The organism is Pseudomonas sp. Ag1, assembly GCF_000278565.1.
In the GTDB taxonomy this organism is placed as follows: Bacteria; Pseudomonadota; Gammaproteobacteria; order Pseudomonadales; family Pseudomonadaceae; genus Aquipseudomonas.
Window position 1 is genome coordinate 112,739 of sequence record NZ_AKVH01000099.1, and the last position, 43,919, is coordinate 156,657.

The 43,919-nt window shown below is 59.2% G+C and carries 45 protein-coding genes (1 of these 45 cut by a window edge); 16 read left to right on the forward strand and 29 right to left on the reverse strand.

Annotated elements, in window-relative coordinates; translation table 11 throughout:
• A protein-coding gene (locus tag A462_RS15690) for a saccharopine dehydrogenase family protein (protein WP_003211412.1) crosses the window boundary here: on the forward strand, positions 1 to 1,102 show its 3' portion. The gene continues 143 nt to the left of window position 1, outside the view; the window shows 1,102 of its 1,245 coding nt (coding positions 144-1,245); its start codon lies beyond the left edge, outside the window; the stop codon is at positions 1,100 to 1,102.
• 213 nt (positions 1,103 to 1,315) lie between these two features.
• Here the strand turns inward: A462_RS15690 and A462_RS15685 are convergent, their stop codons facing one another.
• Positions 1,316 to 2,095 (reverse strand): IclR family transcriptional regulator, encoded by a 780-nt coding sequence (locus A462_RS15685; RefSeq protein ID WP_008435411.1) that lies wholly within the window; start codon positions 2,093 to 2,095, stop codon positions 1,316 to 1,318.
• Positions 2,096 to 2,310: 215 nt separating this feature from the next.
• On the opposite strand from A462_RS15685, the gene A462_RS15680 reads away from it, so the two are divergent.
• Genes A462_RS15680 through A462_RS15665 form a run of 4 tightly spaced genes read left to right on the forward strand, consistent with a single transcriptional unit; the run spans position 2,311 to position 5,769 of the window.
• Positions 2,311 to 3,093, forward strand: coding sequence for an ABC transporter substrate-binding protein (locus tag A462_RS15680; protein WP_003211407.1), 783 nt, complete (start codon positions 2,311 to 2,313; stop codon positions 3,091 to 3,093).
• The gene (ehuD, locus tag A462_RS15675) at positions 3,090 to 3,758 is read left to right on the forward strand and encodes an ectoine/hydroxyectoine ABC transporter permease subunit EhuD (RefSeq protein ID WP_008435412.1); all 669 of its coding nucleotides are present in this window, start codon (positions 3,090 to 3,092) and stop codon (positions 3,756 to 3,758) included. Before A462_RS15680 ends, ehuD begins: the two co-directional genes overlap by 4 nt.
• On the forward strand, positions 3,755 to 4,507 hold the full coding sequence (locus tag A462_RS15670; RefSeq protein ID WP_008435413.1) for an amino acid ABC transporter ATP-binding protein: 753 nt from the start codon (positions 3,755 to 3,757) through the stop codon (positions 4,505 to 4,507). Before ehuD ends, A462_RS15670 begins: the two co-directional genes overlap by 4 nt.
• On the forward strand, positions 4,504 to 5,769 hold the full coding sequence (locus tag A462_RS15665) for an NAD(P)/FAD-dependent oxidoreductase (RefSeq protein ID WP_008435415.1): 1,266 nt from the start codon (positions 4,504 to 4,506) through the stop codon (positions 5,767 to 5,769). Before A462_RS15670 ends, A462_RS15665 begins: the two co-directional genes overlap by 4 nt.
• 62 nt (positions 5,770 to 5,831) lie before the next feature.
• On the opposite strand, the gene A462_RS32910 is transcribed toward A462_RS15665, so the two are convergent.
• Positions 5,832 to 6,518, reverse strand: a complete 687-nt coding sequence (locus A462_RS32910; protein WP_008435416.1) for a M24 family metallopeptidase — start codon at positions 6,516 to 6,518, stop codon at positions 5,832 to 5,834.
• Positions 6,519 to 7,081: 563 nt separating this feature from the next.
• Here A462_RS32910 and A462_RS15660 point away from each other — a divergent pair.
• Positions 7,082 to 7,429: a DUF6124 family protein gene (locus A462_RS15660; RefSeq protein WP_003211399.1), complete on the forward strand. Its 348-nt coding sequence runs from the start codon at positions 7,082 to 7,084 to the stop codon at positions 7,427 to 7,429.
• A 115-nt stretch (positions 7,430 to 7,544) separates the two neighbouring features.
• Here the strand turns inward: A462_RS15660 and glsB are convergent, their stop codons facing one another.
• From glsB to A462_RS15635, 5 genes are all read right to left on the reverse strand, one after another.
• Positions 7,545 to 8,453, reverse strand: a complete 909-nt coding sequence (glsB, locus tag A462_RS15655) for a glutaminase B (protein WP_003211397.1) — start codon at positions 8,451 to 8,453, stop codon at positions 7,545 to 7,547.
• A 187-nt stretch (positions 8,454 to 8,640) separates the two neighbouring features.
• Positions 8,641 to 9,126 (reverse strand): DUF2199 domain-containing protein, encoded by a 486-nt coding sequence (locus A462_RS15650; RefSeq protein ID WP_008435418.1) that lies wholly within the window; start codon positions 9,124 to 9,126, stop codon positions 8,641 to 8,643.
• Positions 9,127 to 9,230: 104 nt separating this feature from the next.
• Positions 9,231 to 10,457: a nucleoside permease gene (locus A462_RS15645; protein ID WP_008435419.1), complete on the reverse strand. Its 1,227-nt coding sequence runs from the start codon at positions 10,455 to 10,457 to the stop codon at positions 9,231 to 9,233.
• 42 nt (positions 10,458 to 10,499) lie between these two features.
• On the reverse strand, positions 10,500 to 11,552 hold the full coding sequence (locus tag A462_RS15640) for a sugar phosphate isomerase/epimerase family protein (protein WP_008435420.1): 1,053 nt from the start codon (positions 11,550 to 11,552) through the stop codon (positions 10,500 to 10,502).
• Positions 11,553 to 11,566: 14 nt separating this feature from the next.
• Entirely contained in the window at positions 11,567 to 12,697 is a 1,131-nt protein-coding gene (locus A462_RS15635; protein WP_008435421.1) for a Gfo/Idh/MocA family protein, read from the reverse strand.
• A 167-nt stretch (positions 12,698 to 12,864) separates the two neighbouring features.
• Between A462_RS15635 and A462_RS15630 the strand changes: the two genes are divergently transcribed.
• Positions 12,865 to 13,860 (forward strand): LacI family DNA-binding transcriptional regulator, encoded by a 996-nt coding sequence (locus tag A462_RS15630; protein ID WP_008435422.1) that lies wholly within the window; start codon positions 12,865 to 12,867, stop codon positions 13,858 to 13,860.
• Here the strand turns inward: A462_RS15630 and A462_RS15625 are convergent.
• Positions 13,854 to 14,264, reverse strand: a complete 411-nt coding sequence (locus A462_RS15625; protein WP_008435423.1) for a hypothetical protein — start codon at positions 14,262 to 14,264, stop codon at positions 13,854 to 13,856. The genes A462_RS15630 and A462_RS15625 overlap by 7 nt on opposite strands.
• Positions 14,265 to 14,373: 109 nt before the next feature.
• On the opposite strand from A462_RS15625, the gene A462_RS15620 reads away from it, so the two are divergent.
• From A462_RS15620 to A462_RS0132495, 5 genes are all read left to right on the forward strand, one after another.
• Positions 14,374 to 15,225 carry an AraC family transcriptional regulator gene (locus A462_RS15620; protein WP_008435424.1) on the forward strand — a complete coding sequence of 284 codons (852 nt, stop codon included), beginning with the start codon at positions 14,374 to 14,376 and terminating at the stop codon, positions 15,223 to 15,225.
• Positions 15,226 to 15,516: 291 nt separating this feature from the next.
• Positions 15,517 to 16,245 (forward strand): winged helix-turn-helix domain-containing protein, encoded by a 729-nt coding sequence (locus A462_RS15615; RefSeq protein WP_003211381.1) that lies wholly within the window; start codon positions 15,517 to 15,519, stop codon positions 16,243 to 16,245.
• Positions 16,238 to 16,993: an EAL domain-containing protein gene (locus A462_RS15610; RefSeq protein ID WP_008435428.1), complete on the forward strand. Its 756-nt coding sequence runs from the start codon at positions 16,238 to 16,240 to the stop codon at positions 16,991 to 16,993. The genes A462_RS15615 and A462_RS15610 overlap by 8 nt, the downstream gene beginning before the upstream one ends.
• Before the next feature lie 32 nt (positions 16,994 to 17,025).
• Complete coding sequence (locus A462_RS15605; protein ID WP_008435430.1) at positions 17,026 to 17,715, forward strand: winged helix-turn-helix domain-containing protein; 690 nt, start codon at positions 17,026 to 17,028, stop codon at positions 17,713 to 17,715.
• A gap of 220 nt (positions 17,716 to 17,935) precedes the next feature.
• The gene (locus A462_RS0132495) at positions 17,936 to 19,330 is read left to right on the forward strand and encodes an undecaprenyl-phosphate glucose phosphotransferase (RefSeq protein ID WP_032899402.1); all 1,395 of its coding nucleotides are present in this window, start codon (positions 17,936 to 17,938) and stop codon (positions 19,328 to 19,330) included.
• A gap of 262 nt (positions 19,331 to 19,592) precedes the next feature.
• Here A462_RS0132495 and A462_RS15600 read toward each other — a convergent pair whose 3' ends face one another.
• The 17 genes from A462_RS15600 to A462_RS15520 all read right to left on the reverse strand — a co-directional run bounded on the left by A462_RS15600 (position 19,593) and on the right by A462_RS15520 (position 37,706).
• Complete coding sequence (locus A462_RS15600; RefSeq protein ID WP_008435435.1) at positions 19,593 to 21,683, reverse strand: YjbH domain-containing protein; 2,091 nt, start codon at positions 21,681 to 21,683, stop codon at positions 19,593 to 19,595.
• Entirely contained in the window at positions 21,680 to 22,447 is a 768-nt protein-coding gene (locus tag A462_RS15595; RefSeq protein ID WP_008435436.1) for a capsule biosynthesis GfcC family protein, read from the reverse strand. Before A462_RS15595 ends, A462_RS15600 begins: the two co-directional genes overlap by 4 nt.
• A complete protein-coding gene (locus tag A462_RS15590; protein WP_032899416.1) occupies positions 22,444 to 23,103 on the reverse strand; it encodes a YjbF family lipoprotein in 660 nt (219 codons plus the stop codon). The genes A462_RS15595 and A462_RS15590 overlap by 4 nt, the downstream gene beginning before the upstream one ends.
• A gap of 14 nt (positions 23,104 to 23,117) precedes the next feature.
• Entirely contained in the window at positions 23,118 to 24,230 is a 1,113-nt protein-coding gene (locus A462_RS15585; protein ID WP_157222842.1) for a polysaccharide export protein, read from the reverse strand.
• A gap of 85 nt (positions 24,231 to 24,315) precedes the next feature.
• On the reverse strand, positions 24,316 to 24,600 hold the full coding sequence (locus A462_RS15580; RefSeq protein WP_003211359.1) for a hypothetical protein: 285 nt from the start codon (positions 24,598 to 24,600) through the stop codon (positions 24,316 to 24,318).
• Between the two features lie 179 nt (positions 24,601 to 24,779).
• A complete protein-coding gene (locus A462_RS15575) occupies positions 24,780 to 26,123 on the reverse strand; it encodes a UDP-glucose dehydrogenase family protein (protein WP_008435455.1) in 1,344 nt (447 codons plus the stop codon).
• 12 nt (positions 26,124 to 26,135) lie between these two features.
• Positions 26,136 to 27,563 carry a mannose-1-phosphate guanylyltransferase/mannose-6-phosphate isomerase gene (locus tag A462_RS15570; protein ID WP_032899404.1) on the reverse strand — a complete coding sequence of 476 codons (1,428 nt, stop codon included), beginning with the start codon at positions 27,561 to 27,563 and terminating at the stop codon, positions 26,136 to 26,138.
• 54 nt (positions 27,564 to 27,617) lie between these two features.
• The gene (locus A462_RS15565) at positions 27,618 to 28,094 is read right to left on the reverse strand and encodes a glycosyltransferase (RefSeq protein ID WP_003211352.1); all 477 of its coding nucleotides are present in this window, start codon (positions 28,092 to 28,094) and stop codon (positions 27,618 to 27,620) included.
• Positions 28,095 to 28,550, reverse strand: coding sequence for a hypothetical protein (locus A462_RS15560; RefSeq protein ID WP_023658755.1), 456 nt, complete (start codon positions 28,548 to 28,550; stop codon positions 28,095 to 28,097). It abuts the gene before it with no gap.
• Positions 28,551 to 28,585: 35 nt separating this feature from the next.
• Positions 28,586 to 29,548 carry a hypothetical protein gene (locus tag A462_RS15555; RefSeq protein WP_008435460.1) on the reverse strand — a complete coding sequence of 321 codons (963 nt, stop codon included), beginning with the start codon at positions 29,546 to 29,548 and terminating at the stop codon, positions 28,586 to 28,588.
• A 54-nt stretch (positions 29,549 to 29,602) separates the two neighbouring features.
• The gene (locus tag A462_RS15550) at positions 29,603 to 30,145 is read right to left on the reverse strand and encodes an acyltransferase (RefSeq protein WP_008435461.1); all 543 of its coding nucleotides are present in this window, start codon (positions 30,143 to 30,145) and stop codon (positions 29,603 to 29,605) included.
• Complete coding sequence (locus A462_RS15545) at positions 30,146 to 30,991, reverse strand: polysaccharide lyase (protein ID WP_238544237.1); 846 nt, start codon at positions 30,989 to 30,991, stop codon at positions 30,146 to 30,148.
• 18 nt (positions 30,992 to 31,009) lie between these two features.
• The gene (locus A462_RS15540; RefSeq protein ID WP_083853213.1) at positions 31,010 to 32,161 is read right to left on the reverse strand and encodes a polysaccharide pyruvyl transferase family protein; all 1,152 of its coding nucleotides are present in this window, start codon (positions 32,159 to 32,161) and stop codon (positions 31,010 to 31,012) included.
• Positions 32,158 to 33,618 carry an oligosaccharide flippase family protein gene (locus tag A462_RS15535; RefSeq protein WP_008435475.1) on the reverse strand — a complete coding sequence of 487 codons (1,461 nt, stop codon included), beginning with the start codon at positions 33,616 to 33,618 and terminating at the stop codon, positions 32,158 to 32,160. Before A462_RS15535 ends, A462_RS15540 begins: the two co-directional genes overlap by 4 nt.
• On the reverse strand, positions 33,615 to 34,886 hold the full coding sequence (locus A462_RS15530; protein WP_008435476.1) for a DUF6369 family protein: 1,272 nt from the start codon (positions 34,884 to 34,886) through the stop codon (positions 33,615 to 33,617). Before A462_RS15530 ends, A462_RS15535 begins: the two co-directional genes overlap by 4 nt.
• Positions 34,887 to 34,991: 105 nt before the next feature.
• On the reverse strand, positions 34,992 to 37,220 hold the full coding sequence (locus A462_RS15525; RefSeq protein WP_008435478.1) for a polysaccharide biosynthesis tyrosine autokinase: 2,229 nt from the start codon (positions 37,218 to 37,220) through the stop codon (positions 34,992 to 34,994).
• Positions 37,221 to 37,265: 45 nt separating this feature from the next.
• A complete protein-coding gene (locus A462_RS15520; protein WP_032899408.1) occupies positions 37,266 to 37,706 on the reverse strand; it encodes a low molecular weight protein-tyrosine-phosphatase in 441 nt (146 codons plus the stop codon).
• 232 nt (positions 37,707 to 37,938) lie between these two features.
• Here A462_RS15520 and rfaH point away from each other — a divergent pair, with 232 nt between their 5' ends.
• The 3 genes from rfaH (at position 37,939) to A462_RS15505 (ending at position 39,221) form a co-directional block, all read left to right on the forward strand.
• Complete coding sequence (gene rfaH, locus A462_RS15515; RefSeq protein ID WP_003211330.1) at positions 37,939 to 38,448, forward strand: transcription/translation regulatory transformer protein RfaH; 510 nt, start codon at positions 37,939 to 37,941, stop codon at positions 38,446 to 38,448.
• A gap of 120 nt (positions 38,449 to 38,568) precedes the next feature.
• On the forward strand, positions 38,569 to 38,877 hold the full coding sequence (locus tag A462_RS15510; protein ID WP_023658750.1) for a hypothetical protein: 309 nt from the start codon (positions 38,569 to 38,571) through the stop codon (positions 38,875 to 38,877).
• The gene (locus A462_RS15505) at positions 38,874 to 39,221 is read left to right on the forward strand and encodes a hypothetical protein (protein ID WP_003211325.1); all 348 of its coding nucleotides are present in this window, start codon (positions 38,874 to 38,876) and stop codon (positions 39,219 to 39,221) included. Before A462_RS15510 ends, A462_RS15505 begins: the two co-directional genes overlap by 4 nt.
• Here A462_RS15505 and A462_RS15500 read toward each other — a convergent pair.
• From A462_RS15500 to A462_RS15485, 4 genes are all read right to left on the reverse strand, one after another.
• A complete protein-coding gene (locus tag A462_RS15500; protein ID WP_008435482.1) occupies positions 39,173 to 39,796 on the reverse strand; it encodes a hypothetical protein in 624 nt (207 codons plus the stop codon). The genes A462_RS15505 and A462_RS15500 overlap by 49 nt on opposite strands.
• A gap of 69 nt (positions 39,797 to 39,865) precedes the next feature.
• A complete protein-coding gene (locus A462_RS15495; RefSeq protein WP_008435483.1) occupies positions 39,866 to 40,855 on the reverse strand; it encodes an ABC transporter substrate-binding protein in 990 nt (329 codons plus the stop codon).
• A complete protein-coding gene (locus A462_RS15490) occupies positions 40,848 to 41,615 on the reverse strand; it encodes an ABC transporter ATP-binding protein (RefSeq protein ID WP_008435484.1) in 768 nt (255 codons plus the stop codon). Before A462_RS15490 ends, A462_RS15495 begins: the two co-directional genes overlap by 8 nt.
• Before the next feature lies 1 nt (position 41,616).
• A complete protein-coding gene (locus A462_RS15485; protein ID WP_003211316.1) occupies positions 41,617 to 42,480 on the reverse strand; it encodes an ABC transporter permease in 864 nt (287 codons plus the stop codon).
• Between the two features lie 250 nt (positions 42,481 to 42,730).
• Here A462_RS15485 and A462_RS15480 point away from each other — a divergent pair, with 250 nt between their 5' ends.
• On the forward strand, positions 42,731 to 43,819 hold the full coding sequence (locus tag A462_RS15480; RefSeq protein WP_008435485.1) for an LLM class flavin-dependent oxidoreductase: 1,089 nt from the start codon (positions 42,731 to 42,733) through the stop codon (positions 43,817 to 43,819).
• The last annotated feature ends 100 nt before the right edge of the window (positions 43,820 to 43,919 follow it).

Here is a 43,919-nt window from a genome sequence, read left to right on the forward strand (position 1 = left end):
CAAGGCCAAGGGTAGCCTCAAGGTACCCGCCGACATCCAGGCCTTCGCGCTGAACGCTTTGGACGTGGAAGCGACCAAGGCACTGATCCGCGAGACTGAATCGCAGATCGTCATCAACGTCGGTTCCGCGTTCCTCAACATGTCGGTACTGCGTGCCTGCATCGACACCGGCGTGGCGTACCTCGACACCGCCATCCACGAAGAGCCGGGCAAGGTCTGCGAGACCCCGCCGTGGTACGGCAACTACGAATGGAACCACCTGGAAGAGTGCAAACAGAAGAACATCACGGCCATCCTTGGCGTGGGCTTCGACCCGGGTGTGGTCAACGCTTATGCAGCGCTGGCGCAACAAAAGCATTTCGACCGCATTGATTCGATCGACATTCTCGACGTCAATGCCGGCTCCCATGGCAAATATTTCGCCACCAATTTCGACCCGGAAATCAACTTCCGCGAATTCACCGGACAGGTGTGGAGCTGGCAGAACAGCCAGTGGACCAGCAACACCATGTTCGAAGTCAAACGCACCGACGACCTGCCTGTGGTCGGTTCGCAGAACCTGTACCTGACCGGCCACGATGAAGTGCACTCGCTGTCGAAAAACCTCGACGTGCCCAATGTGCGTTTCTGGATGAGCTTCGGCGAACACTACATCAACGTGTTCACCGTGCTGAAAAACCTCGGCCTGCTCTCCGAAAAACCGGTCACCACCGCCGAAGGCCTGGAAGTCGTGCCGCTGAAACTGGTCAAGGCCGTGCTGCCCGACCCGTCGTCGCTGGCGCCTGGCTACACCGGCAAGACCTGCATCGGCGACCTGGTCAAGGGCACCAAGGATGGCCAGCCACGCGAGCTGTTCATCTACAACGTGGCCTGCCACGAAGAAGCCTTCGCCGAGACCGACAGCCAGGGCATTTCCTACACCGCCGGCGTACCGCCGGTAGCCGCAGCGTTGCTGGTTGCCCGTGGCGAGTGGGACGTGAAGCACATGGCCAACGTCGAGGAACTGCCGGCTGAGCCGTTCCTGAAGGCGCTGGACGTGATGGGCTTGCCGACTCGGATCAAAGACGAGAACGGTGACCGTGCCTGGGATGCGATTGCCTGACAGGCGATAGTTGACCGAACAAAAAAATGCGCCCTCAGGGGCGCATTTTTTGTTGGGGCTCACATAAATATCAAAGAACAATGAAGATCAAAATGTGGGAGCGGGCTTGCTCGCGAATGCGGTGTGCCAGTCACTGCATCTGGCGACTGATACACCGCATTCGCGAGCAAGCCCGCTCCCACATTTTGGATTTTCTGTGTTCTTGAGAGCGGGTTACTCCAGGTTACGCGCCGAATTGCTCAACGCCCTTGAGCACTGCAACAACGCCGGCGCCAACTGTTTCTCTGCATCCGCCCGGCTCCAGCGACTGGTCGGCGCCACCACATGCACCGCCGCCACCGGCCGACCGTTCGCCCCCAGCACCGGCGCGCCGATGGTCATGTCCCCCAGGAACAGTTCCTGGCCATTCACCGCATAGCCCTGCTCGCGCACCTGCTGCAACGACTCCATGATCCTGTCGACCTCAGTCAACGTCTGGCTGGTGTGCGCCACCCGCTGGCTGTGCTCGATCAATGCCAGCGCCTCATCCTGCGGCAACGCACTCAGATACGCGCGCCCCGACGCCGTGCAATACATCGGCACCCGCGAGCCAATCGGCATGTGTACCGGCACGAAGCCCGAGCTGACAAACCGCGCGATATACGTCATGTCGTAACCCGCAGGCTCGGTCAGGCACGAGGTTTCTCCCGTCAGGCGGGTCAATTCCGAGAGGAACGGGTTAGCCACTTCAATCAGCGAATGCGCATCCAGATAACTGAAGCCCAACTCCAGCACCCGTGGTGTGAGTTGGTAATGACGGGTGCGCGAGTGTTTCCGAAGGTAACCCAGGCTCTCGAGGGTAAACACCATGCGCTGGGCCGAGCTTTTGGTCATACCGGCGGCCTCGGCCACCTCTGCAAGGCTCATGCTGCGGCGCTGTGCGCTGAATGCCTTGAGCACCGACAGGCCTTTTTCCAGGGATTGGTTGTGCAAGCTGTTGCGTTCTTCGGACATGGCGAACTCGCGGTCAGGTCGATCAAGCGTGGCGATATTTCTACACGAAATCGCGAAATTCGACTACTAAAAATCGCATACCGATACGAATGGTTCATTTTGTTCAATTTCCATAGCGTAAAACGATTTTATTTAATCGAAATGGCACAGAGCTTGCGGTTTGCTCGGTAACCGCTCGCGGTACTGACGATCCGTTTTCCTTCTGGAGTAACCCGATGAACAGTCTTTCGCCCTTGTTTCGCCGCCTCGCCTTCGGTCTTTGCGCCACCTTTTGCGTGGCCACCGTGCACGCCGCCGGTGCAGCCTCGTACAAAGTCGGTGCAACGGCCAGCGGTTCGCCGTTCACCTTCCTCGATATCAAGAGCAACAGCATTCAGGGCGTGATGGTCGACGTCGCCAATGCCGTGGGCAAGGCCGGTGGTTTCACCAGCGAAATCGAGCAGACCAACTTTGCCGCGCTGATCCCGTCCCTCACCTCGGGCAAGCTCGACTTCATCGCCGCCGGCATGCTCAAGACCCCGGAGCGTGCCCAAGTGGTGGACTTCAGCGCGCCGGTGTACGCCTACGGTGAAGGGCTGATCGTGAGTGCCGACGACAACGCGACCTATACCGACCTCAGCTCCTTGAAGGACCAGGTAGTGGGCGTACAAGCCGGCACGATCTTCTACGACATGCTCAACAAGCTGGGAATCTTCAAGGAAATCCGCACCTACGACTCCATCGGCGAAATGGTCCGCGACCTGAGCCTGGGCCGCATCAAGGCCGCCGTGGGTGACCAGCCGGTGGTGGCGTACCAGATCCGCCAGAAGCTGTTCAAGGGCGTGAAGCTCGCCGCCGACTACAAGCCGGTGAACGTCGGCGAGGTGTGCCTGGTGGTGCGCAAAGGCGACAGCGAAACCCTCGCACGCCTGAACCAGGCCATCGCCAGCATCAAGGCCGACGGCACCCTGGACGCGATCCTGAAGAAGTGGGGGCTTGATGCCCAGGTGCAGCCATGAACCCGGCTGAATTCCTGCAAAACGCCCAGGACTTCCTGCCGATCCTGCTGCAAGGCGCCTGGGTGACGATCCAGATCACCGTGCTGTCGTTCCTGCTCAGCAGCGCGATCGGCCTGGTGCTGGCGCTGCTCAAACTGTCGCCGATCAAGGCGCTGTCGTGGGCGGCGAGCACCGTGATCAATGTGATTCGCGGCCTGCCGATCATCGTGCAGCTGTTCTACATCTACTTCGTGTTGCCGGACATGGGCGTGCACCTCAGTGCATTCCAGGCGGGTGTGATCGGCATGGGCATCGCCTACTCGGCGTACCAGGCGGAGAACTTCCGTACCGGCATCATCGCCGTCGAACAGGGCCAGCGTGAAGCCGCCGAAGCCCTGGGCATGCGCTCGGTGCTGATGATGCGCCGGGTAATCCTGCCCCAGGCGTTTCGCATCGCCTTGCCGCCCTACGGCAACACCCTGGTGATGATGCTCAAGGACTCATCGCTGGTGTCGACCATCACCGTGGCCGAGATGACGCGCCAGGGCCAACTGATCGCCTCGTCCACCTTCCAGAACATGACCGTCTACACCCTGGTCGCCCTGCTCTACCTGCTGATGAGCCTGCCGCTGGTGTATGGCCTGCGCCGCATGGAACAGCACCTGGGCCGGAGGAAAAAAGCATGATCGAGATTCGCCAACTGCAAAAGCACTACGGCACCCATCGCGTGCTGCACGGCGTCGACCTGGACGTGGCCAAGGGCGAAGTGGTGTGCCTGATCGGCCCGTCCGGCTCGGGCAAATCCACCTTGCTGCGCTGCATCAACGCCCTGGAAGCCTACGATGGCGGCACCATCAACGTGTTCGGCGAAACCGTGCAACGTGGCAGCAAGACCGTACACGCCCTGCGCAGCCGCATGGGCATGGTGTTCCAGCGCTTCAACCTGTTCCCCCATCGCACCGTGCTGGAAAACGTGATGGAAGGCCCGGTGTACGTCAAGGGCGAACCGCTGCAACAGGCCCGGGAAGAAGCCTTGGCGCTGCTGGATAAAGTCGGCCTGTCGGCCAAGGCCGATGCCTACCCGGAACAACTCTCCGGCGGCCAGCAACAGCGGGTGGCCATCGCCCGCGCACTGGCGATGAAACCCGACGCCATGCTGTTCGACGAACCCACTTCGGCCCTCGACCCGGAACTGGTGGGCGATGTGCTGGAGGTCATGCGCACCCTCGCGGACGAAGGCATGACCATGATCGTGGTGACCCACGAAATGGGCTTTGCCCGGGAAGTGGCCGACCGCGTGTGCTTCCTGCACGGCGGCTACATCGTGGAAAGCGGGCCGGCCGAGCAGGTGCTGGGCAACCCGCAACAACCGCGCACCCAGGACTTCCTGCGCCGCGTGCTGCACCCGACGGCCAATACCCGGAGCCTGTCATGAAGTCACTCTGGGCCGCGACGGCGCCCGCTGCACCGCCGACACCCGCGCTGGCTGAGTCATTGAAGGTGGACGTGGCCATCGTCGGCGCCGGGTATACCGGTTTGTCCACGGCGCTGCACCTGGCGGAGCGCGGCGTCAGCGTGTGCGTGCTGGAGGCCAACGAACCTGGCTGGGGCGCGTCGGGGCGCAATGGCGGGCAGGTCAACCCGACACTCAAATACGACCCGGATCAACTGGTGCAGATGTACGGTGCCGAGCGCGCCGAGCCACTGATCAACACCGTGTCCAACTCGGCAGACCTGGTGTTCAACCTGATCGAGCGCCATGGCATTGACTGTGCGCCCACACGCAAGGGCTGGATGCAGGTTTCCTATTCCGAAAAAGGCGTGGCGGGCCTGCACGCCCGGGCCGAACAGTGGGCGCGTCGCGGGGTGCCGGTGCAGCGCCTGGATGCCGGCGCGGTGTCCGCCCGCATGGGCAGCCAGGCGTTTGCCGGTGGCTGGCTGGACGGTCGCGCGGGCGCCATCCAACCCTTGGCCTATGCTCGGGGCCTGGTGCGTGCAGCCCAGGCGGCGGGCGTGCGCATTCATGGGCAGAGCGCAGTGACCGCGATGCAACAGGCGGGCGCGGGCTGGAAGTTGCAGACCGCGAGCGGCGCGCAGGTGTCGGCCGGCCAGGTGGTACTGGCCACCAACGGCTACAGCGGCGACTTGTGGCCAGGCATGGCCCAGAGTGTGCTGGCGGCCAACAGTTTTATCGTCGCCACCCGGCCCTTGAGCGGGCCTGGGGCCGAGAGCATTTTGCCGGGGCAGGAAACCGTCTCAACCGCACAGCGCCTGTTGCTTTACTTTCGCAAGGATGCCCATGGCCGCCTGCTGATGGGCGGGCGCGGGTTGTTCGAAGATCCCACCGGGCCCACGGATTTTGCGCACCTGGAACGTTCGCTGGCACTGTTGTTTCCCCAGCTGGGCAAGCTGGACTTCGAGTACCGCTGGGCGGGCCGGATCGCGATCACCCGGGACTTTATGCCCCACGTCCACGAGCCCGCACCCGGCCTGACCCTGGCATTGGGCTGTAACGGACGCGGGATTGCCTTGTGCACCAGCCTCGGCCAGCAATTGGCCGGGCGCCTGTGTGACAGCCGCTCCGACTTCGCTTACCCGGTAACGCCTTTGCAGCGGTTGCCACTGCATGGCTTGCAACGCTTCTACATCGGCGCGGGCGTGGCGTGGTACAGCCTGCTGGATCGCCTCTCCCTGTAGGAGCGAGCTTGCTCGCGAAAAAACCGAAGGCGCCGCGTGTCCTCAGGAGACCGGCGCCTTCGTCAAAGCTCGCAGACCTTTCCCTCATCACTGAAGAAATAGATATTTTCATGCTTGTAGCCCCAGCGACCGCCTCGCTCGCGAGCATGCGGCTCGAAGGTAAAGCACGTCACCTCCTCCAGGCGCCGATGATTGCCCGCCTCGATGTAGAGCCTTTGGTCACGCTGCTCGCAGATGCTGTGGCCGACGTTGCCGGCGAAATCGAGGTTCTCGAAACCCTCGGATGCGATCAGGTCATTGGCGAACGCGTGGAGATCGTTGAACGTGGTTTCAGGCCGGGCGAATGTGCGCATCATCGCGTGTAGCAGGTGCTCGACTTCATAACCCCTGCTGAACTCGGCCCCCACCGGCACCGCCCGGCACACGCCCTCCTCCACATAGAAAGAGCGGGCACAGTCGCCCCACACATTGCCTGCTCTCGGGCTCAAATCCACCGTGATCAGATTGTGTAAACCAACGGCTTCATCACTGGGCCGATAGTCGCGTCCCGACACCGAAAGCGCACTGCGCGAACCCAGCAATACAAAGGCCGGGCAGTCGTAATACCAGGTCTGCGGATAGCCGGAATACGCGAGCATCTGCGTCGCCATTTCGGCGATGGAGGCTTCGGTGGACTGTGGCGTGATCCGCGTAACGAGCTGCTGCAGCACCGACTTGGCGGCGGCCTGGACCACGCGATTAGGCAACATGGATTGTCTCTGACTGATGAGGGATTGCGTCGATGGTAGCAGCACTCTCCTCGACAGGGAGACGCACTCGGATTTTAAGCTCGTTCCCACGCTCCGCGTGGGAATGCCTACGGTGACGCTCCGCGTCACAAAGGCAGACGCAGAGCGTCCAGGGCTGCGCTCCCACGCAGAGCGTGGGAGCGATCAATAGCCGGAGCACCGACTTGGCGGTGGCCTGGACCACACGATTGTGCAACATGGACCGTCTCTGACTGAGGGAGACATGCTCGGATTTTTCCGACAACTGTTTCAGGTTGTCGGTCGGACCCGGGCTGACTAACCTCCCGCAGTCGCTGCCAATTCAGCGACCGGATTTGACCGTCCGACCAATCGACGACTGCAACGCCCACACCTATTCCAGGCGTTTTTTTTATGCCTGAGGTATCGTGTCGCGGCGGCTGTGCGCGGGATACCTTCGGGTATGCCGGGTTCGTTGATAACCGGTCGGTCAACCCGCGTACAGCTGCCACCCTCCTCGTTTGACCGCGAACGGTGGTGGCTCCACTTATCGACGGAGCTTCACCATGATTAAAGACAGCCCCAATCCCCCACCGCACACCGACCGGCTTCAAGAAGCCGCTTACCGCGCCATTCACCACTATCTGAAACCTGACGCCCAACCCCAACCGCCTGAACCCACCGAGCTACCGTTCGATGGATTATTTACCGTGCGTACGGACCTGGACACGGAAACCTTGCTGGCCAATGCCTCGCAAGACCTGGCGTCGATCAATGTCATCGCCGCTCACCTGGCCTTCGAAGTCGATGGTACCCAGCGCAACGTGGCGCTGGGCATTTGCCGGATGCTGGAAGGTGTGCAGATGCTGGTCGACAAAGCGCTGGATCGATGCGCGCAAACCAGCCCGCGCTGAGCTCGTTCCCACGCTCCGCGTGGGAATGCAGACCGTGACGCTCCGCGTCACAAAGGCAGACGCAGAGCGTCCAGGGCTGCGCTCCCACGCAGAGCGTGGGAGCGATCAAGTCTCTTCAAAAAACCGACCATCCGATCCGCTCGCTCAACAACTCCAACGCCTTCATCCCCGCCAGCGAATTGCCTGCCGCATTCAACTCCGGCGACCACACGCACACCGTAAACTGCCCCGGCACCACCGCGAGAATCCCGCCGCCTACCCCGCTCTTGCCCGGCAAGCCAACGCGATACGCAAAATTCCCCGCCTCGTCATACAGCCCGCTGGTGGCCATGATCGAGTTCACTTGCTTGGTCTGGCGCGCCGTCAGAATCTGCTCGCCGCTGTGGGTGCACACCCCCTCATTCGCCAGGAAGCAAAATGCCTTGGCCAGGTCCAGGCAGCTCATCTGCAACGCGCAGTAGTTGAAGTAGCTGTGCAGCACTGCATCCACGTCATTGTGGAAGTTGCCGAAGGACTTCATCAGGTACGCCATGGCCGCATTGCGCGCACCGTGCTGGGCTTCGGATTCGGCCACCACGCTGTTGACCAGGATCTGCGGGTTGCCCGACAGCCGCCGCACAAAATCACGCATGGACAAAATCGGCACGGCAAAGCGCGATTGGTTGATGTCGCAGATCACCAGCGCACCGGCGTTGATAAACGGGTTGCGTGGCCGCCCACGCTCGAACTCCAGTTGCACCATGGAGTTGAACGGCTGCCCCGACGGTTCGTGGCCCAGGCGTTCCCAGATGCTTTCGCCGCCATGGTCGATGGCCTGCACCAGGCTGAATACCTTGGAGATGCTCTGTACGGAGAACAAGGTGTGAGCATCACCCGCGCAGTAGGACGAGCCGTCATTGCCATACACGGCAATGCCCAGTTGCTGGGCCGGCACGTCGGCGAGCGCGGGGATGTAGTCGGCGACCTTGCCGAGGCCGATCAGTGGACGGACTTCGTCGAGGATCGACTCCAACAGGGCCTGCATGTTGTGTTCTGGCATGGTTTGGAAAATAGTGATTGGCGGGCGCGGAGGATACCTGAAACCCAGGGGGTAGAAACGCGCAGGCGCGCACAACGAGGTCTTCGTTTACTCAGACTTTAACTGTTGGTCGATCCATGAAGAGTCGGGCATTCGGTCGCAGCGTTTCTTATGGTCTCTACTGGCAGTGGCGTCAACGTGTCCACACCACATATTCGTGTGCACGATGCGCCGTAATGCCTCGGCATTGCTCAAGCGACAGCGGATGGTTACTCGCGATCAGCGTCACCTTTGGCCGGTTAGCCGGGTCAGTCAGGTTCAGCATGGCGGGGAGCCCACATGTTGCAGGCAGACCCGGGATGTCATTGGCAATCGTCACCGAAAACGGTGGTTCGCTTGATTGCTGCGGGTCATCCCAGAGTTCGTAAACCCGCTCAAAATCCAACTGCTCGATCCTGACCCAAATACCGATGTGAAAAACCTCCTCGCGACCCAGCACCGGCAATGGCAGCAACGCACGAATGAAAAATTGCTTACCGCAGATGATGGCCAGGTCATTGTTCTCCTGGACCCCACTCTCTCTGTCGTCTTGCGATAGCGCCATAACGGCATCAGGACGTCGAAACGCCAGCTCCATCTCGTCAATCCGGTGTTCTTCTTCGCACTGGTTGCACAGCAATTAGCGTCTCCTTCAAACATTCTGGCCGCACAGTCGACTCGCTGCGCCGGGCCATTCTAGCGCGATACCAACGCTGCGCAACGCCGCTTTGCGGGCGCCATGCATCAATCAGCCGGCTCTGCTGCCACCCGCTCCCGCCCCTTGAACGCCAGCGAAAAACAAAAAAAGATCACCAGCGCAAACCCCGCCGGAAACAACCAGATGCTGCGCCAGTCATGGCTGCCACCCGCCGCCACATAGTGGTCGGTCACCTGCCCTGCCACCCAGAACCCAATCAACATGCCCACACCGTACGTAGCCAGGGTAATCAGCCCCTGCGCCGAACTCCTGAAGCGCTCCGGCGCTTTCGCGTCGGTGTAGATCTGCCCCGAGACAAAGAAGAAGTCATAGCAGATGCCATGCAGCGCAATCCCGGTAAACAGCATGAAGGCCAGCTCGCCATTATTGCCGTAGGCGAACAGTGCATAGCGCAGCGCCCACGCCAGCATGCCCACCAACAGCGCGACCTTGATGCCAAAACGCTGGATGAACAGCGGCAATAGCAGCATGAACAGCACCTCGGACACTTGCCCAATGGCCATTTTTGCCGTGGGGTTGGTCACGCCGATTTCCGCGAGAAACGGGTTGGCGTTCTGGTAGTAGAACGCCAGGGGAATGCAGATCAGGATCGAGGCGATGAAGAACACCAGGTAGCTGCGATCCTTGAGCAACCCCAGCGCATCCAGCCCGAGCAGTTGCTTGATATCACCCTTGCCCGCCTCGGCTTTCAAGGGCGCGGTACGCGGCAAGGTGAAGCAGTAGAAACCCAGCACCACTGACGCGATGGCAGACATCAGGAAGGTGTTGCGCAACGCGCCCGTGGTGATCGACTGCTGCGAATCCCAGGCGAACACAAAGCTGATCACCAGCCCCGCAACAATCCAGCCCAGGGTGCCCCACACACGGATGCGCGAAAACTCCTGGGCCGGGTCGCTCATTTGCCGGAAGGCCACCGAGTTAACCAGTGCCAGGGTCGGCATGTAGATGACCATGTATGCCAGCACGTAGGGATAAAAGCCGACGAAGTCCGGCGCGCGGTACAGCTGGTACAGCAGCACCGCGCCGATCAGGTGCAGCACCGCCAGGATGCGCTCGGCGTTGAAGTAGCGGTCGGCGATCAGGCCGATGATAAACGGGGCGATGATCGCCCCCCACGACTGGGTGGAAAACGCCATGCCGATCTGCCCGCCGCTGGCCCCCAGGTTGCTGGCGAGGAAGGTGCCGAGGGTGACGAACCAGCCGCCCCAGATGAAGAATTGCAGGAACATCATGACGCTCAGTCGCGCTTTCATTGTGGTCACCGTTTTATTGTTATTTTGAGTCAGAAGCGCTGTTCAGGCGTCGGGCAGGCCCAGCAGCCGTCGGTTGGATTGCTCGTCGGATGTCACGCCGGCGAAGTCATCGAATGCCTTGCTGGTCTTGCGGATCATGTGCTGGCGGATGAACTCCGCCCCTTCTGCCGCGCCTTGTTGCGCGTCCTTCAGGCAGCACTCCCACTCCAGCACGGCCCAACCGTTGAAGTCGTATTGGGTGAGCTTGCTGAAGATCGATTTGAAGTCGATCTGACCATCGCCCAATGAGCGAAAACGGCCAGGGCGGTCGACCCATCCTTGGTAGCCGCCATACACGCCGGAGCGCGCGTCGGGGCGAAACTCGGCGTCCTTGACGTGGAACATGCGGATGCGCGCGTGGTAGCGGTCGATGAAGCCCAGGTAATCCATTTGCTGCAGCAGCAGGTGGCTGGGGTCGTAGAGAATGTTGGCCCGGGGATGGTGGTCGACGGCTTCGAGGAAGCGCTCGAAAGAGGCGCCGTCGTGAAGGTCTTCGCCGGGGTGGATTTCGTAGCACAGGTCGACGCCGGCCGCCTCGAAGCAATCGAGAATCGGCAGCCAGCGCTTGGCCAACTCGGCAAAGCCTTGCTCCACCAGGCCGCTGGGGCGTTGTGGCCAGGGGTAGATGTACGGCCAGAGCAGCGCGCCGGAGAAGGTCGCGTGGGCCGTCAAGCCAAGGCGCTGGCTGGCGCGGGCGGCGAGTTTCAATTGGTCGATGGCCCACTCGGTCCGTGCCTGGGGCTGGCCGCGCAGATGGGCCGGGGCGAAGTCGTCGAACAGCGTGTCGAATGCCGGGTGCACGGCCACAAGTTGGCCCTGCAGGTGGGTCGATAGCTCGCTGATTTCGACGCCGGCATGGGCGCAGGTCGCCTTGAGTTCATCGCAGTAGGCCTGGCTTTCTGCAGCGCGGGCCAGGTCAATGTAGCGGGTGCCGAGTGTGGGCAACTGGATCGCCTTGTAGCCCTGGGACGCCGCCCATTGGGCGATGTTGGCCAGGGTGTCGAAAGGCGCTTCGTCCGAGATGAACTGGGCGAGAAAAATGCCTGGGCCGCGCATGTCTGTAGTCTCCTTCATGGGTGGTTCGCCAGGGTGGTCCACTTCGCCTCGCCGCGATGGTTGGCGATCACCGCTTCGATAAAGGCCATGCCGCGCACGCCGACTTCGATGCCGGGTACACCTTCGGCCTCGGTGCCCTGGCGAATGGCCTTGGCGAAGTCGCGGTAGAGGTTGGCCATGGCTTCCAGGTAACCCTCGGGATGCCCGGCGGGCAGGCGCATGCGCTGCAATGCCCCGTCGCACAGCCAGGGCTGGCCGACGCCGGAACGCAGGATGCGCAGCGGTTGGTCGAGGGAACGATGGATCAGACTGGCGGGTTCTTCCTGGCGCCATTCCAGGCCGCCCTTGTCGCCATAGAGGCGGATCTTCAGCGGGTTCTCTTCACCGGCACACACTTGGCTGGCGATCAGCACGCCGCTCGCGCCGGAGGCCATCTTGAACAGCATGGCGGCATCGTCATCCAGTTGCCGACCGGGTACATGGATGCCCAGGCTCGCGCAAAGCTGTTCGATCGGTTGGTCGGCGATGAACTCGGCCAGGGAAAAGGCGTGGGTGCCGATGTCGCCGATGCAGCCGCCCAGTCCCGACAGCTCGGGCCGGCTGCGCCAGTCCGCCTGTTTGTTGCCCTGCCCGGCCACGTCCTGGCTGAGCCAGCCTTGTGGGTACTCGACGATCACTTTGCGCAACGCGCCGATCACGCCATTGCGCACCATGTCGCGGGCCTGCCACACCATCGGGTAGCCCAGGTAGGTGTGTGCCAGCCCATAAAGCCCGGAACTGTTTTTGACAACCTCTGCCAGCGCCTGCACTTCAACAAGATTGAGCGCGGCCGGCTTCTCGCTGAACACGTGGAAGCCCGCCTGCAGCGCCTGGGTCGCAATCGGTGCATGCAGATGATTGGGGGTGACGATCACCAGCAGCTGCATGCGCTGCTCGGCCGGGAGCGCCTGTTCGCCGGCGAGCATCTGCTGCCATTCGCTGTAACAGCGGGACGCGGGCAGGCCCAGCGCATTGCCGGTGCTCCGGTTGTTCTCGGGCTCACGGCTGAAGGCACCGCACACCAGTTCATAACACCCATCCAGCCCCGCCGCCTGGCGGTGAGCCTGGCCGATGAAGGCGCCTTCGCCGCCGCCAACAAAGCCCATTCTTATTTTTTGCACAGCAACCGTCATCGCAAGTCTTCTCTTTATGGGCAATTACCGATCATGATGTAACCGGTTACATCGTGCCGGAAATTTAGGCCTGGTTGCTCGCGGTGTCAAACCCCGACTGCGGTAAACTTGCAGGCTGCTGTTCTGATAACGAGGTGGTCTTGTCCAATATTCGTGAAGTCGCCCGGCTGGCCGGGGTCTCGGTGGCCACCGTGTCCAGGACCCTGGCCAGCCCTGAACGCGTGTTGCCCGAGACCCGCGACAAGGTCAACGCCGCCGTGGAACAGACCGGCTACCGGCCGAACCGCATGGCGGTGCAATTCCGTTCGCGGCGCACCGGCAACCTGGTGATCCTGGTGCCGGCGATTGCCAACACGTTTTTCGCCCGGGTCATCAGCGGTGCACAGCAAGCGGCGCAGGCATCGGGTTATCGGTTGCTGTTGTGCGACACCCGGGGCCAGGCAGAAATCGAAAAACAGTTCGCCGAACTGGTCCACGCTCATCAGGCCGACGGTGTGATTCAGTTGCGGGCCTCAGACCCATTCAGCGACTGCAGCGACTCACCGCCACTGGTGAACGCCTGCGAGGTGATCCAGGACGGTCGCCACCCCACCATCAGCCTCGACAACCGTGGCGCCGCCCGGGCCATGACCCAGCACTTGATCGACCTCGGCCACCGCCGCATCGGCTTGATCAAAGGCCCGAAAAGCAGCCCACTGACCCGTGACCGCGTGGCCGGTTATGAAGATGCCTTGCTCGCGGCGGGCATCCCCCGCGACCCGGCGCTTATCTGCCACGGCGACTTCACCCTGCACGCCGGTTTCGAGGGCGCAGGCAACATGCTCGCCCTGCCCAAGCGGCCCACTGCGCTGTTCTGCGAGAACGACGAAATGGCCATCGGCGCCTTGAAGCGCATCAAGCAACAGGGCCTGCGCGTGCCCCAGGATATTTCCCTGGTGGGCTTTGATGACATCCCCTTCGCCGCCTACTGCGACCCGCCGCTGACCACCATTGCCCAGCCTGCCGAAATCTTCGGCCGCAAGGCGGTCGAGATGCTCATCGCACTGATCGAGAAAACGCCGCTGTCGGAGCGTCAGGTTGTAGTGCCGTTCGAACTCACAGTACGCGGCAGCACGGCAGCGCCCCACACTCAATAGTGCGCCACATCCGACACCTGGGTATCCAGCACATCCCGCGCCAATGCCCAGGCCTGATCCGTGGATTCCACCACCAGCAACGGGTAGCCCCACGCCTTGCCGAACATCACGGCAAACGGCTTGAGCGCCAGGCGCTTGGCTGCGCTGGGCTCCACCTGGATCATGCCTTTGACGAAAGTACGCAGGGCCACCTTGTGCTTCTTCATCCAGATCGAGGCCTGTTTGCGTTCTTCGTGTGAATGCTCGTGAGTGCTTTCATCCACGGCTTTCTCGTACAGCAGGACGAAGGGTTCCTCGCGCTGCAACAAGGCTTCGAATGCGCCAAAGGTATCTTGCGGGGGAGTGTCGCTGGGGGCGTCAAACACGATTTTCACCACGGGGAATGTTGAACTGTCGAGTTGCATGGGAAGCTCCTTTAACGAGAATGTTTCTCATGATAGCCATGCCATCACTGGACGCCATTGCACAGAATGGCCAGAATGTTTCGCATTCCAGCCAAGACGCCGCGCCGCCATGTACAACCACCGCCTCGAAACCCGTGACCCCTTGCGCCCGGCCCTCGCCGATGCAATTCCCCGTGCGGTGGTTGCAGTGAGCGCTTCAAGCACCTCTGCGAGTTGGGAGCACGCACCGCACCAGCACCGCAAGGGCCAGTTGATGTACACATTGCGCGGGGTGATTCATTGCGTCATCGAAGAAGGTATCTGGATCGTGCCCCCCCAGTGCGCGTTGTGGATTCCGGGCGGCCTTTCCCATGCCGCGCGCGGGTCGGGGGCAGCGGATGTCTACTGTCTGTTGGTCGACCCCGACGCTGCCGGCGCCCTGCCCCGGCAATGCTGCACCCTGGCGGTATCGCCGTTGTTACACGAATTGATCAGCAAGGCCGTCAGCTTCCCGCCGCTGTACGACACCGAGGGCGCCCAGGGCCGGTTGGTGGCCACGCTGCTGGACGAACTGGCACTGGCACCGGTGGAGGCCCTGCACCTGCCCATGCCCCGGGACACTCGGCTGCGGCGCCTGGCCGACAGTTTGCTGGCCAACCCCAGCGACAAGGCCACCCTGGGCGAATGGGCCGTACGCATCGGCATGAGCGAACGCAGCATGACGCGCTTGTTGCTGGAGGAGATCGGCCTGAGTTTCGGCCGCTGGCGCAGGCAACTGCATGTGATCCTGTCACTGCAGCGCCTGGCGAAAGGCGAAAGTGTGCAGACGGTGGCGCTGGACCTCGGCTATGAAAACGCCAGCGGCTTTATCACCATGTTCCGCAAGGCCATCGGCCAACCGCCGGCGCGCTACCTGGCCGACCGCGCGAGCATCCCCCAGCACACGACGCCCGCTATCGCCTTGCTGGATTATTATAAATAGTCACGTATAAGCATTTTTAGAGCTAAGGGACTAGAAGGCTTAAATCATTCCAGCCAAAAAAAATCAACCCGCCTAAAATACTTATCGCACACTAAAAAATTTGCACTAGCATATGAGTACTCCGGTCCACAAACCCGCTCTCAACACCCGCCTGAAATCCGCCTTACCCCCCGCAAATAAAGTGCCGAATGTTAAAATTTGTCACGTTTTGGCGTATTCAATTCGATTAACATCTAAACGCCTGCAGCGATTGAATTGACGGCCTCGCATGCCGGAAAAGGGAGCAACGTGATGCATTTTTCCAACGTCCTCGCTATTGCACGGACCCCATCGAAATCCGAGGACTTCAGCGAGCTTATAGTTCGTACTGTACCGAAAAATCTAAAAGTCGATACACGCTCCTACGGCCAACTAATCGGTCCCTATGCAAGCCATGGACATTACCGTGCCATCATCATAGAGATCGACACCCCCTCTGCCAGCACCCAAACGCTGGACATCATTAAAAAAACCAGATCGGAAAATCCTGGCAGCACCATTTTCCTGGTTGTCACCTTCGCCACTACACTAAGCAAAACCAAATATTATCTCGCAGGCGCCGATTACTGCATAAAGGTCGTCGAGAGCTCGCCCGAGAAAAAACTTGCCCTGTTTGCCGCGTTCCTCAGCGAGACATACTGGCTAAGTAATACTGATTTGCTACTCGATCAGGACCGCATGTGCATCTACGGGGGTGGCAAAAAGCTCGAAGTGTCCTTTGTCGAAATGAAAGTACTGGAAGCGCTCATTCATAATCGATTGCTCAGCCATGATGAAATCGCCGTGGTAATGGGGCTGAATCCCCGATTTTATGATTCAAGGGCCCTCGAAAAATCGATTAGCCGGTTACGTGGCAAAATAAAATCACATTACGGAAGCAATATAATTCAGAGCATTCGCGGTTACGGCTACAAACTAAGCAGAGGGCTGGCTTCGGTTAATCATATCCACCCCGTCAGGGAGCGGTCGAACCGTGAATAGCGGAACCTTATTACGTGAGGCGTCAGCCTGCTTCACCTTTTCGCGGCAAGCGATACTTGAACGAAGTTGCACGCTGTGGGGCAGTGAGATCCGCGTCCACGCCGAGCCTGCGCTCGACAGCCCGCGTGATGACGCCTGCCCGTTTTATTCCGAACAACTTAAAGACGCCTACAGCGAAGCCCTGCAACATGCCAGGCCGAGTTCATTTGCCCGCACAAGTAAACGTTTGCGCGCGGACAAAAGCCCGGGCCTCCACAAGTTTTTCCGAGTTGAGCAATCGCTGTTGATGAATGAGGACCTGCTCAAGGAAATTATCGATACTTCACACACGCTGGAAAAAAACAGACAACAACTCATTGTCAGCGTTGAAAACACACTGGACACCCTTCCGGGCCCGCTGGAACGCCGGAGCATGATCCGTCAACTGTATAGCCTGAAAGACCAGAGCAACCTGAAGCTTGCCTATAACAATTACACATTAAATACAAAAAACACCGACCTGCTGATCGACTTGAGTCTTTATGACTATATAAAAATGCCTTTTCCAGACTCGGCCCTCAGGCTCAGTCTGAACACCCGCTCGGGCCTGTTCGACCGGCTTTACGACCAGATGCTGGGGCTGATGAGCACCACCCGGGTCTCCTTCATCGCCGACAACGTCGAGCACGCCGACAGCGCACTTCTCGCCAGACGCTTGCCTTTTGACTATTTTCAGGGCCCCTACTTCTCCCCTGCTGATAGTTTATGAACCCCCGTACTTTCCTGGAATCGGTGAATGCCATGAGTTCTCTCAAGAAACACACATTTACATCGACGTACCCGTCAATCGCACTGCACGATTTCACGCCAAATGTGGCATTTTTACATTACGACGTCGACAGCGGGCCGCTGATCGAAACCGTGGAAAAAACATCGGACGCTTCGACCAGTTCCTACGCCGTTACCAAAGAGCAGAATTTCAATCTGTGGCTCAGTAACTATGTCGCCGCCAAAAGACTTTACGAAGCCAGTAATCGACTGACCCGACAACTTTACGACGCGTCAAAAAAACCTAACATCACGGCTCTAAAATCAGACGTCACACACCCGGACCTGAATAACACCACCACGGAAACAGTTAACTCATCCTCTGCATTACGCGGCCCCGATGTCTGGCTACTTACCCAGCAAGATCGTGCGCTGGTGAAAGGTGGGCTACGCATTTCCTTGACCACTATTGAGTCGGCATTGATCAAGAAAATGTTGAACCATGAAGAACGTGTGGTCAGCAAGGAAGAACTTATCCGCAACATCGGACGTGAGCCCGACCTCTATCGCGGGCTTGAAATGTGTCTTAGCCGATTGCAGGACAAGTTCAAACGCGTGAATGATGGCGAACGCCTGTTCCGCGCGGTGCGTAACCGTGGCTACTGCCTGACACAAAAAATAAAAAGCCCGCTGAGCAGTCGCGCGAACGTCACAGAACAATAATTATTTCATAAAAATTACAATTCACCCTGCCTATTAGAACACCTTTCTATCTGCCATTTTATAACAACATGACCGCGTTATAAGTCGTCAGCCATTGCTCCCTGCCATTTATTACTATCAATACGCACGCCTACGCGTGCGCCTGCCATTTGATAGTCATTAAAACCACGCCTCGCTTTAACCTGCCAGCACGTGAGTGGATACCACAGGGAGCAGAAGTATGCTTAACAACAGAAGAATGCATCGTAACCTTACACCCAAAGGCCTGACCTTTTGGGGACAGTGGGCAATTGCCCTGAGTGTGGTCGTTGTACTTTTGTTTTCACTGGTACTTTTCAAGACCGGGCAATTGGAATCCCACTACCGGATATTGGCAGCCATTACAATACTGGCCTCTATACCGGCCTACATGTTATGTGACGTCTATAGCAAAAAAGATGACTTTTTTGTTGGGCTGGGACGATTATTCACCGGCTGGTTATTGACCCTGGGCATATTGTTCGCGGTCGGCATAGCCTGTAATGCCAGTTCGCTGTTTCCCTTCGAGATCCTGCTACTCTGGGCTGCTGTCAGCTATCCAATACTAGCCCTTTGCTACATTCCCATTCACAGTCTATCCAGGTACTACCACCGGCAACTACATGAGCGCCAGAAATCGCTGATTATTGGTACGGGAAAACTTGCAACCGACTTGGCCAATACTCTCGCCAGGCAAAAACGCTCCCCTCTGGTCGGTCTCGTAGGTCCCCGCACCACCGTCCCCCAGGCCGGCACCCAGCCTCAGATCCTCGGTGACTTGCCCGATCTTCCCGCGCTGATCCGCCAGCACGGTATCCGCCGCCTGTACATCACTCACTCTCTCCAGGAAGCGACCCACATCGAGGCGCTGTACCTCAACCTGCTGGAGATCAGCGTGGACGTGATCTGGGTGCCCGACCTCAACAACATGCTGCTGCTCAACCACAGCGTGGCCGAGGTGGATGGATTACCCGCGATCTTCCTCAATGAAAGCCCGCTGACCAGCCGGCCGACCGCAGCACTGAGCAAGTCGCTGCTGGACAAGAGCCTGGCCCTGTTGGCGATCCTCCTGCTCAGCCCGTTGCTGCTGCTGTTCGCCCTGCTGATCAAACTTACCTCTCCCGGCCCGGTAATTTTCAAGCAGGATCGTCACGGCTGGAACGGCGAGGTGATCAAGGTCTGGAAGTTCCGCTCGATGCGCGTGCATGACGACCACGAAGTGCGCCAGGCGAGCCGCAACGACTCACGCATTACCCCCGTAGGGCGCTTTATCCGCCGCACCTCCATCGACGAGCTGCCCCAGCTGTTCAACGTGCTGCAAGGGCATATGGCACTGGTCGGCCCACGCCCGCATGCCGTCGCCCACAATGACTACTACTCGGGCAAGATTCGCGCGTACATGGCGCGGCATCGCATCAAGCCCGGCATCACCGGCCTGGCGCAGGTCAATGGCTGCCGGGGTGAAACCGAGACCCTGGAGAAGATGCAGCAACGCGTCGATATCGACCTGCGCTATATCAACAACTGGTCGCTGTGGCTGGACATCAAGATCCTGTTCAAGACGCCGTTTACCCTGCTGTCCAAAGACATCTACTGACCCCGCCCTTCCCCGTGCCGCTGCATCGGCGGCGCGGGGCACCAGGCGCGCTTTGCGCCCTCCCCGCCACCACTCCCCGCAAGGCGCAACGATAGCGCCCACAGCAACGCCCGGCCCGGGCCGTTCGCATAGTCATCAAAGAGGAAAGTCAGGCAAGTGTTGCGCGCCGGCATTGCACCTGGCGCTGTAGCGTTCGGCTTGGCGACTGCCCGGCGCATTCAACGCCGGGCAGTCGACAACCTGGTCGGCAGATGCCGCCCCGTCACTCAGTGATCTTCTCGAAGTTGTTGTAGAACAACTCGCTGTCACGCCCGTCGGTCATGGTCTGCAGCGAATAGCCGCGGTTCAGGCGTGCGCCGCCGTCACGGGTCAGTGGCGCCCATACGACGTTGGCCCGACGCATCGTCGAGGTGCTCATCAATTCGTCGAAGGGGACGGAAATATAGATACCCTTGTCGAAGCTGCCTTCGCCATATTCTTCCTTCGAGGCGGTGGTCAGCGTCACCCAGCCACCAAACTTCACGCCGTTCTTGAACTGGCGCGAGATGTCGACGGTGGTGCCCCAGTCCCGCGCCAGGTAACGCCCCACACTGACGGCGGCCAGGGTGTCATAGGGCAGCTCGGTATAGCTGGTGACATGGCCGGTGATGGTCTGGTAATCCCGCAGGCCGAAGCCCTGGTTGAAATCACGCTGGCGCACGAAGTTCAGGTCTGCGCCCACTGACCAGTGCTTGCCCGCCGGCCGGAACAACACCTCGCCTCCCACCCCGGCGTACATGGACTCCAGGTAGCCGCCGTAGACCATGCCATACAGGTCGCGGTCCAGGCGCTGCGCATGGTTGACCTGGAAGTTCGGCATCGTCACATCGGACGTGGTCATGTATTGGCGCAGGTCGGTGCGTACTCGCGGCAACCCGCTGGGTGCGTCGTAGGTGAACTTGTCGTAGTTGTTCAGCAGGTTGGCGCTGAGCAAGCCGCTCCACCAGGTATTGCGGGTAAAACGGTACTCCGCGTCGGCGTCGGCAGTGAACTGATAAAGCAAGCCGTCGGGGCCACCGATGTTCTGCTTGTAACCCAGGCCGAGGCCATAGTTGAACGGCTCGGATTGTCTGCTGTAGAGCGTGGTTTCCCGATGGGCAACCGCCGGATTGACCTCGGTATTACGGTGCAGGTCCGTCAACGGTTGCTGGTTGTTCACCACGGCGCGGAAGGTGGCACGGGGCACGCTGGTTTCTTCGATGGGCATGTCATAGCGCTTGTTCACCAGGGTGAACCAGTCGATATCCTGATTGGCGCTGTTGTCGAGAATCCGGCTGGCGCGTCCCACGGCCTTGGCTGAATAGAAGTAGCGTTGCTGCTCGCCATACACCATCAATTCCGAGCCGCGCCGGGCAATGCGCTCCACCTTGTAGCCGGCATTCTGCTGCAGCCTGTCGGCGACGTTGGCCCAGTTGACCTGGTCGGCCGGGGTGGTGGGCATGCGCGCCGGCAACGGTTCGGCGGGCGGGTCATAGGTCTTGACCGGTGCCTTGCGGCTGACAAAGTTGGTGTGCAGGGTGATGCCGAACATCGCGGTATTCCCGCGTTCCCAGGCCGCACTCAGGTCGACGCTGTCAGCCAGCTTATAGACCACGCCAATGTTTACCGGCGAGTCCTGCTTGATCGGGTTGTCCAACGGCTCGTGCTTGTAGTCATTGCCCTCGTATTCGAGTTTCAGGCTCAGGGGTTCCCAGGGCGTTTGATAGGCGATCCCGCCGAACAACGAAGGGCGGCCCCTGAAATAGGCGTTGGAGTTCACGTCCCCTGCCCTGGCGACGACCGCAGTGCTCTTGGGCCGGTCGTTGAACTTGCTGCCGAACACCGACAGCGGGTTGCCGAAGTCGCCTCGGTTTCCCAGGTAGCCCCAGGCGATGCCGAGGCTGAAATCCAGGTTGCCGTGGCGCTTGTTGGCGACAAAGTATTCGCTGGAAAACAGCCCGGTACCGCCGATGTCCCGGGCACCGAAAGCCACCTGCGGTGCCCACCGGCTTTCCTCCCAGAGCCGCGCCTTGAAGTCGATGGCCTTGTCCTTGAAGCTCTGGCTTCCGCTCAACGCCTCGGCGCCGTACCTGCGGTTGCTGATGGCGGTATAACGAAACGAACCCTCCAGCCAATCAAACGGTTGCAGGGAAAAGCTGTAGCGCGAGTAGGGATCGGTGCGGTTGGCGTTGGCGCTCAACTCTCCCGCCGGGGCCATGCGTGCGGTGGGGGTCTGTAGCAGGCCCACGCCGCCGAAATCATTTTGGGTGTAACGGGGGTCACCGTGAGCCAACCCGCAAGGCAACAGCAGTACAGCCGCAAAACGTAAATTCAAGGGTTCACCTCAGCCAACGGTTGAGTGGCGAAAAACTCGGCCAGTTGTTGGTTGAGATCAGGGGTCGGCGTCTCAAGGTCGTCGCTGCGGATCGGCACCAGGATCCTGCTGCCGGGGGCCGCCACCACGCCGTCCTCGCGATTCCACGCCGCCACGCCCACGCGCCGTACCTGGCCGTCGGGCTGGATCAGCCACAGGTCATCGCGCTCGGCGTCATCGAGGACCGTGCAGTCGCCAACATAATCCCGCACCTCGCGCATGGCCCGGTACGGCACATCACAGGACTGCGCGACCGCGCCGAGCACGTGCACGGTGGACGGCCTCACGGGGTAGACCAGCCGGTCCCCGTCATCCAGCAATGCGTTGCGCGCGAACCCCGTCTCCACGGCGATCGGGTCCAGCACTTGCACCTGGCGGCCGGTGACCGGCAACTGTTCGACCTGTCGATACAAACGCGCACTCAAGTCCGCCCGGGAGCCACGGTCATCCAGCAAGGCCCCTCGTTGCAGCAGTTTCAGATCGAACAAAACCCCTGCCTTCAAGCGTTCCTGCGTGCTCACCAACGACTGGTGCAGCCATGCGGCGCCCAACCAGTAGCTTTCTGCATTGGGTTGGGCCACACGAATAACGTCCAGCAAACGCGCCCCCGGCTTGACCTCGAAGGCGCCGGGGCTGCGCACATCGCCACTGACTGTAACGGCCGCCTGGCCAGTGCCGGGGCCGATCAGCAACAGGCCCAGCCATAAAAGCTTCGAACACTTCATCGGGCTGCCTCCCGGTCGGGACGCAACTGCACGATTTTCAGGGCCAACCGGGGCGTCAAATGCTGCTCGCTGCGCCAGATGAAACCATCCTGCGGGTCGACCCAATAATGGTTGGTGGCGCGGAAATTCAAGGTGGGAGCGTCCACCTGCTCGTCGATGCGCAGCAAGGCGTAATCCTTGTCCAGAATGCGGAGGGTCTCGATACCGTGGCTGCTGAAACGGCTGTTGACCGCGATACCGATTCGGTTGCCGTCGTAGAGGTCGATCCAGCGTGTGCCGGTGTAGCCGTCGGGCAGATGCTGGAGGCCGCGCTTGAACGGCGATTCGCCACTGAAACGCGTGCCATCCAGGGAAACACCCAGCCCGACAGTGCGTACCACCAGGCCGTCACGCATCATCACCACTTGCTTGCCGGAAGCGACCCAGAACTGCAGGTCGCCCCGGCGCCGGGCCATGGCCATCACGCCCTCGCTGACGGCGGTGGTCACCAGGATCTGCGGGTATGGCACCGCGTCGACCTGGGCGCGGGTCACGTTGATCGGGGCCGGGCCCGTCACAGAGGTTTCGAGGGTGTACCACGACGCCCTCATCAACGGGTTACACCCGCACAACAAGAGCGCCATCGACAGGCAGGCGCTGGTAGGCAACATTTTCACCACGGGATAACGCCTTATCTGCTGTTGACTTCGCTGAGGTCATTGGCCGATCGGGCACCAATTCCAATGGCACTGGCGGTCGGCAGCAACTGGCTGATCAGGCGGTTCCAGCGCGTCACGCCGGCCGGCCCGACGTACACGATGTCCTGGGGTTGCAAGTCGAACCGGGTGGCCAGCACCAGCGCGGACGGTGACTGGGCATCGAGCTGGAACACCTTGGCCGGTTCGGCTTCCAGGTTGTCCACGCCGCGAATCACATAGACCGCATTGCCATTGGAAGTGGTCTGGTTCAAGCCGCCTACGGTACCCAGGGCATCGGTCAGGTTGATCGACTTGCCCTTGAAGCTCAGGGCCCGGGGCTGATTGACTTCGCCCATCAGGTAGACACGTTTCTGGTCGTTATAGGGCAGGTACAACCGGTCGCCGCCCTTGAGGTAGATGCCCTGCAGTTGCGAGCCCTGGCGATTGAGGCTGTCCAGGTCAAGCGTGTACTCACGGCCGTCGCGCGTCAGGGTCAGGCCCGAGAGGTCGGCATTCGTGGGGTCGACACCGGCGGCGCCAATGGCCTCGACGGCGCTCAATGGCGTGGTGGTGATCGGCTGTTGCCCGGCCTTGATCACCGCCCCGGTCACCACCACTGTCTGGCTGGCAAACCGCAGGACGCTGACGTCGACCTGTGGGCTTTCAATAAATTGCGACAAGCGCCCGGCGATAAAGGCCCGCAGCTCTTCGATGGTCTTGCCGGCCACCGGGACGTTGCCGATATACGGATAAAACAACGTGCCATCGGGGCGAACCAGGCGCCCGTTGGCGTCGATCTGCTGTTGCGGCCCGGACGGTGCCGTCAACTCGGGATGGTCCCAGACCGTGATAAACAACAGGTCATTGGCACCGACGCGATAGCCACCGGGCACATAAGACAACAGTTCTGCCGGCACCGATTCACGAACATGCGTGGCGGCATCCATGGCAATCAATTTGGGGGTGATGGGAATCAACTCTACCCGAGTACTTTCGGAAGAACCCTCACTGGACATTTGACTGGTGTCCATATGTTGACCAGGCGAAAACATGCAGCCGTGCAAGCTGAAACTTGCCAGCAAAAGAACAGGTAACCTACGAATCATAATGGCACTACGCTAGTCGAGGGCGAGTCTAAAAAAGATCACCCAGAAGTTCCGGGTGATCTTGAACAACACACATTGCGGGTTATTAGTTGGTACCGGTGGTACCGCCTGTACCGGTGGTGCCGCCGGTGCCGGAAGTACCGCCATTGGAACTGCCGCCCGAGTTGGAAGCCGCCGCCGCAGCGCCGACTACCGCGGTACCGACCCCGACGGTTTCACCGAGCGTCACGCCGCCCACGAGCGGGGTGCTCAACGACAGGGGCTCGCTCGCGCCGGCCGCATCGCTCAAGGCCTCGCTCGCGACTTCACCTGCCGCCAATGCCGCAGTACTGCTAAAGGCCAGCACGCCGGCCAACAGTATTTTCCTCATATCAGACTCCTTCTCGATATTTACCCCTTATCAAATAATGCAATAAGGGCGTAGTGATGGAACGGAGATAAACAGGCTATGCAAACTGCGCAAAGATCCTGTTGGATCACGCACTTAACCTCCTCGAAATCATCTCACTTGTGGATAGCTCAAACCACCAATGTTAATAATCGTCAGGATTAAACAACGGGGCGTACCGATAACCCGCGACCAATACCGTAATACTCGAAACCATTGGCTTTCATACGCTGCGGATCAAATATATTGCGGCCGTCAAAGATCACCGGCGTGCTCAGTTTTTCTTTTATCAAGTCCAGGTCCGGGGCCTTGAACTCCCGCCATTCGGTCACGATCACCAGCGCATCGGCACCTTGCAACGCCGCTTCCTTGGTGCCCATCAGCAACAGGTCTTCGTTCATCCCGTAAATGCGCTGGGTCTCGGCCATCGCTTCGGGGTCGAATGCCTGGACCCGGGCACCCACGCTGCGCAGTTGTTCGATCAACACGCGGCTCGAGGCTTCGCGCATGTCATCCGTATTGGGCTTGAAGGCCAGGCCCCAGATGGCGAAGGTCTTGCCCTCAAGCTGGCCGCCGAAGTGGTGGTGAATGTGCCCGAACAGGTGCTGCTTCTGGCGCTTGTTGACTTCCTCGACGGCAGACAACAGCGTTGCCTGATAGCCGATCGACGACGCGGTGCGCTCCAGCGCCTGCACATCTTTCGGGAAGCACGAGCCGCCATAACCGCAGCCTGGGTAGATAAAGTCGTAGCCGATCCGTGGATCGGAGCCAATGCCTTTACGAACCGCCTCAATGTCGGCGCCCAAGCGTTCGGCGAAATTGGCCATTTCATTCATGAAGGAAATCTTGGTGGCCAGCAGGCAGTTGGCCGCGTACTTGGTCAGCTCGGCACTCCTGATGTCCATCGTGATGATCTTTTCGTGGTTGCGGTTGAAGGGTTCATACAGCTCCCGCATGCGGTCCACGGCGTAACTGCTGTCGCTGCCGATGATGATCCGGTCGGGCCGGGTGCAGTCGGCGACCGCCGAACCTTCCTTGAGGAACTCGGGGTTCGAGATCACGTGGAACTCCACCTCGATCCCCCGCGACGTCAACACCTCGGACACCTTCGCCCGGACCTTGTCCGCCGTCCCCACCGGCACCGTGGACTTGTTAACGATAATCTTCGGCTCGGTCATGTTGAGCGCAATGGTCGCGGCAACGGAGAGCACGTACTTGATGTCGGCGCTGCCATCGTCATCAGGCGGGGTGCCCACGGCGATGAACTGCACCTCTCCATGCCGCACGCCTTGCGCGGCGTCGGTGGTGAAGTGCAAGCGTCCGGCATCATGGTTCTTCTGGACGAGCGCACTCAGCCCGGGCTCAAAGATCGGAATAATGCCGGCCTTGAGGTTCTCGACTTTAGTCGCGTCCACGTCGACACAACACACCTCATGCCCCGCGTCGGCCAGCACCGCTGCCTGCACCAGACCCACATAGCCGATTCCAAATACAGTTACATTCATTTCAATCTTCCTTTAAACAAGCTCGAGGCGGCCATAGCGGTCTTCAAAGCGGATGATGTCGTCCTCGCCCAGGTACGAACCCGATTGGACTTCAATCAGCTCCAGCGGGATTCGCCCCGGGTTTTCGAGGGAGTGCACAACGCCAATGGGGATGTAGGTGGACTGGTTCTCGGTCAGCAGCACTTGCTTGTCGGCGATTTGCACATTCGCGGTGCCGGACACCACGATCCAGTGCTCGGCCCGGTGGTGGTGCAGTTGCACCGACAGCTTGTGCCCCGGCTTCACCGTGATCCGCTTCACCTGGTACCGATAGCCCTGGTCCACCGAGTCATATTTGCCCCACGGCCGATAGACTTCGCGGTGGCTGGTGCTCTCGATCCGGTGCTTTTCAGTCAGCTGCGCGACTATTTTCTTGACGTCTTGCGCGTGGTCCTTGGTGGTCACCAGAATCGCGTCGGCGGTCTCGACGACCACCACATCATTGATCCCTGCAACCGTGACCAGGCGGTGGCTGGCATGCACATAGCTGTTGGTGACGTCCTGCAGCAGCACGTCACCCTGGGTGCAGTTCTGGTTCTGATCCTTGAGGCCCGCTTCCCACACTGAGTCCCAGGCACCCAGGTCGCTCCACGGCGAATCGAGGATGACCACCGACGCGATGTCGGTCTTTTCCATCACCGCGTAATCGATCGACACGTTGGGTGCGTTCACAAAATCCACCTGACTGAGCCGGGTGAAATCCTGGTCATGGGCCGCGTTGGAGAGGGACAGTTCCGCGGCCACCATGATCTCCGGGCTCAGGCGCTCCAGCTCGGCCTTCATCACCGAGGCGCGGAACATGAACATGCCGCTGTTCCAGAAGTAGTTGCCTTGTTCCAGGTAGCCTTGCGCGGTCGCCAGGTCGGGCTTTTCCACGAAGGCATCGACATGCGCGGCGCCGTCCACCGCAGCCGCTTGAGTACGGATATAGCCGTAGCCGGTCTCCGGCTTGGTGGGCACAACCCCGAAGGTGACGATCTTGCCTTTGTTGACTTCCACCTTGGCCAGCGTCAAGGCCGCATTAAACGCTTGGGTATCGCCGATCACATGGTCCGCCGCCAGCACCAGCAGGATCGGATCGTCCCCATCCGCCAGCGCCGACAGGGTTGCCGCCGCAATCGCCGGGGCGGTGTTGCGGGCGGTCGGCTCAAGGAGGATTTTCTGCGGGATCACGTCCAGTGATCGACTTTGCTCGGCCACGATGAAACGGTGTTCTTCGTTGCACACAATGATCGGCGGGCTGACGGTCTCGCCCTCTATCGACAGGTTCTTGATGCGATCCAAGGTGGCTTGAAACAAACTCAAGTCACCGTGCAGCGCAATAAACTGCTTTGGTTTAAGCGCTCTTGAAAGCGGCCACAGGCGCGTGCCTGAACCGCCAGACAATATAACTGGGATCATAACGATTACTCGATGATTAAAGGCAATAAGAGCGGATTGACAAACAGCCGAAACTTAAGAAGTGAATGACTTCACATAACTGATCAAGCGGTCCCTTTCGGTAAAGTCCAGTGAACTTTCGGCACTGCTGTAGTTAAGCGCCGAATCAATCGCCGAAAAGAACGCATCTTTATCATGGGCGATAAACACAGAGGGAAGGTCTGAAAAGTTTTCGGCGGTGTCGTACTGGTGATTATTGATGTGTTCACCGCGCCGACTGTCGCGCGGGACAATAACAATCGGTTTGCCCAGTTCAAGGGAGCGAATGATATTGCCCATGCCCGCATGGGAAACAATCACCTTTGACGCATTGAAGTTTTTGGAAAACAGCGGCTCGGCGATGGTCTTGTAAGCCGTAATGCGCCCCAGGTCATTTTCGTTATTGCCCACCTGGGCAACAATCGGGACCTGCGGGTTTGCATGACTCCACTCATGCAAGTAGCCGAGCATTCTTTCAAAGGGTGCTTGAGTGCCAACGCTGCAAAATATCATTTATACAATCCTCCCTTTATATTGGGCCCGGCTGTTTTGCGACAGCGTGGGCCACTGGGTCAGCAACTCATCGACAAAATACACAGCGATCCTGCCGGACAACGAGAGCTTCTTGGGATTGGCAATGCTGTCGATCCACAGGGTCTTTTTGCCCATCAGTTTTCCCGCGACCAGCCCCAGCAACCCCGGTGCCGCCCCGGTGGAGATCACGTACCTGGCCTTGCTGCGGTAAACGATCGCAAAGATCTGGCAAAAGCCCTTGATGATCTTCAGCGGTTCACTGCGATTAAAGTCCGGGACTTGCGCGAAGGCATGGGTTGGATACTGCGAGCCAATGCTGATATCAACGGTGGCGATGGTAACTTTTTGACCGTCGAAGGCAGGCAGCAACTTGCTCATTTGTACCCAGTGCCCACCTCCAGAACAAATCAATAAAACATCACTTGATTGACTCATGACGGTTCCCTTCCTGTCAGGTGTAATAGACATCATTAAATAGTGGCGGCAGTTCTTAACAGTTGGGCCTGGCCTTTCCAGCGGGTTATTCGCTTGGCTTTGAGCAAGGCCGATTTCTCTTTATAGGTTTCTTGATTGGCGATGAGCTGCGCGACGCCGGCCTTGATGGACAGCGGGTCCAGGGTGTCGACAAACACCGCCGCCTCGGAAAACAACGAGCGCAGTACCGTGGTATTCGAAAGCGCCATCGGCCTGCCGGCGCTGACCGCTTCGTTGGCCACGCTCAGTTGGACGTTGTCGCGGGTGGTCAGGCCGAGCACCACATTCGCGTGGCACAGCAGCTGTTCAAAGGTCGCCTTGCTGAGGAAGCCGGTCAGCTTGATGTTCTCGGGGAGTGACGCCACGAGTTCCTCGGAGAGCTTGCCCTGATGCTTGCCGGTGATCAGGAAGTCGACACCGGGCATTTCCCGGGCGGCGTTGATCACGATCTCGATCGGTTCATCGATATCAAACGAGCACGGAAACAGTACATAGGGTGTCTCGCGCTCACTGGCGGGCGCCGCGTGAAAGTCACACGGCAAGTCTTCCAGGATAAAGATATTGGTGTCATTGACGCCCAGGCCGGCCAACTCTTCTTTGACTTTAAAATTATGAACGACGACGGCATCGATTCTATTCAACAGCGCTACCGTGCCCGGAAAGCCTATCCATTGTTTGCGCAACAGGCTGTTGTGGGCATCGGCGATAATCTTCAGCCGGCGGTTGAATATAAACTTGTAGGCCAGTGCTATATGCAATACCGGGCTCGGCGGCAACTGCACCCACAGCACGTCAGGCGAACCGGCCAACAGGGTCTTCAGGGTTTTAAACGACTTGATCAAGTAATCCAGCGGCCGCGCGGATTTCTTCTTGAACTGGTTGGGCAGATGCAGAATGTCATACGCCCAGTATTGCTTCATGGTATCGGCGCGTCGTTGATAGCCAATCCATGCAATCATTAATGATTTCACGTCAGAGTCCTGCATAAATAAAGGTGGGGCCAGTGAGATTGCTTACACTGCAAACCAGATCGGAAAGTCGGCGTTGTATCGAATGGTGTTGTTTCTGAAGCGGATATGTTTGGCCGGATTGCCACCCACGATCGAATACGCTGCAACGTTGCGCGTGACCACACTGCCCGGATAAACAACCGCGCCTGTTCCGATGGTGACGCCTGGCATCACCATCACATTGGGAAAGATCCAGGCATTGTCTTCAATCAACACCGGCTTCCCCACCAGGCCACTCATGGGGTCATCAATATCGTGGCCCAGCGTATAAATCCGGGTGTTATGGGAAATATTGACGTTGTCGCCGATGCGGATGCCCGCCCGGTTATCCAGGTAGCAGTCGTAATTGACCGTGCAGTTTTTCCCGACCGAGAAGTTGCCGAAGGAGAAAAACACCACGTTGCGGTGGATCGTGGTCCGGGCGCCCACCCGGCATCCGGTTGCCCGGAGCAACGCGCGTCGCAGATTGAAAAACAACGCCAGGCTGAGCAGCGTATTGAACAGCGCAACAGCGGCCTTCTTGATGTTCAGTTTCAGGTTCTTCATCTACTCGCCCTGCCCTGAAGTATCCGTTACGCGCTGTGAACTCATCACAAAATTCCTGAAGCGGATATTGGTACTCACCGGCGTGGCGAAAGACGGGTTATTGCCACCGAAGAACGTCGAAAACAGCAAGCCGTCGATGGTGATCTCCGGCGTGTCTCTAAACGTCAGCCCGGTTTCCGAGTGCACCAGCTGGTTGTCGTACCAAATGGAAATCACACCGTCGGCCTGCCCCGGCGTATTCAACTTCACCAGTTGCTCCAACTTGTGCCATTGCCCCACCGTAAAGATCCAGGAACCCAACCCGACTGCCGTGCCCCAGGTTTTACTGGTGGGCAAATACGCGTAAATGGCGCCGGCGCCCTTTTCTTTCCAGATGTAGCGCGTGGAAAAGCCGTCATGGCCGTTCGGTATCTTGCCGCCCGTATTGCCGGTGCCACCGTAGAGGCCCGGGAGCTTGCCGCCTTTTACAAAGTCGAAATTCCTGTCGAACTTCAACTCATAGGTCAGTACCAGGCATTCCCTGCCCGGTTGCGGCAGTGGGGATTTGAATTCAATGCCGCCGTAGGGCAACCCGAGGCGCACCATCGAACCCGGGTCATAGGAGCCGGCCGGAAAATGCACGGCAATGTCCTTGATCTTTTGGCTGTAGGCCTTGTTCGTCAGGTTGGCCCTGCCCTTGATGCTGCTTTGCGCCTGGGGCCCGTCGGCCATCTGCGAAATGTCCGGCAGTGACGGGTAGATGTTCTTGATGCCTGGCTCGCAACGGTCGTTCAACTCAGATGCGCCGCTGGCAGCCACCTGCAGGGCGCACGCCACAATGAGTAGCGTCGAGGCTGTCTTTTTCACGTCGGTTGCCCCTCCACTTTATTTTTCATCGACCCATTTCAAAAAGTCGTCGACCGCTTTTTGCGCAAGGGAAGAACGCTGGGCGATCTCCTGCTTGAGGTGCTCGGCCATTTGCGCCTTGGATTGCCGGAATTCGCTGATGGTGGCCTTGATCACCTCAGGGTCTGGGGTGCTGACCAGCCGGGTGCCCTGCGGCAGCATTTCATGGACTTTTTTCAGCTTGTTTTCGATTTCAACCGCGATGGTGGGAAAGCCCAGGGAAGCCGGCAGCAGTACACCGTGTGCACGGGCGCTGATGATCACGTCGGACTCGACGATCAGTTTCGCCATGAAGGTTTCGGGCGTATCGCCCGCCGCGTCCCAGCACAACCATTCGAACCTGTGGTACTTGTCGATCAGGTGCTGGTCACGTTCCTTGTACAGCGAGACCATGCGTACCTGCTCGCCACGCTTGGCGAGCTCATCCGCGGCCTGGACCATCGCCTTGATGAACTGTTGCCCGTTCGCGTCATGGGGCCAGTCGCGCAGGATGAAGGACAGGTACTTGCCCTTCTTGAGGCTGCCGACCTCCAGGTCTTTGCTGGAGATCCACAGGTCGGAAAGCAGGCTGGGGTCGGTGTACACCTCGACGTCGGACTTTCCGAAGGCTTTGCAATGCTGCTGGCTGGTACCGTCCCGCACGGAAATGTAGTCACAGCGATTGATCACGCTGACGGCGCGGGTCAGCAGCTTGCCGCCGCCATCGAAGGGGCCCAGGCCAATGCAGAACGCTGCCAGGCGCCGGTGGAAATAGATCCTGTCGACACCACCGCGCAACCCGACATACAAACGCAGAAGCGTGGACTTCAGGTCGGTCTGCGCCTTGATGCTCTTGCACAGCTTCGCCACGATGCCTTTGTTGGCAGCCGCCTCTTTGGCCGGTGGGATAAACGAGAAGAACTGGCCCCCACCGCCCAACACCACCAGGTCAGCCTTGACCGGCTCCTTGATGTGCAGCCACTTGATACGCGGGTTGAAGTTCCTGGCGATCTGCGGATGATCGACACCCACCGCTATATCCGATTCCTTAAAGCGTTTTTTCAGAATATTGATCACGCATAGCATTAATACGTCATCACCCAAATTACCAGGACCGTATGCCCCCCGGATATATACTTTGCTGACATTCATGCTGGGCTTCCATTTTCCACGGGGTCATTAAACACGGCATTCAAGGCAAACGTTGTTGCGAGAATGTAGATAAATATCAGCGCCATGATCATTAATCGATACAGCACACTTTCGACATAGGCGCCTGATATGAAACTGATGAAAGGCAATGTCCACAAGATCAGGATCCTGGGAGATACGAGCAACTCCAGAGGTAATATCTTCTTGTAGACGAAATACGGCAGTCCCAGCAGGAAGTGAATAAACTGCGAACCGATAAATGCCTTGGCAATCCCGATTGCACCTTCTTCCCGAAGCCACAGTGCTCCGGCAATGAATAACACTCCCCATAGAATGTTACTCATCACACTGAACCAGGCCAGGTTCATCACGATCATCTTTCTTGAAATACCGGACTTGAATGCACTGAGCAGCGAACCCAGGATTACCAGGACTAATGTCACTTCAAAATCCCGCCCCAGGAAACTGCTGCCATACAGTTTGGCCAGCAACTCGGGGAACATGATCACCGGCTGTATGATCACCAACACCACCAGCCAGCCCGACAGAAAGTTCAAGGCGTCCAACTTGCGGCTTTTACCGCCCAGCGCGGCGGCCAGCATCGGCACCAGCACAGAGCCCAACACCACGGAAACATGGGAAAAGATCGCGTTCCATTGCATCGCGGCGGCGTACATGCCCAATGCGGCAAGGCCGTTAGTTGTTTCCGCCAGCAACTTGTTGGCGAACCAGTTCATCGGGGCGACCATCAACCCCGTCAGCAATACCGGCAGGCCAACCGACAGCACTGCGTGCTTTTCAGTCATTGCACCTTTGAAACTCAGCGTGGTATTTCGGGCCTTCAAAGTCTTCCAGCAGGCCAGTGCGCTGAAGAACACGATCAGCAATTGAGAACCGGCCAAGCCCAGCAGCGCACCATTGAGTCGCAACTGCAGGGTCAGGAAGTACGTCGCCGGAATCGCGACAATCGCAATGATTCCGTTGATGGTCGCGATTGTCCGGTATTGGCCCCAACCGGTCAGGCAGCCCTGGGTCCATCCTGACAGGATAATCAACGTGATGGTGCTCAATACGATCAGCGATGCAGCGCTGAGGCTGTCTGCCCCCAGGATAACGCTGGAGAAAAAGTGCGGGAAAAACAGCGCTGTCCCGATGATCATCCCGCTGAACACAACCGAGAACAGCAGCGTCAGCGCAATGCCCCTGCCGGTCTTCTCGGGACAGGTCTCCTTGAACTGCCCGATATGCTTGGCCGTCGCCGTGGTGGTGGCTTGGGCGGCGACGTTGGCAAGCATCACAATCGCGCTCTGGATCAAGCCATACTCGCCAAACGATTGCGCACCCAATACCCGGGCAACCAGGATGCCGGTGATGACCACCGACACTTTGGTGGCCACGGCAGAAACGAAACTCCATGCCGTACTGGACACGAACTTTTTCAACAGTGTGCTGTTCATCCGGCATTCACCTGCAAGGGTGTGGTTATCAGCGGCTGGCCAGGCTTGAGGATCTTTTTGCGTTGCCTGGCGGTGTGTTCGGAACAGACCCGCAGCACAATCGCGCCATACGCGATACCGATGGCGTACGGCTGATAAGGCGTGGCCGAGACAACGAACATCACCCCCAGAAAGATGGCGATCGAAACCGCCACCCGGCTGTTCATGTGCTGGGTAATCGAGGTAATGAACACGTACAGCAAGTACACGCCGATCAGCCCGTACTTAACGAAGTAGGTTAGGTAGGCACTGTCGATATTCGAGTTCTTGTCATCGAGGCCACGGTACTCGAACCAGGGAATCTCGAACGGCGTGCCCGCGCCCAGTCCCACAAAGTAATGCAACGGGTTCATGCCGCGGATCAACTCCAGCGCCGGGCTGAAGCGTGTGGCCAATTGGGCGGCCATGCCTTCGGACGACAAACCATCATTGATTCGATCAGCCCCGATCATATTGCTGATGCCAATGAACGCCATCAGCACCACCGCCCCGGCCAGGGCAACGCCTATCATGCGGGCCGGCCGGGTGTATTGGTGAATGATGATCGCCGCAAACACCGAGACAAAGATGAAGCGAGAGTTGGCAATGAACAAACAGATGAATGAAGTGGCCAGGCAAATGCTTGCGAGCTTTTTCCTGTGTTCGAACAGCCGTGGGTCTATGAAGTAATAAATCAGATAGGCCACGGCGGCGTACGTACCGCCGTCCAGGTAGCGGTAGGCGTTTTCTTCATAGTAGACGTCTTGAAACTTGTACAAGCCCAAGCGTAACCAGGCAATGTCCAGCACATTGAAGGCGGTCATCGCGATCAATAGCAGGAGCACTGTCTGCAACTTCAGCGTTTTTGCGGCAAGGGTCGCGATGTTCGAGAGCACGATAAATGACAGGATCATTATAAACGGCCGAACATCCTTCAACAGGTACTTGTTCGAGGACTCCAGCAGGCCGCAGGCGAGTAACACCACATACAGCCCGCACCCAAAAAGCAGGCCGCCTGGCACCGTCAATTGTTTCTTCTGTGTAGCCACCTGCCGGATCAGCAGTGCGCCCAGCCCGCCGACGATATAAAAGTCAAAGAAGTAGATACCCTTGAGCGAGATTATTTCGCTGTAGGAGTTACCCGTGGGAATAACAGCCAGCATTATCCCGAACACTACGATTGAGTATTTTGGATTTTTCGCCGCGAGCAAACCCGCTGACAGCGCGATAAGGGATAACAGGTAAAACATGGCTGGGTATTCTTTATGCTGATTTGAATTTGGCACGCTACCGCCCCAGGATTTTTCGTTCATTTCCTGAAAACGTGACCTCTATCCTGCAATTACAGTGGTGAATCAGCTCCGATCAGCCTGGTATTCGTACTGGTAATACCCGTAGTTGCCGTAGCCATATTTGGCCGACGCTTTCTTTTCAACGCCGTTGAAGATCGCGCCTCTGAGCACGATGCCGTTCTGGGCAAATCGGCGCATGGTGTGCTCGATCTCTTTTGCCGGGTTCAAACCATAGCGGGTGACGATCAGGTTAGTCCCCGATTGCCGTCCCACGATGGCTGCGTCGGTCACGGCCAAGAGCGGTGGCGTATCCAGAATCACCAGGTCATACCGTTCGCTGACCTGCGCCAACAGCTCGGTCAGGTTGCGGTGCATCAGCAGCTCGGAAGGATTCGGCGGTATTTGCCCGCGGCTGATGATGTCGAGGTTTTCAATGCCGGTTTTGTGGATGGCGGATTCAAGGGTGCATTGATTGGAGAGGATGTCGGAAAGCCCATCCTTGGCCGGCACACCCAGCACTTTGTGCAGGTAGCCCCGTCGCATATCCACGTCAATCAACAACACGCGCTGCCCGGTTTGCGCGATGACCGCCGCCAGGTTCACCGAGACAAAGGTTTTACCCACCTCGGGGCTGGGGCCGGAAATCATGATCCGGTTATTCGGCGCCTCGAGCATCGCGAAGTGCAAACTGGTGCGCAAACTGCGCAAGGCCTCCACTGCCAGGTCCGTGGGGTGACTGATGGCCAGCAATGAAGAACCGGCATCGGCACGCCCACGCCCGCGGCTGATTTTGTCTTCTTCGACCTTTTGCAGCGTGCTGTACGGAATCGACGCGTACACCGGCAAGCCCAGTTGCTCGATGGCCTCGGGGCTTTCCAGGCCACGGTTCAGCGCCTTGCGCAGCAGCACCAGCGTCACCGCCAGGAAGCCGCCCAGCAGCGTCGCGATCAGCACGATGAGGATCTTTTTCGGCTTGATCGGCTTGAAGAAATTGACGTCTGCGGTGTCGATCAGGCGCACGTTGCCCACGGTGCCCGCGCGCATCACATCGAGTTCCTGGGACTTGTTGAGCAACTGGGTGTAAATGGCCGTGCCGACCTCGACATCCCGGGTGAGGCTCAGCAGTTCCTGCTGGGTGGAAGGCAGGCTCTCGACCCGGCTCGCCAGGCTCTGCTGCTTGCTGGTCAGCTCGCCGATCTGGGTCAGCAATGCGCGATACGCGGGATGCTGGCGGGTGAACTTGCGGTCCATCTCGGCCTGTTGCAGCTTCAGCTCGGAGATGCTGGTATCGAGGCCCACGATCTGGTCGAGAATCGCCTTGGTTTCCAGGGTGATGTCCACCGACTTGCTGCGGGTCTGGTATTCATTCAAGGCCTTCCCGGCTTTTTCCAGGTCCTTCTTGACCTCCGGCAGTTGCTCCTTGAGAAACGCCAGGCTTTGCGCCGCCTCAGCCGAGGTGCGCTCCACGTTCTGCCGCACGTAGATCGCCGCGATCTGATTGAGGATTTTGATCGCCTGGTCCGGCTCGGTGCTTTCCAGCGCCAGGCCGATCATGCCCGACTCCTTCCCTCGCTCGACCACATCCAGGTTCTCCTGATAGTCGAGGATGCTGGTCAGTCGCGCATTGCGGATCACCCGGAAACGCGTGCCGGGCTTGGCGCGCAGTTCTTCAATCTGGAATGCCACGCCATTTTGCTCGAACGGCTGCCCGGCCTCGCCGGCCGCCAGCACCTGGTCATCTTCATCCACCAGGGTGTAGTGCGCGTTTTCACCCACGGTCAGGGTCAGCTTCTTGCCCAATTGCCCGTCGGGCAGGTCCAGCTTGAAGATCTTCAGCGACTCGCCGCCCCAGGCGAAGCTGTCCAGGCCCAGCAGCGGCTCGGCGATTGCACCGGGGTTGGCCTTCTGGAAGCGGCGCGCCAGGAACTCACCCACTACCGGGAAGTACATCGGCTGTACGACGATATCGAGTTTCAGGTTGTCGACGGTTTTGCCAATCACGTAGCGGGACTGGATCAGCTCGATCTCGGTGGCCGACGGCGACTCCTTGCCCAGCATCCCGCCGATGTCCGAGAAGCCCAGCAAGTCGTTCTTTTTCGCTTCGACCTGCAGCAGGGCATTCGCCTGGTAGACCGGGGTTGCCAGCACCGCATAGGCGGCGCCAGTGACCATAAAGGCACCGGTCACCGCAGCGATCAGCCATTTATGGTCGATCAGTGTTCCAAACAGACCGAGGAGATCAATCTCCCCGTTATCGTCTTCCTGTACGGTGACTGCTGGCGTTTGCTGCATAAGTCGGATTCTTAGCCTTTATTTCGATTCAAAAAGTAGTGGCGATCAGCGTGCAAGACGCTGCGCCCATGCGTTTACAGCTTCTTCGATCAACGCATAAGCGTGCACAAACGCGGCCTTGCCTTGACGGTACGGGTCGCTGATCTCTCGCTCGTTTTGCCATTTGCCCAGCAGCAAGACCTTGCCTCGTGCCTCGGGCGCCATGCTGAGTACGGCATTGATGTGCTGTCGTTCCATGACCAGGATCAGGTCGGCTTCACTGATCGCCTGTGGCGCCAACTGGGTGGCCTGGTGCTTGTCGGCCGGATGACCGTGGGCTTCGAGTACCGCACGGGCGGTGGTTTCAATCGGCTTGCCGACCAACGCGGCAATACCTGCAGAACTGATCTTGATATCGGAGCACGGGAGTGCGCCACGCAAAAGACTTTCCGCGGTGGGACTACGGCAAATATTGCCAATACAGACAATCAACACTCTTTTAAACAAGGCACTATCCCCGGGCCATCCATTACCCCATGAAGCAACCTCTTCAACTTTATTACTTCACGGCAGTATTTATTAACACGTAACCCTTACTTCCCCCAAAATTATCTCCGGACGAAAAATAACAACCACCGCCTTCAACCCGACAATTTATAACATTCATTACTTCGTCACTCCCATCGGCTTTAAATTACAGCCTTGTCACGTATCGCCTTATATAGGAAGAGGAACTCCCATGAGCGCAAATGCCAACAAAGCCTGGTACCTGGTCCAGTGCAAATCCCGGCAGGACGAGCGCGCCGAGGAGCACCTCCAGCGCCAGGGCTATACCTGCTTCCGGTCTACCTATAAACGCGAACGGCTGTTGAAGGGCCAGCGCAGGACCACCCGTGAATCGTTGTTTCCCGGCTATCTGTTTATTCAAATGAGCCAGCAGGACAGCTGGAGCTCACTGCGCTCGACCCGCGGTGTGTCGCGGGTGGTGGCATTCGGCGCGCACCCGTTGCCCATCAGCGACACGCTGGTGGACGAACTCCAGGAGCGCGACCACCAGGCCGTGGTGAGCGCCCTGTTGCAGCCCGGCGAAAGCGTGCGCATCAATGAAGGGCCGTTTGCCGAACTTGAAGCGGTCTTCCTGGCCATGGACGGTGAGGAACGTGTGGTGTTGCTGATGAACTTCCTGCAACGGGAACAACGCATCAACTTGCCATTGGCAGAAATCAGCCGAGTGCAAAGAAGTGACTGATAGCGGCGCTGAACAGACAAGAAATAACATTCAACTTAATAACAGACTAAAAATAACATCCGCTTACTTTTTCACCTCTTGAGAATAAAGTAATACGTGAATTAACAGCGAGGGACGGCCATGAAAAGTTCAAAGCTATTGGTAGAGCGTATCGGCCTGTTTCCTTCTTCGGGAAACATTCACGTCAAGGTTAATAGTTCAACCACCGTTGTAGAACGCATGCAGGTGTTATACGCCGGCCATTCCCTGGACAGTGACGAATCCTGTACCGGGCTTTCAATGGTGTTCGCCGACTGGCGCTTCAAGTTGCAGGTGAGCAATCCCCTGTCCATCTGCCTGTGCGTGGAGAGCCGCGGCGACAGCCACCTGATGCAAATGAAGACGGCCGAACTATTGGCGAATATTTCCTGCACCGAGGAGCGGCCATGAGCATTTATGAGGATCTGAAACGGGCCTACGCCTTGAAAAGGCTGACGAACACGTTTGAAGGTTTCGTGGGCCTGGCACCGCACGAACAACTGCCGGCGGAGCAATATGCGCGCAACACCCGGATCATGTCCCACTGGCTGGATCAGTTGCGCGGCATCTCACCGCAGGACATAACCGACACGCTGTTCAAGCAGATGAAGCGTTCGCAGCGCCGTGGCGATGCCCGGCGCTTCAATTGCCAGACGGTGCTGCTGGAGCTGCTGGTGGAAAGTAACCTGGCCCTGGACCTGGCCACTTACTCGGCGTTCAACTGCATGGAAGAGGTCCGCCAGGAAGGCTCCTGATGGGCCTGGTCGGCACCTGATACGGCCACTGCCACATGGTTGAGCAGCTTCTCGGCGTTGTACTTGGGTGCCATCGCACTTAACAACAGGATCACCATTCCCCCCCCGATCAACGATGGGGAAACCCGCACTTCCACCACCTCAAGGCGCCATAGAAACGCCAGTGCCGCCATGCCGCCCAAAAAGCCACCGGCCAGTGCTTCGTTGAGTGGGTGAATATAGGGTGCCACGCAATAGGCACTGAACCAGCCGGCGATCAACATCCCGGCGATAGCTGCGGGCCAGCGCCACTCGGGGTTGACCCGGCGCGCCACCAGGCTCATCGCCACGGGCACCATCAACGACGTATTCATGGCGTGACCGCTGAGCACCGCAATATCCAGCTGCTGGAGCGCCACGCCCCAGCCCTTGAACAGCAACTTGCTGAACGCCACGATGGAATAGGTGCAGGCGATGGTCATCAGCCACCACTTGACCGCCTGGGGCCGGGAATACCAGAGCCAGACGGCGATCACCACTGCGGCCGGAATCATGACGGTGATACCGCCATATTGCGCCAGTTCTTCCCGTATCAAGTGCTGTTCCCTACCCGCAAGTTTTTCCCGGCCCCATGAGACCTCAGGTCCGGGCAAAACACAACGACTTCAGGGCGCGCCAGCCAGCGATTGCGGCGAAAACACCTCGGTATCCGTCAGTTTCCGTACCTCTACCCGGTGCGGGAAAATCTTCTTTTCCACAAACAAATCATCCACCTGCTGCAACGCCTGCACATCCCGCTCCTCTACCGGCAGCAGCGACTCATCACCCCATGTGCGCAGCAACTGTGAAACCTTGAGCGGGATATCGTTGACCGTGGCAAACACCCGTGCGTATTCCTCGGGGTTCTGCTGCGCCCATTCAAAAGCCTTGGCGAACCGCTGCAAAACGTCACGCAACGCCTGGCGCTTGAGCGGGTCGCTGAGCACTTCATCGGACGCGGTAATAAACGTCAGGCCGGTATTGATGCCCTCCCCGCTGATCAGCACCCGCGCGCCCTGCTGTTCGGCGAACGCCTGGTACACCCCGAAGGTCGCCCAGGCTTCGATCTTGCCGGCGTTGAACGCAGGTAATGCATCGGTGGGCAGCACGAAGCCGACGTTGACGTCCTTTTCATCCACGCCGGCATTCGCCAGGGCGCGGATCAGCAGGTACTGGGAAATGCTCCCACGGGCCGACGACACCACCACATTGCGTCCTTTCAGATCGGCCACGCTGTGGATCGGTGAATCGGGCGGCACCAGGATCGCAATGCTGCGCGCCTGACTGCGGCGCACCGCAACGATACGCAGCGGCGTGCCTCCGGTGGCAGCCGCCAGCACCGGCGTATCCCCGGCCGGGCCGAGGTCCACGGCGCCGGCGCGCAAGGCCTCGAACAGCGGCGCGGCGCCCTGGAAGTTGGCCCACTGGACCTTGTAGTCGATGCCATCCAGGGCGTGGGCGGCCTCCACCACCGTACGCAAGCCCTTGGCCTGGTCACCGAGGATCAGGGTCACACCCGACAAATCCGATGCAGACTTCGGCGCTTCAGCGGCTTTGTCGCAACCGCCCATCAGCAGTGCAGCCGCCAACAGGCAAAGGGTTCTGAATTCAACCATGGGCAAACCGCCTGACGCTGGCGTTCGCAGGCTGGGCGGCCGGGGCGTCCACTTCAACCCCCAACAGGCTCAGCAAGCGCGCGCGAATCGCCTGGAAACCGTCCTGGCCGGTATCCCGTGCACGGGGCAGGTCGATGCGCAGTTGCTCGGCAATCTTGCCCTCCGCCAGCACGATCACGCGGTCGGCCAGCAGGATCGCTTCGTCGACGTCGTGGGTCACCAGCAACACGGCCGGCGTGTGTTTGCGCCAGAGCTCGATGATCAGGCGATGCATCTTAATACGGGTCAGCGCATCCAGCGCGGCGAAGGGTTCGTCGAGCAACAGCAGCTTGGGCTCGCGCACCAGGCCGCGAGCCAATGCCACGCGCTGGGCCTCGCCGCCGGAGAGGGTCGCCGGGTACGCCTCCAGCCGATGGGCCAGCCCGACTTCCGTCAACGCCTGCACCGCACGGGCCTTGGCGTCGGGAACCCGCAGGCCGAGAATCACGTTTTTCCAGGCGCGCTTCCACGGCATCAGGCGCGGCTCCTGGAACACCGCCGCCCGGGCCTTGGGCACGCGCAACTGGCCGCTGTCGATGCTGTCCAGGCCCGCGAGGCTGCGCAGCAAGGTGGTCTTGCCGGAACCGCTGGCGCCCAGCAACGCAACGAACTCCCCCGGGGCGATATCCAGGTCCAGGCCGTCGATGACCCGCTGCTGGCCGAACTGGCGCACCACATTGCGCAACTGCACCGGTGCTGTTGAAGCTTCGAGAATCGACATGTCAGTTCCTCACAAACGATGGGCGCCAGGCCAGGGCAAAACGTTCCAGGGTGCGGATCAAGCCGTCGATCAGCAGGCCCAGCACGCTATAGATCAATAGGCAGATCACGATCACGTCGGTGCGCATGAAGTCCCGCGCATCACTGGCCAGGTAGCCGATACCGGCGGTGGTGTTGATTTGCTCGACAAACACCAGGGCCAGCCAGGAGATGCCCAGGGAATAGCGCAGGCCGACAAAAAACGAAGGCAACGAGCCCGGCAGGATCACGTGCCAGATCAGCTCGCGACGGTTGAGGCCGAGGGTGTTGGCGGCCTCGATCAGTTTGGGGTCGATGTTGCGGATGCCGGCGAACAGGTTGAGGTACACCGGAAAGGTGGTGCCGGTAACGATAAGTGCGATTTTGGTGAACTCGCCGATGCCAAACCAGAGGATGAACAACGGCACCAGTGCCAGGGAAGGAATGGTGCGCAGCATCTGCATCGGTGAGTCGAGGATTACCTCGCCGCGCTTCGACAGGCCGGTGATCAACGCGGCCACCACCCCGATACTCACGCCGATGCTCAAGCCCAGCAGCGCCCGTTGCAGGGACACCAGCAGGTGCTTGCCCAGCTCTCCGGAGACGATCATTGCCCACAGGGTGCCGCCAATCTGAGAAGGCGCGGCGATGATCCGTGCCGGGATCAAGCCCAGCTCGGAGGCCAGTTCCCACAGCAACAGCAACACAATCGGGCTGACCAGCCGCAGCAACACATCGGGGGTGCGCCAGTTGCGCAGCCAGCGCGGAATCAAGCGGGATGCAACGCCGGCTTGACCCTCGGCCTTGTCGACGGAAAACGAACTGGCGTTAAGGGACTTTTCAGTCATCGGGCTTCCTTCCTCATCAAGAACACGGCCAGGAGCGCCGCTGCGGTTTCATGCTATTCGCATAAAAAACCTCAGTGAAATTCTATTTGGGAATAACCTAATACGATTAAAATGCGCATTACTGATAACTATCTAAAACTATGATTCTGTATTTTTATAATTAGGATAGAACCAATCGGCATTTTACAGGCTCGGGTGCGGCCCCTATTTTCGATAGCAGCTTTATTCCTGCCCTCAACAAGGACTGACCATGAGCATCGAATTTATCGGCTATATCGGCGGCCACCACGCCTCCGAGATCCACCCTCGCAGCGGCCCGACCTTGCAGCCCGACTACGTGGAGACCGTGGCCCGCGCCCACGAAGAGGCCGGCTTCGACCGCGCGCTGGTGGCCTTCCATTCCAACAGCCCGGACAGTACGTTGATCGCTGCCCATGCGGCCAGCGTGACGAAAAAGCTGCAGTTCCTGATTGCCCACCGGCCCGGCTTCGTCCAACCCACCCTCGCTGCGCGGCAGTTCGCCACGCTGGATGTGTTCAACGGCGGGCGCACCGCGGTGCACATCATCACCGGCGGCGACGACCGTGAACTGCGGGCCGATGGCAGTCATATCGACAAGGATGAGCGTTATGCGCGCACCGACGAGTACTTGAGCGTGGTGCGGCAGGAATGGACCAGTGAAAAGCCCTTCGACCATCACGGCACCTACTACCGGTACGAGGGTGCGTTTTCGACGGTGAAGTCGCCGCAGCAGCCGCATATACCGTTGTATTTTGGCGGGTCTTCAGCGGCGGCCATTGCGGTGGCAGGCAAGCATGCGGATGTGTATGCGCTGTGGGGTGAGACCTACGAGCAGGTGAAGGAAGTAGTCACACAGGTGCGGGCTGAGGCGGCCAGGCATGGGCGTACGGTTCGCTTCAGTTTGTCGTTGCGGCCGATTCTGGCAGAGACTGAAGCGCTGGCTTGGGAGCGTGCGGATCGCATCCTGGAGCAGGCGACGGCGTTGGCTGAGAAGAATGGGTTTGTGAGGCGTGAACCGCCGAATGAGGGGTCGCGGCGGCTGTTGGCGGCGGCGGCCCAGGGGTCGCGGTTGGATAAGCGGTTGTGGACCGGGATTGCGGGGTTGCTGGGGGCCCAGGGTAACTCTACTTCTTTGGTGGGTACTGCGGATCAGGTGGCCGAGGCTCTGCTCGACTATTACGACCTGGGTATCACGACCTTTTTGATTCGTGGGTTTGATCCGCTGAATGATGCTATTGATTACGGGAAGAGGCTGATTCCGCTGACTCGGCAGTTGGTGGCTGAGCGGGAGCGCCAGGCGGCTGGAAAAGTGGCCTGAGGGAGGGGGACCGAGTACATATCCGTTTCTTCGGTAACGGCGGCTTATGGTTCCGCTCTTACAGCGGGTCACTTTTGGCAAACGCCCGGAATGCCGGCCC

Coding starts and splice junctions, on each gene's coding strand:
- A462_RS15685 (WP_008435411.1), bottom strand. CDS start 2,095: ATGTCCGAAGAACGCAACAGCTTGCACAACCAATCCCTGGAAAAAGGC.
- A462_RS15680 (WP_003211407.1), top strand. CDS start 2,311: ATGAACAGTCTTTCGCCCTTGTTTCGCCGCCTCGCCTTCGGTCTTTGC.
- ehuD (WP_008435412.1), top strand. CDS start 3,090: ATGAACCCGGCTGAATTCCTGCAAAACGCCCAGGACTTCCTGCCGATC.
- A462_RS15670 (WP_008435413.1), top strand. CDS start 3,755: ATGATCGAGATTCGCCAACTGCAAAAGCACTACGGCACCCATCGCGTG.
- A462_RS15665 (WP_008435415.1), top strand. CDS start 4,504: ATGAAGTCACTCTGGGCCGCGACGGCGCCCGCTGCACCGCCGACACCC.
- A462_RS32910 (WP_008435416.1), bottom strand. CDS start 6,518: ATGTTGCCTAATCGCGTGGTCCAGGCCGCCGCCAAGTCGGTGCTGCAG.
- A462_RS15660 (WP_003211399.1), top strand. CDS start 7,082: ATGATTAAAGACAGCCCCAATCCCCCACCGCACACCGACCGGCTTCAA.
- glsB (WP_003211397.1), bottom strand. CDS start 8,453: ATGCAGGCCCTGTTGGAGTCGATCCTCGACGAAGTCCGTCCACTGATC.
- A462_RS15645 (WP_008435419.1), bottom strand. CDS start 10,457: ATGAAAGCGCGACTGAGCGTCATGATGTTCCTGCAATTCTTCATCTGG.
- A462_RS15640 (WP_008435420.1), bottom strand. CDS start 11,552: ATGCGCGGCCCAGGCATTTTTCTCGCCCAGTTCATCTCGGACGAAGCG.
- A462_RS15635 (WP_008435421.1), bottom strand. CDS start 12,697: ATGGGCTTTGTTGGCGGCGGCGAAGGCGCCTTCATCGGCCAGGCTCAC.
- A462_RS15625 (WP_008435423.1), bottom strand. CDS start 14,264: ATGCAACTCGACAGTTCAACATTCCCCGTGGTGAAAATCGTGTTTGAC.
- A462_RS15620 (WP_008435424.1), top strand. CDS start 14,374: ATGTACAACCACCGCCTCGAAACCCGTGACCCCTTGCGCCCGGCCCTC.
- A462_RS15615 (WP_003211381.1), top strand. CDS start 15,517: ATGCATTTTTCCAACGTCCTCGCTATTGCACGGACCCCATCGAAATCC.
- A462_RS15605 (WP_008435430.1), top strand. CDS start 17,026: ATGAGTTCTCTCAAGAAACACACATTTACATCGACGTACCCGTCAATC.
- A462_RS0132495 (WP_032899402.1), top strand. CDS start 17,936: ATGCTTAACAACAGAAGAATGCATCGTAACCTTACACCCAAAGGCCTG.
- A462_RS15595 (WP_008435436.1), bottom strand. CDS start 22,447: ATGAAGTGTTCGAAGCTTTTATGGCTGGGCCTGTTGCTGATCGGCCCC.
- A462_RS15585 (WP_157222842.1), bottom strand. CDS start 24,230: ATGATTCGTAGGTTACCTGTTCTTTTGCTGGCAAGTTTCAGCTTGCAC.
- A462_RS15580 (WP_003211359.1), bottom strand. CDS start 24,600: ATGAGGAAAATACTGTTGGCCGGCGTGCTGGCCTTTAGCAGTACTGCG.
- A462_RS15575 (WP_008435455.1), bottom strand. CDS start 26,123: ATGAATGTAACTGTATTTGGAATCGGCTATGTGGGTCTGGTGCAGGCA.
- A462_RS15570 (WP_032899404.1), bottom strand. CDS start 27,563: ATGATCCCAGTTATATTGTCTGGCGGTTCAGGCACGCGCCTGTGGCCG.
- A462_RS15565 (WP_003211352.1), bottom strand. CDS start 28,094: ATGATATTTTGCAGCGTTGGCACTCAAGCACCCTTTGAAAGAATGCTC.
- A462_RS15560 (WP_023658755.1), bottom strand. CDS start 28,550: ATGAGTCAATCAAGTGATGTTTTATTGATTTGTTCTGGAGGTGGGCAC.
- A462_RS15555 (WP_008435460.1), bottom strand. CDS start 29,548: ATGATTGCATGGATTGGCTATCAACGACGCGCCGATACCATGAAGCAA.
- A462_RS15550 (WP_008435461.1), bottom strand. CDS start 30,145: ATGAAGAACCTGAAACTGAACATCAAGAAGGCCGCTGTTGCGCTGTTC.
- A462_RS15540 (WP_083853213.1), bottom strand. CDS start 32,161: ATGAATGTCAGCAAAGTATATATCCGGGGGGCATACGGTCCTGGTAAT.
- A462_RS15535 (WP_008435475.1), bottom strand. CDS start 33,618: ATGAACAGCACACTGTTGAAAAAGTTCGTGTCCAGTACGGCATGGAGT.
- A462_RS15530 (WP_008435476.1), bottom strand. CDS start 34,886: ATGTTTTACCTGTTATCCCTTATCGCGCTGTCAGCGGGTTTGCTCGCG.
- A462_RS15525 (WP_008435478.1), bottom strand. CDS start 37,220: ATGCAGCAAACGCCAGCAGTCACCGTACAGGAAGACGATAACGGGGAG.
- rfaH (WP_003211330.1), top strand. CDS start 37,939: ATGAGCGCAAATGCCAACAAAGCCTGGTACCTGGTCCAGTGCAAATCC.
- A462_RS15510 (WP_023658750.1), top strand. CDS start 38,569: ATGAAAAGTTCAAAGCTATTGGTAGAGCGTATCGGCCTGTTTCCTTCT.
- A462_RS15505 (WP_003211325.1), top strand. CDS start 38,874: ATGAGCATTTATGAGGATCTGAAACGGGCCTACGCCTTGAAAAGGCTG.
- A462_RS15495 (WP_008435483.1), bottom strand. CDS start 40,855: ATGGTTGAATTCAGAACCCTTTGCCTGTTGGCGGCTGCACTGCTGATG.
- A462_RS15490 (WP_008435484.1), bottom strand. CDS start 41,615: ATGTCGATTCTCGAAGCTTCAACAGCACCGGTGCAGTTGCGCAATGTG.
- A462_RS15485 (WP_003211316.1), bottom strand. CDS start 42,480: ATGACTGAAAAGTCCCTTAACGCCAGTTCGTTTTCCGTCGACAAGGCC.
- A462_RS15480 (WP_008435485.1), top strand. CDS start 42,731: ATGAGCATCGAATTTATCGGCTATATCGGCGGCCACCACGCCTCCGAG.